This is a genomic window from Paenibacillus sp. J5C2022 (assembly GCF_025567625.1).
Taxonomy (GTDB): Bacteria; Bacillota; Bacilli; order Paenibacillales; family Paenibacillaceae; genus Pristimantibacillus.
The window spans coordinates 57,672-115,342 of sequence record NZ_JAOQJC010000015.1 but is presented as its reverse complement, the minus strand read 5'-3'; the positions used below and the strand labels follow the sequence as shown (position 1 = coordinate 115,342).

Genomic DNA, 57,671 nt, shown 5'->3' with positions numbered 1-57,671 from the left:
TCACGAACACCAATATCGCGTCTATGCCCGCATGTGCAAGCGCATTCAAATGTGCGTCAGGATAGCGATCCAAGCCCCAACCCGAATGAGCCATACGCGGCGAGAACAGCGGCTTACGAATAACGTCCCTGAAAGTCATCACCGGCGCTTCCCGTATATTCATTTCATCCTCGATATAGTAACTGCCCTGCGCCGTCCCTCGTTCATCAAATCCACATACCACAATCCGAGTTCCCTCTGCAACAAGCCGGTAGCTGCGAGATATCTCCAATCCTTCGCCCAGCGGGGGTAATTGCTCTCTCGTCGCCAGAACAATAACCTGTGATCCCGTGGCAGCAGCTTCCGCAACATGAAGGGAGCGACTGAGTCGTACAGACACGTTCATACTTGTAAAGAAATAATCCTGCAAATCCTTGGCCGCAGTCACCAAGAGCGGCTCGGCGCCTGCAGCGATAACGATGCGCCAGTCATCGGAAATTTCCAGTTCACCAGCACCGGCCCGCACACTGGAATCGCGTCGGTTCGGCTTATGCACAACCTCCAGCCGTTTACGGAAATCGTAATTACGCTCCATGCCCCTACTCCTTCATTTAAGAGATTAATGCATTTCTTACCAGCGACAAGGCTCCGATCATGCCTTGCTTATGTCCGAACGAACTCTGCTCCAGTTTCATGTCCACAGCTGCATAACGATTCGCTCTGAGCAGGATGGTTCGTTTTGTCTCTTCGAAAATAATAGGCAAATGCTCAAATACAGGACCGCCCAAGTAAATGACTGATGGGTTGAATAAATTAATTACGTTGCTCAAAGCGATCCCAATCGCATTGCCCGATGCAATGCAAACATCAAGTGCAATTTTATCATGTACTTGATACGCTTCAACGATGGATTCAAATGTACCGCCTTGCTCCTTATAATCACTCTCGATGCGCGGATACGTAACCATATTTTCCAGACAACCGTAATTGCCGCACATACAACGCCCTGCATTTTCATCTACAGTCACATGCCCGAGCAACCCGCCTACATTATTCGCTCCCCTAAGCAATTGTCCGTTAATCATGATTCCAGCCACAATACCGTAAGCAATGTGAACGACAGTGAAATCTTCGACGTCCTTCGCTTTGCCTTCCGCCTTCTCAGCCAGAGCCATTGTTCGTCCGCTTTCGTCCAGATATACCCGGCAACCGAATCTATCATTCAACCTGGACACGATGTCCAGTTCTCCCCAAGTGTTGAGGTTGGGAATATTCACTACTCGCTGCCTCTCCTTATCTACAATCCCCGTGACAGCGATACCTATACCGTCAAGCTCCTCCGGATTCCATTGCGAGTCTATGAGAAATTGTTCAATCTTCTCCAGCAGACTTTCCAAAATATCTGATTGTTCATTAAACTCATCCACGAGATATTCCCGCTCATGAGTGATTCTCATCAGGTTATCCGCAAGCGCAAAGCGTATTCGGTATCCCCCGATATCAAGGCCAAGAAACTTGAACTTCTCAGGATTCAAATACAGCAGGACTTCCTTCCTTCCCCGCCCGCTGCTAACACGATCACCTTCGACAACATAGTTACGTTCAATGAGCATTTTCGTTATATTCGTAATAGTCGCTTGCGAATGCCCTGTCATTCCCGCCAAAGCTTTGCGGGAAACACCGTCACATTTCTGTACAACCCTCACTATTTCGATTTCCATCGGATTGAGTTTCATCCTAAATTCCTCTCCTATGTAATCGTGAAATGACCTCCCCCTTCTATCATTTGTTCTTCTTACAGGGTAAGGCTTAGGTACTATTATTTAATTCATGTAGTAAATTATATATCTTAAATTTCAGATAGTAAATATATTACATAAAATATATTAGTGGAATTGTCTGCTCTCCAAGGTGCCCGGAATAGAAAAAACCGACTCCCATGGGAATCGGTTTCTATAACGTACTACGCTTCTGGTTGCGTATACATGAATTATAACACATTTCACTTCGTTTTCTTAATGTTTAGTTGTTACCCTCACCTAACGACTGGAGGAATTCATCATGCATCTGCGGATATTAAACAACGGGAATATCCCCACCCCGTCCATCATACATATGGTATGAATCGCATTTATGTGTTCGGAGGGATGAGAGATGAATGGGGATGAAATACGCGAGCTGGAACGCGCAATAGCGGAAATAACGGAAATCGCGCAAGGGTTCGGCCTTGACTTCTATGAGATGAGATATGAGATCTGTCCCGCAGACATCATTTACACATTCGGCGCTTACGGCATGCCGACCCGGTTCAGCCACTGGAGCTTCGGGAAGAGCTTCCATAAGATGAAGACGCAATACGACTTCGGCCTCAGTAAAATTTATGAGCTCGTCATTAACTCCAATCCTTGCTACGCCTTCCTGCTGGAAGGCAATTCGCTTATTCAGAACAAGCTGATCGTCGCGCACGTGCTGGCTCACTGCGACTTCTTCAAGAACAACGCCCGCTTCGGCGTATCCAACCGCAATATGGTAGAGAGCATGTCGGCTACGGCAGACCGTATCCATCAATACGAGCTTGAGCACGGTACGCTGAAGGTCGAGCGGTTCATCGACGCCATCCTGTCCATTCAAGAGCATGTCGATCCCACCATCGTGAAGCCCTACCAGCTTGATAAGAAACGGTATATCGAAATGATGAGGAAAGATCATGAGCGTGCAAGCAAAATTGATACTTCAGCCAAATACGACGACTTGTGGGAGCTGGACGAGGAAGCGGCAGCTGAGCGGGAAGAGCGCAAGGAAGCGGAGGCTGCGGAAGCGAAGCGGTTCCCGCCGCGACCAGAGAAGGATATCGTCTGGTTCATCGAGGAATACTCCCCCATCCTGGAAGACTGGCAGCGGGATATTATGTCCATGCTTCGCGACGAAATGCTGTACTTCTGGCCGCAGATCGAGACGAAGATTATGAACGAAGGCTGGGCTTCCTATTGGCACCAGCGCATCATTAGAGAGATGGACCTCACAAGCGATGAGACGATCGAATTCGCCAAGCTGAACTCGTCTGTCGTCGTTCCGTCGCGCAATACGCTCAATCCTTATTATCTGGGCTTGAAGATTTTCGAGGACATCGAGAAGCGATGGGACAATCCGACAGAGGAGGAGCGAATGCGCTTCAACCGAAAGTCCGGCAAGGGAAAGGAGAAAATTTTTGAAGTGCGAGAAGTGGACTCCGATATTTCCTTCTTGCGGAACTATCTGACCAAGCAGTTGGTGGAGGACCTGGATCTCTACATATTCGAGAAGAAGGGACCGGAATGGAAAATCACCGATAAAGCCTGGGAGCATGTACGCGACCAGCTTGTCTACAGCAGAGTAAACGGCGGATTCCCGACGCTGCTCGTGAAGGAAGGCAACTTCAACCGCGCCGGCGAGCTTTACCTAACTCATCAATATGAAGGAACCGAGCTGGATTTGAAATACGTGGAACGCACGTTGCCCAATGTCGTCCAGCTGTGGGGCAAGTCGGTGCATCTGGAGACGATGGTGGAGGACAAACGAATCGTATTCAGCTGCGACGGCAACAAGACGAGCAGAAAGTTCGTATGATCACCGTGCGTTAGAACTTACCACCTTGTCGACAAGCGCATATCCGTATAATCCCCTCCTGAAACGATCATCATAAGCCGGAAACCACTACAACTTCAGGAGGGTTAATCACGCATGAAGAAAACAGCACTGATTTTATTTCTATTCGCTTGCCTGGCCATCGTAACGACTCTGCCTGCCGCTCATGCCAACACCAACACCAACCGCACCGACGTGAACATGAATCGCACAGACGACTTGCTGACAGGCAAAGACAATTACCGCACGAACACCAACAATGTCTATAACAACAACAACCTGCCAAAAAACAACATGTATCCGTACGCCAACAATTATAACAACTACAAGTACAATACGAACAATTATGACGGGTACGACAACAATCGGGTGTATACGAATAATACGCGTTACAATCCTTACAATGGCACTTATAAAGGCTACACAACAACGACAACCCGTACCGGCTTTAGCTGGGGCTGGCTTGGTCTGCTAGGCTTGATCGGTCTGGCCGGCATGCGCAGCAGAGATCGCGAGCGCACGTAACAAGGAACGCTCTTCATCTTAAGAGAGAGCAACGGGGCTGCTTGCAATCAGCAGCAATCGTTGCTCTCTTGTCTTTATTTTACCCGCCTGTCCGTTCTGCTCATTCGCCCGTCTATTTGCTGAATAAGCCAGCTGATGTCGTTCATCAAGGCGCTGTCGCCTGCAGCCATCCCGACATGCTTGTCTGTCGCTTCTTTAATTCGCATACGCAGCTCGGAATCGGCAGTCACATAATAATTATATTCCGCATACTGCCACTTCAGAGCGGAATATACTTTCTGCTCAAGCAATTTATTATTGACAGGGTTGTCCGAGTGAATACCGACGACAACGTCGTTGCTGTACATCAGTACATCCGCGTGATGAACACCTGACACATGCTCTGCGATCGTAGCCAGCTGGCTGCTGTTAACGCGTCCTATAGGCTGAGATAACGGCCTCCAGCCATGCTTGCTGGAACGCGAACGCTTGTCTGTCGGCTTGGCCGGCAGTTGGCCATAAGGCTCTATCGTATCTCCATCGGCGTCGCCGTCGAAGCCATAATCATTGCCCGCTGCACTTGAGCAGCCTGTCACGCTTCCCAGCAATGCTGTTGCCAACGCGGCATAACACAACCATCGTACTATTCCAGTCCTCATCCATATGCACCTCCGTATATGCTTTAACATTTACAGAGACGGTTATTTTATACATGGAAGGGAAGGAATAAGCGCGTCGAAGCCAACGGATTACGCTCTGCAGCATAACCCGCCGGCTCCCTTCAAGCGTCAATGCAGCTTATCGATTAAGCAGACTGCCTACATAACGAAGCAGTTCGTTGGAGCAGACCGGACAATAGCCATGCTCGTCAATGAGCCGTTTTGTTACTTCATTAATGCGCTTCAACTGACTTTCATCCGGCGTCTTCGTAGATGTCGTGATTTTGACGATATCCTTCAAGTCGGTGAACAGCTTCTTCTCCACCGCTTCCCGAAGACGTTCATGGCTTGTAAAGTCGAATTTCTTGCCTTTCCTGGAATAAGACGAGATCCGGATAAGAATTTCTTCGCGGAACGCTTTTTTGGCATTTTCCGATACGCCGATCTGCTCCTCGATGGAACGCATTAGCCGCTCATCAGGGTCCATCTCCTCGCCTGTCAGCGGATCTTTAATTTTCGACCAGTTGCAATAAGCTTCGATATTGTCCAAGTAGTTCTCGAACAGGGTGCGCGCCGACTCCTCGAAGGAATAGACGAACGCCTTCTGTATTTCCTTCTTGGCCAGTGTATCGAATTCCTTGCGCGCCACAGATATATAATTGAGGTAACGCTCCCGCTCTTCTTTCGTAATGGAGGGATGCTGGTCGAGTCCTTCCTTCAGCGCACGCAGCACGTCAAGCGCATTGATGCACTGCATATCGTGCTTGATCAGAGCGCTGGATATCCGGTTGATGACATAACGGGGATCGATGCCGGACATTCCCTCTTCAATGTACTCGTTCTGCATTTCCTTCAGATCGGCTTCCTTGAAGCCTTCCACTTCCTGCCCGTCGTACATGCGCATTTTTTTGACGAGATCCATTCCCTGCTTCTTCGTCTCCTTCAATCTGGTCAGAATCGAGAAGATGGCGGCGGCACGAAGTGCATGCGGCGCAATATGGATATGGCGCATATCGCTCTGCGAGATCAGCTTGGAATAGATTTTCTCCTCTTCCGATACTTTCAGATTGTACGGGATAGGCATGACGATCATCCGCGACTGCAACGCTTCATTCTTCTTATTGCTGATGAACGACTTGTATTCCGACTCGTTCGTATGGGCGATGATGAGCTCATCGGCGCTAATGAGCGCGAACCTCCCCGCCTTGAAGTTGCCCTCCTGCGTAAGCGACAGCAAGTTCCACAAAAACTTCTCATCGCACTTGAGCATCTCCTGGAATTCCATCAAACCGCGGTTCGCCTTGTTCAGCTCGCCGTCGAACCGGTACGCTCTGGGATCGGATTCCGAGCCGAATTCGGTAATCGTAGAGAAGTCGATACTTCCCGTCAGATCCGCAATATCCTGACTCTTGGGGTCCGAAGGGCTGAAGGTGCCGATGCCGATGCGGTTATCTTCCGAGATGAATACCCGTTCCACGAGCACTTCCTGAATATTGCCGTCATATTGCGTCTGCAGCCTCATCTGACAAGATGGACACAGATTCCCTTCTATGCGGACACCCAGCGCTTGCTCAATCTCGGGTCTGAGCTCCTGCGGAATCAAGTGGAGCGGTTCCTCATGCATGGGACAATCCTTTATGGCATACACTGCGCCTCTCTGCGTTCTCGAGAATTTCTCCAGCCCTTTCTTCAGCATCGTTACAATTGTGGACTTGCCGCCGCTGACCGGTCCCATCAGCAAGAGTATACGCTTACGCACATCAAGACGACGAGCAGCCGAATGGAAGTACTCCTCCACCAGCTTCTCCACTGCTCGGTCCAGCCCGAATATTTCCTGCTCAAAAAACTTATACTTCCGCTGTCCCCCCGTCTCTTCCACACCGTAAGATTCAATCATCTCGTATACGCGTGCATGTGCCGTCATGGCTGGGGAAGGTTCCTTGCTTAGCTGCTCGATGTATTCCCTGAAGGTTCCCGTCCACGCCAGTCTCTCGCTCTCTTCCTGATATTCCGATATCCGCTTAAAAATGTCCATGCTGTGCCTCCTCCCAACGCTATGCGCATTTACGCTATTCACTCTCCGCTCGGGAGATTCCCGCTTCCCTATTGCACGACCTCATCAATTCTGAAGTATTACAAGTCTATGCGTATACGAGCCTGAAGTTGCCCAATATTTTATGCTGCGTTCCCACAAGAATCGACATATCTGCCCTTCCCTTTGCTATAATGATGAATTAGGTCCACCGACTGCTTGCGGTAGGAGAGGGGATAGGAATATGGCCGTGAAACGGGAAGAAGAACTGTACGAGCCCATCAAGCAGCACTTCGAAGAACAGGGATACGATGTGAAGAGCGAGGTGCTGAACTGCGATCTCGTCGCTGTACATCAGGATACGGGAGCAATGGTCATCGTCGAGATGAAAAAAACGTTCAACCTCGCGCTGCTTCTGCAGGGAGTTGAACGTCTTCGCTTGAATGGCGATGTCTTCCTGGCTGTAGAGCGCAACAGGAAGAAGAGCGGCGCGCATAATCAGCGCTTCGGGGATCTGGCGGAGCTGTGCCGCATGCTGGGGATAGGGCTCATGACCGTCACGTTCTATAAAACCAAGGCGCCCGTCCTGGACGTGCTGTGTGAGCCTGGCGATCCCCCTGTGCGCGGCAACCGTGTGAAGAAGCGCTCGCGTCTGCTGATGGAATTCAAGGAGCGCAGCGGCGATTACAATACCGGCGGCAGTACCGGCCGCATGCTGATGACCGCCTACCGGGAGAAAGCGCTGCGCTGTGCGTATACAATCGACAGGTTGGGGCCCTGCTCGCCAAGCCGGATAGCGAAAGAGACCGGCTACCGGAGATGCGGCGACATGCTGCGCCATAATTACTACGGCTGGTTCCATCGTATCGAGCGGGGCAAATATGGCTTGCTTCCGTCCGGTGCGGACGCTTTGAAGCAGTATAGCCATGTTATCGAGGAATGGGCTTCGTCCTTCAACGCCGAGCCGTGAATTCCCCAATCGCTTCAATCAGCCTCTGCATCCCGGATGCAATGAGCTTTGGGGAGTGCAAGGCAAAGTTAAGCCTTGCCGTATTGCGCTTCCCGCTGTGTACGTAACACGATGCTCCGGGATGGAAGGTGACGCCCTTCGCACGGGAAGCTCGTAGCAGAGCATCCGCATCAAGCCCCTCCGGCAGCCCCAGCCACAAGTATATGCCTCCCTCTGGCAAAGTCCAGTTCAGATCCGACATATTCCCGTGACGCAGCTCCCGGACCATCGCCGTCAGCCTCTGCCTTCTGCCTCGGGCTGCTTGCCTCAAGCCGTGCTGAATGTTCAATTGCTCCAGATAACGGTATGCTATTGTCTGGGAGATCGCGTCTCCGCTCTCCTGCCTCGCGTCACGCAGCACGGCAAGCGCCTGCTCATTCGCCGTTGCGATCCAGGCGGAACGCATGACGGGAGCGAGCGTATCCGTCAAGCTGCCGATCTGAACGACTGTCGCGCTTCCTCCTGACTGCACCGAAGCAAGCGCAAGCAGAGAAGGATACCGCCGCCGATGATCGCTCTGGAATCCTGTATGGCCATAGAGATCGTGCTCTACAATCGTTACACCGTAAGCCATGCACAACTGCAACATCTTTCTTCTCCGCTCCAGGCTCCAGCATCCCCCCGTAGGATTGCGGAAGTCAGGCACAGCCAGCATCAGCTTGGGCCGATGACGCACGATTAGCCGCTCCGCCTGCTCTGCGACAATGCCCTCCCCGTCACTATCCGCAGCGGCGATAAGAAGCCCCCTTCGGTTGCATAATGAGATGATGCAGTCATCTGCAGGCTGCTCCAGCAATACATAATCACCTGGAGCTGCAAGCGTGCGCAGTGCCAATCCCACCGCCTCTCCCGTTCCTTCCATTAATAGAAGCTGTTCCGGTTCCACCTGTGCGCCTTCTGCATGCAAGAAGTCGCCTATAAGCCTGCGGTATGGCAACAGCCCTTCCCATTCCGAATTGTTCCGTCCTATCGCCGGATCTGACCACACTTGATGCGCAGTCTCCTTTAGCCTTGCAATGTCCGTTCGTTTCATCGGCAGATCGTGTCCTCCGAATGACAGCACGGCATTCTTTTCGTCCATTGCTTCATACCTCCTCCCTATACTACAAGTATCCGTGCCGTTAACAATGTGTTCACAACTTTTCACGTTTTCTTTTCGGACAACGTTGGGTATAATAGACATAGCTAACTTGGAGGTGTCGAAGCAATGGGATTGACGTTTTGGATTGTGATGACCGTGTTTGCATTATTCATCGCTGCCATATTAACCAGCTCTTACAATGAGGACAAAACTTCCGGACTGTAAGCGGTTCATAGGATGAAAGCAAAGAAAGAAGCTCCCCGCACCATAAAGGTAAGGGAAGCTTCTTTTTTGTTTACCACATTAGAACTTTTTTTCTCATTTGCCGAATCGTTAATCGTCGCATAAGGAGGGCAGAGCCCTCTGCTTACGTTAGCGCTTCAGATAGCCCATCTCTTCCATGCATGCTCCGCATACATAGCGCTCCTTGAACTCCTTCACTTCATCCATCGAACCACAGAATACGCATTTGGGACGGTATCTTTCAAGGATGATATGATCACCTTGAACGAATATTTCAACGGGATCGCCCTCGTTCATCAAATAACGTTTTCGCAATGATTTTGGAAGCACAATTCGTCCAAGCTGGTCTACCTTTCTTACAACGCCTGCTGGTTTCATCACTTTCACCTCTTTATGCCTGAATTTGTAAGTATTATTTTGAGAAACCTGTGCGATATTAACTCTTCGACAGCATCTTCTCAATTCCTTCTTCTCATCACTAATTTGTAATTTTCATATTATTACTTCAAATTAACAAAACCGGTTTGACGAAGCGCTTCAAATAATACAATTGCAGCTGAATTTGACAAATTAAGGGATCTCACCTTGTCCGTCATCGGCATCCGAATGCATGTGTCCGGATTCTCGTCTATGAGCGATTGTGGCAGCCCTTTCGTCTCTTTACCGAACACAAAGAAATCGCCGTCTTGATACTGGAAATCCGAATATAACTTGCTGGCCCGCGTACTGGCGTAGAAGAAACGTCCCCCCGCGTACTGTTCCTGCACTTCCTGGAAGGAATCGTGGTAATGCACCTGTACCGCATGCCAATAATCCAGTCCCGCCCGCTTGAGCGTCCGGTCGTCGGTATTGAAGCCGAGCGGCCTTACCAGATGCAGATGCGTCGCCGTCGCGGCGCACGTCCTTGCGATATTGCCCGTATTGGCCGGTATCTCCGGTTCTACGAGCACGATATGGAATGTCATAGTGAAATCCTCCCATCCTTCAATTACCTGTATATTCACGATTTTACACTGGCTTTACGTACCGTTAATCTTCCGCATAATTATTGCCCCCATAATGGGATACATACTAGGAGACAAAGGAGATAAATTGATGCGAAAAAAAATATTGGTTGTGGACGACGAGCCCTCCATCTCCATGTTGATTGATTTCAATTTAAAGCTCGCTGGTTACGATGTAAGATGCGTTGACGACGGTGAAGCCGTATTCGATATGCTCCGTTCATTCCGCCCGGACTTGATAGTATTGGATCTGATGCTGCCGAAGATGGACGGCATTCAAGTATGCCGGGAATTGCGCAAGCAGAACAATGCCGTCCCCATCATTATGCTGACCGCTCTGCAGGACGTAACAGACAAAATCGCCGGCCTCGACAATGGCGCCGACGATTATATGACCAAGCCATTCAGTCCGCAAGAACTCATCTCCCGTATCGGGGCGATATTCCGCCGATTGCAGACGCTACCGGGATCCGCTGATGAGACCACGTATACAATCGGCCAATTGACCGTACTTGTGGAGCAGCGTGAGGTGCGGATCGGGGGAAAGCCGATCGAGCTTACGCCGAAGGAGTTCGAGCTGCTGCACTTCCTGTGCCGTCATAAGGGGAAAGTGCTAAGCCGCCAGCAGCTGCTGCATGGCGTCTGGGATTATCACTTCCTCGGCGATACGCGGATAGTCGATGTCCATATTAGCCATCTGCGCGACAAGATTGAGAAGAACGCGCGCACCCCTGAATACATTATGACCGTTCGCAACGTAGGGTACAAGATGCATATCCCGAGCTACAACGAATCTTTGGCATAAGAGCGGCGAATACAGTGCCTATGCAAGAAGACCGCCCTTCCTTCGTTATCGACGAGGCAAGGGCGGTTTTTTCGTGGCAGAATGATGAGATTAACCGTTACGCTTCTGGAAGTCCGCCATAAATTGAGCGAGCGCCTTGCAGCTCTCCAGCGGTACGGCGTTGTAGGTTGATGCGCGAAGGCCTCCGACATCGCGATGACCCTTCAGGCCGACAAAGCCCTCTTGCTCCGATTGTTTCACGAACAGCTTCTCCAACTCCTCGCTACCCAACCGGAACGTAATGTTCATGACGGAGCGGCTATCCGGATTGGCGCAGCCCTTGTAGAAGCCTTCGCTATTGTCGATTGCGTTGTAGATCAGTGCCGTCTTCTCTTTATTGAATTGCTCGAGCTCCGCTACTCCGCCCTTGGACTTGATCCATTCCAATACAAGCTTCACCATATATACTGCGAAGGATGGAGGCGTATTGTAGAGTGAGCTGCTCTTGGCATGAGTCGCATAACGGAACATTGCCGGAATATGCGCAGGCGCTTCTTGAATGAGCTCGTCCCGCACGATAACGACTGTTACGCCGGACGGGCCCAGATTTTTCTGCGCCCCGGCATAGATCATGCCGAACTGGCTCACATCAAGCGGCCGACTCAGGATGTCGCTGGACATGTCCGCAATTAGCGGCACGCCTACGCTGTCCGGGTACTGCTGGAACTGAGTGCCTCCAATCGTCTCATTGGACGTCAGATGAAGATACGACGCATTCTCGGGGATAACGATTTCGGACTGGCTTGGCACGCGCATATATTGATCGGATTCGGTAGACGCGGCAATCACCGTCTCACCGATGATCTTCGCTTCTTTAATCGCTTTGTTCGCCCACGCACCCGTCTGCACGTATGCTCCAGGACGTCCTGGACGGAGCAGGTTCATCGGAAGCATCGCGAATTGTGTGCTGGCCCCGCCTTGCAGCAGCAGCACATGATAGCCGTCCGGAATTTGCAGCAGTTCCTTAAGCAGTTGCTGGGCGCTGGCGTTCACTTCCTCATACAGCTTGCTTCTGTGCGACATCTCCATAATGGACATGCCTGCGCCTTGGTAATCGACGAATTGCTCCTGGGCTTGCTGCAGCACCTCTAACGGGATTGCCGCCGGTCCTGCGTTGAAATTGTATGCTCTGGTCATCGCTCTCTCCACCCCTTCATCTTTATACATAATAACGCTATGATAGCAATTTTGCTCGGCTTCATCAAGTGTGTGTCAGACAAAAGTCGAACGAAATTATGGGGTTTTCAATAATTATTCGGATTTCATAGTTTTCGAAAGCTCTTTTTTCTAGTTTTTAGTAAAGAATAAAATATTGTACATCCATATCCATACAAAAAACGCTGCCCTGCAAGTCAATCTGACTTGCGGGCAGCGGTACGGGGTTTGCTATGGACGAAACAACTTCCCAACGGTCCCAACCGTGTGCTCGACAATGGCTTGTCCGCCTTCCGGGCCGACGGGATTGCTGGCCGGTACAGAACCATAACCTCCTCCGGCCAACGAGCGCTGGCTGGGGAGATATGTCCCTCCTCCCGCGAGCTGGATCAGAAATGTCTGCACGGCTACGCCTTCGTTGCGCACCTTGATCTGAATGCCGTAATCCAGATAATATTCGTAAGGAACCGTCGTAAAAGCGATATCTCCGATTCGCAGAACATGAATTTCGGCCGGAATCGTCGGGGTCTCCCTCTGCAACTCAAAGCGGCGAACGACACCAAGATGCCAATTCATGCGGCGGTATACATCCGTCACCGCTACGTACCAACGCGGATTGCTGCGAAGCGACGGATCGGCCTCCAGCTTCCGCATTTCTTCCTCGTACTCCAGTCTGAATCTTTCGACATCATGTCGTGCCGTACGAACATCGTCCTCGGTCAGCCGATTAGCCGGCACCTCCAATGTCTCGACATGATGCCTGAGAACCGGAGATGAGACGGCAGTCTGTGCAATGACGGGCAATATTTCCTGTACAGCATTCGCAATCCGCTGCGCGATCTCCTCGCGGGGAGACTGGCCCTTCAGCTCTTGCATACGCGCAGTGGCGGCATTGTCATACAACAGGAAGGGAGACAGATCGCCGGCCGCGCTGCATTGAGGGAGAATGAATAGTTCCCCGCCAAATCGCTGGCGCAGCTCTTGACGGGCTTCAGACCACCAATCCGCGCTAATGACGAACAGGGTCTCGCTCTCCTGAGAAGGGCATGGCACGTTCACGACCAAGCCCGTCAGCTTACCATGACAATCATAGGTCGCTGCAAGATTAATACTATGATCCTCGTACCCTTCAATATGGCGGAACGTATGGCTGACTTCGGGATGCAGCCCGTACATCGTAGACCGGCCTTGCTCGTCAATCCAGCGGCGGTTGCGGCCAACAACCGCATAATCCATCCCGTAAGCCAGACTTCCCGGAGTTCGGGCATTCCAGGCCTTGCGAATGACCTCGGCGATCCGTTCAGCCGCAAATGAGATATAAGCATTAACATTCATCGCTTCGAGCTCAACACCGACGTCGATGCCAATTCCCCGATTCGGGTAATCGGCGGACGGAGCGTAGATCTCAGGTCCAGTGTGGGTATGGGTAGCGCTTATAATAACGTTCATCGGATCAAGATCCGGCAGTTGGCCGTCCAGACGGGCACGCACTTCTTCTCGAAGCACTTCCGGAACAGACAGCAAATCGCAGCTAACAAGCACAGCTTGTCCTTCCTCCGACTCTAGCGCCCATCCGGTTACGCTCAGAGGGTCCATTATTCCTTCGGACACGCGCGCATAGAACATGCCTCTTAGAATGACGGGATGTTCCGGGGTAATATCCCCTTCCGCCCATCCGATTCTCAACGACGAACTTGGATTTGCCATACGAGTTGCCTCCTTCACTTCTTTAACCTATTGAGCCGTGAAAGCTCGCTGCTTAGTACACGCTTGCCATCAGACCTCCATCCACGAACATATGGCTGCCCGTAATAAAAGAAGCTTCATCGGAAGCCAGGAAAGCTAGCAGTTGCGCCACTTCCTCCGGACTTGCGATGCGCCGCATCGGATATTGACCGTACACTCGTTCCCGGGCTGCCTCAGGATTCGGCTGAAAATCAAAAAATTGCTCCACCATCGGTGTGCCGACATCGCCCGGACAAACGCAATTGACCCTGATTCCGGACGATCCATAGGCTACCGCCATCGATTTGGTCAGGGCAATGACTGCGCCTTTGGTCGCCCCGTAAATGCCAAGATCCGCATCTCCGGTCACGCCAAGGACAGAGCTGGTTGAGAGAATTACGCCCTTCTTCTGTTCCAGCATGAACGGTAAAACGTGCTTGCAGCCAAAAAAGACGCCTTTTAAGTTAACCGCTATCATTCTGTCAAATTGTTCCTCCGTACAATCATGCAGCTCCCCCATAATCTGCACAGCCGCATTGTTTATCAATATGTCCAAGGAGGAGAAACGGGATTGCGCCCGTTTGACCGCATTTTTGACGTCTTCTTCTCGGCTGACATCGGCACATATCGCCACACTGCAGCCGCCCGCCGCATTAATGCTCGCGGACACCGTCTCCGCTTTCTCTCCGTCCACATCCACTACAGCCACTTTCGCCCCTTGATCGGCAAGCAGCCTGGCTGTCGCCTCACCGATGCCTGATCCCGCGCCGGTAACAAGAGCGCTTTTCCCTTTCAGCCTGTCTCTCATCCTCCCCATCCTCCCATCCCTTCTGTCTAACCAATCAATGGCAGAGTTCCGTTTATGTATTTTATTACAAACTCTAATACTGCATTAGTATAGTACGAGATTGTAAGTTTGTCTACAATCTTAACGTCAACCAATTATTTTGTATATGCATTCTGCCAGCCAGTTTCGGAGCTTTCGAAAATGGACTCGAAAAAGGCCAACCAGAACATGCTGGCTGACCTAATCAAACGAAAAAGAGCCCGACCGGGCTCTTTTTTACGATTACAATATAATTGCTGTATGCCGTATGCGATTAGCAGCCGAAGTAGAGGCTGAACTCATGCGGATGAACGCGCATGTTGACCGCTTTAGCTTCAGAACGCTTAAGCGCTACGTAGTTATTGATGAAGTCTTCCGAGAATACGCCGCTTTCCGTCAAGAAGCCGGTATCTGCTTCCAGAGCGTCCAGCGCTTCGTCCAGGGAGCCTGGTACGCTGCGGATTTCTCTCTTCTCTTCTTCAGGAAGATCATAGATGTTCTTGTCGAACGGTCCATAACCAAGAGCCACCGGATCAAGATTGCGCTTGATGCCGTCCAGACCGGCAAGCAGCATCGCAGCAAATGCCAGATAAGGATTCGCAGTGGAGTCCGGCGTACGGAACTCGATGCGGCAACCTTTCGGTGTTACTGCAGCGATCGGAATACGAACTGCAGCGGAACGGTTGCCCTTCGAGAATACGAGGTTGACCGGCGCTTCATAGCCAGGAACCAGACGCTTGAAGGAGTTCGTGCTTGGGTTCGTGAATGCGATCAGAGCAGGAGCGTGATACAGAACGCCAGCGATGTAGCTCATAGCCGTTTTGCTCAGGTTCGCATATTGCGTATTATCGTAGAACAATGGCGTGTCGCCATCGAAGATGGACGTGTGAACGTGCATGCCACTGCCATTGTCGCCATACAGCGGCTTAGGCATAAATGTTGCGACTTTGCCCCATTGGCGAGCTACGTTGTGCACGATATATTTATACTTCAGAAGGTTGTCGGCTGTTTTGGTCAACGTGTCGAAGCGGAAGTTGATTTCCGCTTGGCCTGCTGTCGCCACTTCATGGTGATGACGCTCAACGCGAAGGCCGGATTCTTGCATAAGGCGAACCATCTCGCTGCGGATATCTTGCTGGGAATCTGCTGGCGCTACCGGAACATAACCGCCTTTAGTCGGAATTTTGAAGCCGAGGTTCCCGCCTTCTTCCTTGCGCGCTGTATTCCAAGCGCCTTCCTCGGAATCTACTTTGTAGAACGAAGTATTCATGGAGCTCTCGTAACGAACATCGTCGAAGATGAAAAATTCGGATTCTGGTGCGAAGAAAGCTGTTGTGCCGATACCGCAGGATTGCAGGTACTCTTCCGCCTTGTGGGCAATGCTGCGAGGATCGCGATCGTAACGTTCGCCGTCTGGAGTGTTGATGTTGCACATGATGTTCAAAGTAGGATGAGCTGTGAAAGGATCGATATATGCTGTCTCAGGGTCCGGCATCATGACCATATCGGATTCTTCAATGCCGCGGAAGCCCGGGATAGACGAACCGTCGAACGCAACGCCGTTCACGAATGTATCTGCATCCACCTCTGTAGCAGGCAGCGTAATATGATGCGCTCCACCCGCGAGGCTCACAAAACGAAAATCGACAAACTGAATGTTGTTTTCTGTAATTTGCTCCAAAACTTTTTGAACTGACATCTTAACTTCCTCCATTTCCGAACATTAACGTGGATTTTGACTTAGAACGTTCAAGTATTTCGTTATCTATGTCGTTTATTATAAGACTGTGCAATCCAAGCGTCAATAGCTATGTCAGGTATTTTTGATTCACATGTCAGGTAAACTCACGTGGGTGCGCTTACATTTCAGAAAACCTCCTAATTATTTTAAATATTCCCATGTTTCCGGCTCGCAAATTGTCCCTAATTCGACTGTAATCCCCCGTCATACTGCAGTTACAACTGCTTCCGCACCATTTCACCTTAATGCTCCCCAGTTCGGACTAGTACATTATTGCCTGAACAAAAAAGATGGCCCGCCCCGTTCAGGCGAACCATCTTCTACTAATATAATCGGACTACTTCTTCCATTCTACAAAAGCGCTGGCAGGCTCTTTCTCCGTATTAAACTCTTTGCCTACCAGAGTCGCAAGCTGCTCAAGGTCCTTCAGCAAGTTGGCGAACTGATCCGGGAACAGAGACTGCACGCCGTCTCCCGTCATGGAGTTGTCGGGATCGGTATGCATCTCCACAATCAAGCCGTTGGCGCCGGCCGCTACGGAAGCCTTGGACATCGGCTCTACCAGCTCCCGGCGTCCCGTGCCGTGACTAGGATCGGAGATGACCGGCAGATGGCTAAGCGACTGAAGAACGGGGATTGCGGACAGGTCGAGCGTATTGCGAGTATATGTCTCGAACGTTCGGATACCGCGCTCGCATAACATAACGTTGGGATTGCCTCCGGCCAGGATGTACTCCGCTGCGTTAAGGAATTCATCATACGTGGCGCTGAAGCCTCTCTTGAGCAGCACCGGCGTCTGAATCGTGCCCAGTTTGCGCAGCAGGTCGAAGTTCTGCATGTTGCGTGTACCCACCTGCAAGATGTCCGCATACTCGGCACACACATCGACGTATTCGGGCGTCATGACTTCGGTTATCGTAAGCAGCCCATGCTTCTTGCCCGCCTCGGCCATCATCGCCAAGCCTTCTACGCCGACGCCTTGGAAGCTGTAAGGTCCCGTTCTCGGCTTGAAAGCTCCGCCGCGCAGCACTTGACCGCCCGCCGCTTTCACCAGTCGGGCTATTTCATCGATTTGCTCCGGTGTTTCAACTGCGCACGGTCCGCCCATAATAACGAGATTACTTCCGCCGATCTTGACTCCCTTAATATCGATGACCGTGTCGTCGGGATGGAAGTCACGGCTGGCCAGCTTGTAGGATTTGGACACCTTGATCACATTTTCGACGCCCTTCATGCCGCGCAGTTGGTCGCCCAGAGCAGGATCTGCCTGGCCGATGATGCCAATAACGGTACGGTCTGTTCCTTTGGACACATGCGCCTGCACGCCTCCGTTTCTTTCGATATAAGCGACAATTTCCTCTATGCGTTCATTGTCAATATTGGACTTTGTAATTACGATCATGGCGATCTCTCCCTTTACACACATTTTACTTTAGCGCTTTTATGCTTTTTTACTTTTAAGCTTTTTGGCTTTTAAGCTTTTTGGCTTTTAAGCTTTTAAGCTTTTAATCGCTAAAGTAAATATACACGATTACACCGTCTTCGTCAACCGCGGTTTTGTTATTACTACGTCTGGAAAATGTATGCCACATACACTGGAGCATCAAAAAGACGCATCACGACTCTTCTTATGTATGCCTCATACACTGGAGTATCAAAAAGACGCAATCCGACTCCGCTTGTGTAGGCCTCATACACTGGAGCTTCAAAAGAACACATTCCGACTCTGCTTGTGTATGCCTCATACACTGGAGCATCAAAAAGACGCAATCCAACTCTGCTTGTGTAGGCCTCATACACTGGAGCTTCAAAAGAACACATTCCGACCCTGCTTATGTATGCCTCATACACTAGAGCATCAAAATGACGCATCCCGACTCCGCTTGTGTAGGCCTCATACACTGGAGCTTCAAAAGAACACATTCCGACTCTGCTTATGTATGCCTCATACACTAGAGCTTCAAAAGAACACATTCCGACCCTTCTTATGTATGCCTCATACACTGGAGCTTCAAAATGACGCATCCCGACTCCGCTTGTGTAGGCCTCATACACTGGAGCTTCAAAAATGGCGCGCAAAGAGCGGCGAAAGGAAGCGTCTCCCGCTCCCTTCGCCGCTCCGTTCACCGCTCATCGCTAACCGTCAGTTCGCCTTCGCGCGAACTTTCGGCAGCAGCTTCTCCATATTGACTGTACGCTTGATCTCCCATGTGGCAGGATCGTTGTGATCGTACTGCTCGATATATTGAATAACTTCCTTCGTCAGAGCCGTCGGCGTAGACGCTCCCGAAGTAATCGCTACTCGCTCGACACCCGCCAGCCACTCTTGCTTGATCTCGGACACGTCCGCAATACGGTATGCCTTCACGCCGGCAATCTGCTCCGACACCTGCGCAAGTCGATTGGAGTTGTTGCTGCGCGGATCGCCGACGACGAGACATAGCTGAGCCGTACCCGCCTGCTCCGCAACCGCCTCTTGCCGCACCTGCGTCGCCAAGCATATCTCGTTATGCACCTCGGCGTGCGGATACTTCTCCTTCAGCTTCTCCATAATATGACGGATATCCCATTGCGACATCGTCGTCTGGTTCGTAATAATAATGGGGCCGTCCGGTACCTGCAGGCCGACGATCTCTTCTTCCTTCTCGATCAAATGGACGGATTCGGGAGCTACCCCGATTGCGCCCTCCGGCTCCGGGTGGCCTTTCTTCCCGATATAAATGATGTGATAGCCGTCCGCCGTCTTCTCGCGAATGAGATCATGCGTCTTCGTCACGTCCGGACAAGTAGCGTCTACGACAGCAAGTCCCTTTTCCTTGGCGCGTCTGCGCACTTCCGGCGATACGCCGTGCGCGGTGAAGATTACGGTCCCTTCTTGAATGCCTTCCAGTATTTCCAGCCGGTTCGCGCCGTCCAGCGTAATGACGCCTTCCTTCTCGAACGCTTCCGTTACATGCGCATTATGAACAATCATGCCAAGAATATAGATGGGCCTTGGCAGCTCCAGATCTTTGGCCGTCTGCAATGCAAGCACCATCGCATCGACAACGCCATAACAGTAGCCCCTCGGCGATATTTTCACGATTTCCATCCGTTGCACCTGCTTTCTGTCGAACCTCTCTCCAAGAGCATGCAAAAATCAGCTCTCGATGGAGTTCGTTCCTTCTATTATAGACGAATCGCTCCGCTCCGAAAAGTCGATAGGCAGCCAGATGGTGAAGGTAGAGCCCTCGCCCTCTCTGGTGACGACTTCAACCGATCCGCCATGCTCGTCGAGAATCCACTTGGCAATGGACAAGCCCAATCCTGTGCCGGACGTAACTCCGCGGGATTCATCCGCCCGATAGAACCGGTCGAATATGTGGGGAATTTCGTCGCTGTTCATGCCGATCCCCGTATCCTTGATCATCCAGCCGATATGCTGATCCTTCTTGACGGCGCTTAACTCCACATAGCCGCTTGGCGTATATTTGAATCCGTTCTCGATGAATATGAACAGCAGCTGCTGCAAATACTCGTGATTGCCATATACTTGGACGCCTTCCAGCTGCGACAGATTGCCGACCTTCCACTCCGCATGGCGCGGCAACAAGCCTGCACGCCTTACGACTTCTTCCGTCAGCGGCAGCAGAAGCACTTGCTCCTTCTCCATCACATACCCCGCATCCGCCCTTGCCAGCGCCAGCAAGTCCCCTACGAGCGTGCTCATTCGCTTCGCCTCTGCGGATATATCGCTCATCGCTTCATTCGAAATGGTCAAATACTCGTTCGAAAGCGCCAGTCCGTGTGTCTCGGCCCCTTCTCCGTTCCTTATGCCCGCCTGGCCCCACATCTTCTCCAGCAGATCGATATTGCCGCGAATCGTCGTAAGCGGTGTGCGCAGCTCATGAGAAGCGTCGGAGACGAATCGGCGCTGCGCCGTATAAGCTTCATCCAGCTCATTGTAGGCTTTCTCCAGACGTCCCAGCATGGAATTGAGCGTATTGACCAGCGTGCCGATCTCGTCGCGAGGTCCCTCGGAAGGGATGCGCACGCTTAGATCCGTCCCCTTCTCAATCTGCTGCGTCGCATGAATGACGCGTCCGATGGGTCGCAACGCCTGTCTTGCAATGAGCATGCCTACCGTAAAAGCGATGATAATGACTAGCAGCGATGAGAACACTAGCGTATTGCGCAAGCCTTTCAGTATTTTCTCTTCGTTATAGGGTATCGCCCCTACCTGCAGCAGACCTACGAGCCGGTTGTCAATCTTGACCGGGGTCTGATACGTAATCATCTTGTATTTCGATCCTTCGAACATAACGGGTATTTCAGTAAAGACAGGGTTCGTGTTTACGTTAGGACGCTTGGGATATGGAATCACATTGTTCTGCATATTGCTGGACACCTTCACAATACCCGTCTCGTAGCTGACAAGCTGAACGTACATATCCTTGTTTTCGATCCGGGTTCGCAGGTCCAGCTCAATGTTCCTCATATCGAAAATATTATAGCTCGCCGTAATGCCCAGCTTCTCGCTTTGCGCCTTGATCTGCTCCTTCAAATCGAAATACGTATTCCAATGGATAAAGCCGTACACGGCAATCCCAAAGGCGAGAAGCGTCGCGGCCAACAGTCCGGAATACCATAATGTTAGTCTTAGTCGGATGGACATGCCCGATCACCCCGCCTCCCCGCGAAGCACATAACCGGTGCCGCGCACCGTAGAGATAAGGCGGCTTAATCCGCCCTCCTCCAGCTTCTGCCTCAACATGGCGATATATACCTCCAGCACATTGGATTCGCCGCTGAAGTCGTAGCCCCATATTTTCTCCATAATGGCATCGCGCGTCAGCACCCTGCGCGGATTCTGCATGAACAGCAGCAGCAGATCGTATTCCTTGGAGGTCAGCTCGATTCTGCGTCCCCCCCGCATCGCTTCTCTCGCATCCATATCCAGCGTCAAGTCCTCGAATTGCAGCTTGCTGTGGCTGCTCTCAAGCTTGTCCGACTTGCGGCGGAGCAGCGCTCGCGCCCTGGCCAGCAGCTCTTCCAGCGCGAACGGCTTGACGACATAATCGTCCGCCCCCGTATCCAGCCCCTTCACGCGGTCCGCTACCTCATCCTTGGCCGTCAGCATCAGGATCGGCACCGTGCTTCCGGCCTCGCGAATGCGACGGCACACCTCCCAGCCGTCCACCTGCGGCATCATCACATCCAGTATAATCAAGTCCGGCTCTACGCCCAGCAGCAGCTTCAGTCCTTCCGCGCCGTTCGAAGCGGTCGACACCTCATACCCTTCGAACGCCAGACTGCGCCGCAGCATGGACGTAATGCGCTCGTCATCGTCGACGACAACGATATGCGATCTCATCGCTGATTCCCTCCTTCGACTTCATTCACCCATTTATTGTACCGGATATAGGCAAGCCGTTCAAAAAGAAAAACGCAGAGTCACCCCCTGCGCTTCTCTCTCCTCTCCCGCCAGGCGGAAGATTACTGTCCGAATTCTTTCTTGTCGCCAACCTCCAGTTGAATATCCAACTTCTCGCCTTGGCGCAAAATGTTCAACGTGATTGTCTCGCCCACATCTTTCGTCTGAATGGCATCGATGAGATCATCCCGCTTGGAGAAGCTTTCGCCGTTAATGCCGACAATAACGTCGTATTGCTTCAGTCCTGCATGATAAGCCGGCGTCTTGAAGTATACGCCTACTACGAGAGAGCCCTCCGCTTTGTCCAGCTCAAGCTGCTTGGCGATCTCCTCGGTAACTTGCGCAAGATCGGCTCCGATGAACGGCACCGCAGGCTCCTTGTTGCTCTTCAAATCCTCCAGTACCGCTTGCACAGTGCTTGTCGGTATCGCGAAGCCAATTCCTTGCGCCTGGGCGCTTACCGCCGTATTAATGCCGATAACCTCTCCGTTCATGTTCAGCAGCGGTCCGCCGGAGTTGCCCGGATTGATGGATGCGTCCGTCTGCAGCAGATGCTTGTAGTGACGGTCGCCCTGCTGATCCGGAATATCGATCGGCCGCTCCTTCGCACTCAGCACGCCGACGGTAATCGTATGATCGAAGCCGTGCGGATTGCCGATCGCAACGACCCAATCGCCGATATTGCTATGATCGGAGTCGCCAAGCGGCAAGGTCGGGAATTGCTTGTCACCTTTTATCTTGAGAACGGCAAGATCAAGCTCATAGCTGGAGCCCAGCGGTTCAGCAATGAACGGCTCGTCGTAGCCTTGCACCGTCACTTTGATCTGGTCAGCTGTGCCGACCACATGCTGGTTGGTCAGGATGTAGCCTTGCTCATCGAAGAAGAATCCCGTACCGATGCCGGTCTGCACCATCTGTCCGTTATTGCTCTCAGGCTGCTGCTGCTCCTGCTGCGAGCCGCCGTCTCCGAAGAACTGACGGAAGAATGGATCGTCGAACAGGCTTCCGCTGTTGCTTCTATTCTGCATCTTCGTATACGTCTCAACCTTCACCACTGCCGGGCTAGCCGACTCGAACAGCTCCGAGATATTGTCCGGACGGTCCTGCATGCCGGCTACCGCTGTCGTCGTGCCTCCATTGGACGACGGAGGAGCTTCCGTGCCCGATCCGGAACCCGAGCCTTGCGTCTCCAAGGTTGAAGCATCCGGACTGAACCAGTTCTGCACATCCGCCGTATACATCAGGCCACCGACGACCAGCACGCCGGCCAGGAAGGACAGGAACATGGATTTGAACGAAGATCTGGGCTTCTCCTTCTTCGCTTGCCAGCCGCTCTTGCCTGAAGCGCCGCCGGGCTGGAACGGTCTGAGCTGACGCTGCTGCTCTCCCTGGTGCATGTATGGCGATGTCTCGTGCTGCTGCGCATGCGGCTGTTCGGCAGACTGTGCGGACTGTTCATACGTCGCCTGCTGCGGTTGCTCCTGCTGCTGCCGATGCGCATACGGCGGCCTCGCTTGAGCATGCGGATAAGGCTGAGGTGAAGACTGCTCTCCCGACATCGGACCGTAGGAGTAATAATAAGACGGCTTGCTGTCTGCGTCTTGGCCCGTTGATGCGTTGCCATTCTCCTCCCGCTCCCGTTCGGATTGATTCTCGTTGTTTGGCTTGAAGAAGTCGTCATATGGTTTGTTGTTGTTGTTTTGATCGTTCATATTTGATTTCCCCCAATCATGAAAGATAGAATAATCTCTTTAAGTAATCGTGTGTGATTTGCTATAGTTCTATCTTGCACAATCTACCTTAAAACAAACTTAAAATGAACTGAAAACTACATAACTTTTAGGCATTCGGCCATGAAAAAGAGCCGCGCGGCTTGCTTGCGGCTCTGACCTGCTCTTGTCTGTGGGGCACGTTATCGGGATATGACAGGCTCGATCGCTTGCAGCACTTCACGTCCGCGCTCGATCCAATGCGGCTCCACGTCAGCGTCGGGATCGGTCGGAGACTGGAATTGGTCGAACATGGCGCCGACGACTCTTGCGGAGGCTTCCGGATCGTTGCCTTCATTGTAGACGTGCTTCAAAATGTATGGTGAGCCGATAACGACTCTGGCGTTGTTCTCCGACAGCTCGCTGTCCGCACTGCCGTCCGTTACCTGGAACGGGATGCGCAGCCACACTTTATTCTCCTCATCCAACGCCCGGTCAAAACTACCGTTGTCGTAGTCCCAATTGCCGCCAAGCGAAAACCGCTCTTTCTCCAGCTTCACCTGCAGCTCTGTCAGCTTGTGCTCTTGCCCCTCCAATACCGAGGATAATGGTATCACAGCTAGCTCTCCTCCATTCGCAATGAACGCGTTGCTCTTGGCAGATAGTGTGTCCATCGCGACTCCAACTTATGACCGGTTGGCCCACCCTTTCCGGTGCGCCAGCACGGCAAGCTGGGTACGATCCTCCAGCTCGCACTTCATCAGCAGATTGCTGACATGCGTTTTGACCGTCTTGATGCTGATATGCAATTGCTCCGCAATTTCCTTGTTGGACAAGCCATCGGCAATAAGCAGTAGCACTTCCTTCTCCCGCTCTGTCAGATCTTCGTCGCCGGTCTGCGCATTGCGCTGCCGCAGCCCTCTTGTCAACGCCTGCGAGACGTCAGCCGTCATGACCGGCATCCCTTTCACGGCGCCTTGTATCGCATAGATGAGTTCGTCGGCGGATACCGTCTTCAGCACATAACTCACCGCTCCCGCTTCAATCGCCGCATACACCTTCTCATCCTCCAGAAAGCTGGTGAGCATAACGACTTTAATGTCAGGATACAGCTCCGCCACTTCCTTTGTTGACGTAATGCCGTCCTTCACAGGCATCAACAGATCCATCAAGATGACGTGCGGATGCTCCTCCTTGTCCCTGCCGCCGAGCCAAGCCAGCAGTTCTTCCCCATTGGCGGCTTCGGCTATAATCTCAATCTTCGGCTCCAGCATCAAATAAGTGCGCAGGCCGATGCGTACCATATCGTGGTCGTCTACAATCATCACTCTCGTCAAGTCTGCCATACTCATGATATTTGCTCTCCCCGGTATATTTTCGGTATGTTGACCTTTACTCTCGTCCCGCTCCCCAGCTTACTCACAATTTCAGCGGTTCCCCCAAGCTTCTGCGCACGCTCTTGCATCGTGGACAAGCCATATGACCCGCGTCCGACCGCATCCGCCTTGAAGCCCGCTCCATCGTCTACCAGCGTCATGACAACCTGCCGTTCCGTCTCCGCCAGCGTAAGTGTGCAGCCCTCTGCCTTGGCATGCTTCACGACATTGGCCATCGCTTCCTGCGTGATGAGGAACAGCTGATGCTCTTTCGCTTCGCTCAGCGGCTCCACCAGCCGCCAATCCAGTCTGCCCTGCAGCCCGTTCTGCTGGCAGTAGTCCGGGAACCACTTGTCCAGCGCTTCCTTGAGCGACTTTCCTTCCAGCTCCATCGGACGCAGCTGCGCGATAAAGTTGCGCATCTGCTTCTGGGCCGTATTCGACATGTCGATAAGCTGCTTCATTACCGAAGCAGCCCGCTCTTCATCAAGCTCCTGCAGCTTGGGAAGCGAAGATGCGCACATATGAATCGCGAACAATTGCTGACTCACCGTATCGTGAAGATCGCGCGCCAACCGTTTCCGTTCTTCGAGAACGGCAGCTTCATTGGACGCCGCCTCCTGCATAATCTTCTCTTCTCCCAGCCGCTGCAGCAGCTTCATCTTCGCCTCCATGCCCTTCGCCAGCTCATTGAATTCCTGGTATACCGGAACGAAGGAATTATGGCCTTTCTCCGTGATGCGTACCTGATAGTTGCCGTTCACCGCCTGCTTCAAGGACAAGTGCAGCGTATCCACCCGCTGATCGAAGCGCTGTGCCGCCCAATAGCCGAACGCTCCGCTGACGACCACGATGACGACCGCCGACCACAGCTTCAGCTCCAGCAATGAGGACTGCGGGTCCATCATCTTCCACAGCACGAAGGTCAGCAAGAGCGACACGAAGGAGGCAAGCACGAAGATGCCGATCAGCTCCCACTTGCCGCTTCGCAGAAATCGAACCATCATAAGCCCGTCACCCTACCTTCGTGACGCGCGAATCGCCCAGGAAAGTGCTGACGACGAGCTTGATTTTCTTCGGTGCCTCTTCGTAGCGCGGCGACTTGATATTGGTGCTCGTAAATATGCCGCCTTCCCTTCTGCCTAACACCTTCACATCGCCAAGGAACGCATTGGACACTACCTGAATGCCGACCTCATAATCGTTCGGCAAGTATACCTTCACATCGCCGATAAAGGAAGAAATCGTCACCTTCGTCTCGCCGTAAGGAATTTGCGCTCTGGTCAAGTCAAGCACCGTATCCCCGATAAAGTGAGAGATGTTCAGCGGCTTAAGCTCCCAATGGTCATGTCCCATATGAATATCTCCGATGAAGCCCGACCGATTCTGTACCTTGCTATCGTCTCCGCCCCACCATTCCACATAATCGTCATCATCGTCATAGTCGTATTCGTCATCGTAATCTTGTGACTTGCGTTTCCTTCTCTTCCTGCGACGATCCTTCTCATAATGGCCCTCGAACTCATGATAATTCTGCCGGGGCTTCTCCCCGCCGCTATGGTTGGCACCAGCCTTATTCTCCTCACCCAAGTCGCCCGTTACACCGGTGGGGTCTGGATGGAGCGGCGGAGCAGGAGGTACATTGTCACGCCCCTCATAAGGATTGCGATAGGACTTCCATTCGTGCTCCGGCGGCGACTGGCGCTTGCTTCCGGGACGCAATATAATTCTCATGCCGACGATAATGATCGCGACCGGAATGAGGTATGGAATCAGATCGCCAATCGACCATGGCCAATCCAGATTGTTGCCAAGGAAGACGACGCCGATGAATATCATGACGCCTCCCCACCAGCCGCCCGAATCGCCCGACGAGCGCCCCGACAGCAATTGCTGCAGGCCTAATGCGATCAGAATACAGGGCCAGTAGGTAGCGAACAGCGATCCGATACTGATATCGATCATACCGAGCTCCCGCAGCAAGAACACGATGCCGACGGTAATAATGATCAATCCCGTGAACAACCGGCTCGAAAAATTCCCCTTCATTTCAAACAGCTCCTTGTGCAACTGCAATTAGTTTAAACTCAGTATAGCTAATCCCGCATAGGTAATAAAGGGACGGCCGATTGAAATCTGACTCGGTCTGCAGACGGATGCTGCTGGAAAAAAAAGAGAAACCATAAGGGATGGCCCTCGATGGTTTCTCTTTTTGATTATCTCTTCATTATGGACAATTCAGACAGCTGTGTTATTGTTGATTTTGTTGATTTTGATTTTTTTGCATTGCATTCGCTTGGTTAGCCGCGTTTGCCGCGTTTGCCGCGTTTGCTTGATTGTTAGCGGCGTTTTGATTGAACTCTTCCGCGAATTCAGCGTTATACTGGTTATTTTGCTGCGCTGCCGCTTTGTTGTTTTTGTTTTTTGCCATTGCTATCACCTCCCCGTTCAGCTTTAGTATGGCAATTGAACCTTTATTTATTCAGTAAATTTGCCCGCTTAACCGTTAAGATTCCAGATAAGCTTGGGGGATCGTCTTGCTAGCTTGTACAGCCCGATTGATCTCGTTCAGCCAAGCTTGCGTCAGCTTGCCCGACCCTCGTCTCAGCACCTGAACCTCCACTTTCCGCTTGCCCCACTGTTCGTAAACTTCCTTTATCGTTTCAAAATAGAGATCAATTCGTTTTCCTTTAATGGCCGAACCTGTATCTGCCACAACGCCGTAACCGTAACCCGGAATGTACAGAAGCGTTCCGATCGGCAGCACCTTGGGATCTGCAGCAATCGTCGATACGCCGTCGCGCCGCACTTTCACTCCTGAATACGTAATGCCGTAGCCGGGATGGCCGGGCCGCTTGCCCGTAGATTCGTATCCGGCCGTATAGCCGGTGGCGATCACTTCCACCATCTCCACCCCAGTATCGGCATGCTTCAACTCAGCAGGCGCCGCTGCCGCTTCCAGCTTCGTGAAGGGGCTCATCGCAACACATAGAGCTGCGAGCACCATGACCAGCAATTTTCTCCAATATGCAAAAAAGCTTGTAGCCATCTGGGTAACTTCCTCCTTCTAAAGAAGAAGATTACCCATAGCTGCAAGCTTTATCCCTGACAGTTTATTCCTTATTCCCGATTTCCTTAGTCAGCATTGCAATCAACTCAGCCAGCGGCTTGGAGCCGATGTCTCCTTCGCCGCGCTTGCGGACCGATACGGAGCCGGAATTCATCTCGTTCTCTCCCACGACAAGCATATACGGTGCTTTCTCCAGCTGCGCTTCGCGAATCTTATAGCCCAGCTTCTCATTGCGCAGATCGCCCTCGACGCGAATACCGGCTTCCTGCAGCGTCTCGGCTACCTCGCGGGCATAAGCCTCATAAGCGGTCGATACCGGTATAACCTTCGCTTGTACCGGCGACAGCCATAATGGCAGCGCCCCTGCGAAGTTCTCCAGCAAGTAAGCCGTCATCCGCTCCATCGTGCTGATAATGCCGCGGTGAATGACGACCGGACGATGCTTCTTCCCGTCTTCGCCGACATACTCCAGCTCGAAGCGTTCCGGCAGCAGGAAGTCCAGCTGAGCCGTAGACAGCGTCTCTTCCTTGCCCAGTGCCGTCTTGATCTGCACATCCAGCTTCGGTCCGTAGAAGGCCGCTTCCCCTTCCGCCTCGAAGAACGGCAGCTCCAGCTCCTCCACAACCTCGCGCAGCATGCGCTGCGACATCTCCCACATCTCGTCGTTCTGGAAGTACTTCTCCGTATCCTGCGGGTCTCGGTAGGACAAGCGGAAGCGATATTCCTTAATGCCGAAGTCTTCGTAGACTTTGCGGATCAGATTCACGACACGCGCGAATTCTTCCTTGATTTGGTCCGGGCGGCAGAATATATGCGCATCGTTCAGCGTCATCGCGCGAACGCGGTGAAGACCGGTCAGAGCGCCTGACATCTCATAACGGTGCATCGTGCCAAGCTCCGCGATGCGAATAGGGAGATCGCGATAGCTGCGCATGCCGCTCTTGTATACCATCATATGGTGCGGACAGTTCATGGGACGCAATACAAGCTCTTCGTTATCCATGACCATCTTCGGGAACATGTCCTCGCTATAGTGCTCCCAGTGGCCGGATATTTTGTACAGATCGACATTGGCCAGCACCGGCGTATAGACATGCTCGTAACCGAGCCGCTCCTCCAGGTCGACAATATAACGCTCCATCGTTCTGCGCACCTTCGCACCGTTCGGCAGCCAGAGCGGCAGCCCTTGGCCAACCTCGCGCGAGAAGGCGAACATGTTCAGCTCGCGCCCCAGCTTGCGGTGATCGCGCTTCTTCGCTTCCTCCAGGAAGTGCAGATGCTCATCCAGCTGGGCTTTCTTCGGGAACGCCGTGCCGTATATGCGCTGCAGCATCTTGTTCTTGGAATCGCCGCGCCAATAAGCGCCGGCTATGCTGAGAAGCTTGAACGCTTTGATCCGTCCCGTCGACGGCAGATGCGGTCCGCGGCACAGATCGAAGAACTCGCCCTGATCGTAAATGGTAATGACAGAGTCCTCCGGCAAATCGTTGATCAGCTCCAGCTTCAGATGATCTCCCATCTCCTCATAGATGGCAAGCGCTTCTTCCCGGCTTACTTCACGCCGGCGAATGTCCAGATTCTGTCCGGCGATCCGGTTCATCTCCTTCTCGATCTTGGCCAGATCATCAGGCGTAAGCGATTGTTCCATATCGATATCGTAATAGAAGCCGTCTTCGATAACGGGACCGATGCCCAGCTTCACATTGTTCTCTCCGAAAATGCGCTTGATCGCCTGCGCCATCATATGAGCCGTGCTGTGACGGTACACTTCCAACCCGTCCGCAGAATCCAGCGTGACGATCTCAATCGCAGCACCTTCCTGAATTGGCGTATACACATCCACAGTCTTTCCGTTCAATTTGCCTGCGATGGCATTTTTGCGCAGCCCCGGGCTAATGGAGCCTGCCACTTCTTCAATCGTAGTCCCGGCGGCATACTCTCGCACCGCGCCGTCGGGAAAAGTCACTTTCACACTCATTGCCAATGCCTCCCATAATTGAATTAAAGCCATACGATCAGCTTGCGAAACACAAAAAAAGCACGCATCCCGTAAAAGGGACGAGTGCTTGCGCTCGTGGTTCCACCCTACTTCAACCTTGGAACGCCGATTGCCGGCTTCCATAGTTCTCGTATGCTCTGATAACGGAGAGTTCCGGTACAGCTTACTGCCGCCTGCTTGCCAGTACGGTAAAGGCGGGTTCAACTATACAGCTACATAAGGGGTATATCCGCCGGCATCTTGGAAGGAACTTGCAGCCACGATTCCTCTCTCTGAACCATTCGCTTATGGCAGATACTTGTCTTTGTCATTGCTGTTGCATCCGTATATGGTCAACATTATAGCCCGCCAGCCACCGTACGTCAAGGCTGAATCAACTCGTCCAGACTTCTGGAGCAGGCCGAGCAGCCGACGCATACCGTTACCCGTCCATCGAATATGGTCTCGATGGTACGGATGACTCCCATCTCAGGCAGCCGAGTGTGAATATTAATATGCTTCGGCGATGCCGAAATAAGCGAGCTGATGACCATATCCTCAATATTCATTTCCGTCTCCAGCATTTCCGCGACGATCCGGTCTCCTTGCGGCTTGGGATCGATCAGCTTGAAGCTTTCATTGTACATGACGAAATCATGGCCGCCTTTATGGAGCAAATGCACCAGCGGAATTTTGGTCTCCTGAAGCTGCACGAAATACTTCAGCAACGAAATAAATTCCTGGTATTGCTTGTCAAGCACATATTCATCCATGGCGTATTCCACAATTTCCGCAAGCTCCGACCGGTAAGAAGCCATGCGAAAGGTTAGAAAGCCCTTCAGGTTCAATCCCGTGTCCATCTGCAAATACTGATGCAGCTCATCCGCTATCTTGCTCTTTCTTCTGGCGCGATCCGCGTCGTGGAATCGCTTGCCCAGTCCATCCCATTCGCTGCCGAACAGCAGATCGTGGCAATACTTCTCAATGACTGAAGATTCAATCGTGGGGTTGCTGCTGTATTTTTTGCGAATAATGCTGGATAGAAGCAGCGGCTCCAATTCACTAATGACGAACTCGGCAATAATGCCGGCTGCCGCTTCAAATATGGCTGGCCCGTGCTCCTGCAGTCTGAACTGTGGCAGAATGCCGCTGCAACCGATGGATTCACGACTTTTCATGTGAATATCTACCAGAGGAGCCCCTTTCCCGTCAGCCATATGTAATTCATGTATCAATCCTGTCAGCAATTGCTGTTTCAACTTGTCAACGCCGTCATGAAGACTTGCCTGCAACGTTACTGAGAACAAGTCCACGCGCTCACCCCTTTCCTTCCGTTACAGTATATGGCCTCGAGGGGCCGTATATACGAAGGAAAGATTGGTACATGTTCATCGCGGAACAAGAAAAATCCCCCTGCCAGCATGAATGGCACAGGGGGACGCGCACTTATTAATTTTGCATGACGAAATCCTTCTCCGCTCTGTCGGATTCGTTGTACATCCGCAAAATATTGTATTTGGTATCGCGCTGGGCCGGAATTTTGCCAGCTTCGCGAATCAGCTTCAGGATCAGATCGATATTCACCTTGTGGGTCGTGCCTGCCGCAGATACGACATTCTCCTCGATCATCGTGCTGCCGAAGTCGTTGCAGCCGTACTGGAGAGACAGCTTGCCCATCTCGGGTCCCATTGTCACCCAAGAAGACTGGAAGTTGTCAATGTTGTCCAGCATAATGCGGCTGACCGCTACAATGCGCAGGTATTCTTCAGGTGAAGCCTTCTCCAGCTTCAAGTTCGTATTGTCCGGCTGGAACGGCCAAGAGATGAAGGCCAGGAACCCCTTCGAATCGTAACCGCTCGAGATGCATTCATCCTGGGCGTCGCGCACCCGCAGCAGATGCAATGCCCTCTCCTCTATGCTCTCGCCAAGTCCGTATACCATCGTTGCCGTCGTATTCATCCCATGGCGGTGGGCCGACTTCATGACATCCATCCACTCCATCCATGAGCCCTTCAGTCTGCTGATTTTCCGCCTGGTACGATCGTCCAGAATCTCCGCTCCGCCGCCGGGAAGCGAATCCAGCCCGGCCGCCTTCAGCTCGGCGACCACTTGATCCAGGGAAAGTCCGTTCGACACTTCCTTCATCTTCATAATTTCCGCCGGAGAGAAGGAATGCATCGTAATGTTCGGGAAGCGGACTTTAATTTTGCGCAGTAAATCCGTGTAGTAAGTAAACGGCAGATCGGGATTCGTGCCGCCTTGCATCAAGATTTCCGTACCGCCTACGTCCACCGTCTCCTGAATTTTCTGCAGAATGGTATCGTCGTCCAGCACATATCCTTCTCCGGACTTCGGAGAGCGGTAGAATGCGCAGAAGCGGCAGTACACGTCGCATATATTCGTATAGTTGACGTTGCGTCCAACTACGAATGTTGTAACAGGGTCCGGGTGCCGCCGCAGCATCAGCTGATTGGCAGTATGCCCCATCTTCTCTATCGCATCAGAAGCCAGCAGCTCCATGCATTCGTCCAGGTTGATTCGCTCGCCTCTGAGAGCTTTGTCCAATATCGGGTCTATCGTGCTCATCCGCCAGACCTCCTTAAATTTGCTTATCTCATCAATCGTAACATAGAAGCTTCTTCGCAGTCATCCACCAGATCAAGGGTCAATATGTCAAAAAAGCGAATAATGCGCGTCATACAAAGAAAGGCATGCCTGCCCTGAGCGAAAACAGGATTCAGACACGCCCTCCCTATCTTGAAGCGCTAGCTTCTACTGGCCCAATTCCATCTTTGCCGCTTCCAGCGCCTGCTCCAAATCCCCGATCAGGTCGTCGACATGTTCAATGCCGACGGAGAAGCGGAGAAGCCTGTCGTCGACACCTACTGCTCTGCGTATCTCTTCCGGTATATCGGCATGCGTCTGTACAGCCGGATAAGTCATCAACGACTCTACGCCGCCCAGACTCTCGGCGAATGCGATTAGCCGGATATGGCGCAGCACCGGCTCTACGTAACGGGCATCCTTCAAGCGGAAGGAGAAAATGCCGGTATTGCCCGATGCTTGCCGCTTCTGAATCTCATGGCCGGGATGATGCGGCAGCGCCGGATAATAGACATCCTCGACAGCAGGATGCTCCAGCAAATATTCCGCAATTCTCGTCGCATTGTATTCATGACGTTCCATGCGGAGCGCAAGCGTCTTCATGCCGCGCATAAGCAGCCAGGAATCCTGCGGTCCCAGCACCGCGCCGATGGAATTATGCAGGATGGCCATCTCCGAGGACAGCTCCTCGCCCTTGGTGACGATGAGTCCCGCAAGCACATCGTTATGACCGCCCAGATACTTGGTTGCGCTGTGCACGACGATATCCGCCCCCAGCTCGATTGGCCGCTGCAAGTAAGGCGTCAGCAGCGTATTGTCCACGATCGTCAGAAGTCCCTTGCTCTTGGCCCAGCCGCATACCCGCTCCAGATCCGTTATCATCATAAGGGGATTGGTGGGCGTCTCGATCAATAACGCTCGCGTATTGTCCTGCAACGCAGCCGTCATGCCGTCGATATCGTTCGTATCCACATAAGCAGCGCTAACGCCGAATCGGCTCATAATTCTTTCCAGCAGCCGGTAAGTGCCGCCGTACAGGTCTAGAGATACGATGAGGTGATCGCCTTGACTGAAGTAAGCGAATACTGTCTGCAGCGCCGCCATGCCGGAACTGCACGCGAAGGCGGCATCCCCCTTCTCTAGCTGAGCCGCTGCTTCCTCCAGCACCGCACGTGTCGGGCTCTTCGTGCGGGAATAATCGAAGCCTGTGCTCTGTCCCAGCTTGGGATGCCGGAATGCGGTCGCTTGATAGACGGGACAGCTTACCGCACCCGTCTCGGGGTCCGCTTGCGAACCGATTTGCGCCAACTGACTTTCCATTTTCATAGCCTGATCGCCACTCCTATTCTTCATCTATATACCGCCGCCCAGCTCATATGGGGTTTGCTGGTATACATAATAATTGAGCCAATTGGAATACAACAGGTTGGCATGCGCTCTCCACGTCGATAGCGGCATCGCCGACGGATTATCGCCCGGGAAGTAATTGCGCGGCAGCGCGCATGTCATCCCTTTGGCAATATCCCGGTCATATTCGTATTTCAGAGAGGTCGGATCGTATTCGGAATGACCGGTCACGAATATTTGGCGACCGTCCTTCGAGGCTACGATGTAGACGCCCGCCTCCGGAGACTCCGACAATATCTCCAGCCCGTCAATTCCCGCAATATCCTCGCTGCGCACTTCCGTATGACGCGACTGCGGAACGAAGAACAGCTCGTCGAACCCTCTAAGCAGCGGTACGTTGCGCTTCTCGATCGTATGGGTGAAGACGCCGAACATCTTCTCCTCCAGCTCGTACTTCGGCACGCCGAAGTGATGGTACAAGCCCGCTTGCGATGCCCAGCATATGTGGAAGGTGGACGTCACATGACGCTTGCTCCAGTCCATAATCGTCTTCAGCTCTTCCCAATACGTCACTTCCTCGAACGGCAGATGCTCCACGGGAGCACCCGTAATGATCATCCCGTCGAAGTATTGATGCGCAATCTCGTCGAAGGTTTTGTAGAACGACTCCAGATGCTCCGTGGACGTGTTCTTGGATGTATGCGTGGCGGGATGCAGCAGCACCACCTCCACCTGAAGCGGCGTATTGCCGATCAGCCGCAGCAATTGCGTCTCCGTCGTTTCCTTCGTAGGCATCAAATTCAATATCGCTATGCGCAATGGACGGATATCCTGATGATAGGCTACGCTTTCGTCCATGACAAATATATTCTCGTTCGTTAGTATTTCCTTTGCCGGCAAATGGTCTGGCACTTTAATCGGCATCGCCCATCACTCCTCTTGGTCGTTAAGTTGATTTCCAATCCACCGCCAACCAATTCGAAAAAGGCCCTTTCTGCTGAGAGAAGGGGCCACACGTAAACAATGGACCTCTCTCATCTCTCAGAAACTGTTCGTTTCCGCAAGAATTAGCACCGTGCTTCATGCCGGTTGCCGGGCTTCATAGGGCTAGTCCCTCCGCCTGCTCTTGATAAGAAAGTTACCTATTCTTTTGTCGCGGTTCTAAATAGAGGTTGTTCAAAAAGCCCACTTTTGATCACGAAGTAGTCTCATCCAATCTTCTCGGTGCTGAAAACCGGGATTTTTGAACATGTACTAATTAGCTTATACTTTAATGCATTCTGCAATCGCCGTCAAGCGTCGGCTTGCATAAGTTGTATGAAGGGGAATCGGCCCCATTTTCTCCTTGAATGATAAGCGGTCACAGGAGTATACTAGACAAGGATTGACATGAAGGAAATAAATGAGGACAAAAGGGGTGTATGGCGATAATGGAAGGGGACGAACGAACAGTCCGGGACATCAACTGCCAGGCAGTCTGCCGGCATAGACTCTGCTGCAGCCCATTCGCTATAGAAACCCTGCACTTCGATTAAGCAGTATGCCGGAGTGAACAGGGCGATGAAGCGCAATCTGGCATGCGGCTTGCCCGCCGGCAGTCTCCTGCAAGAAGCGAGAGGAGATACTGCGAATGAAAATCAGACATGTAAGCAATGGCGTATTCAGCACGGTTGAACATATTGAACAGACCCTTGTCGCACCGGCAGAGGGCTTCTATTGGATTGATGCCGACGTGGAGGATCTCGTAGAGCTTCAACCGCTGTTCGGCATGCACGATCTGGCCGTGGAAGATTGCTTGAATGAAGAAGAGCAGCGTCCGAAGATCGAAATATACGAGCATCATTATTTCATCGTCATTAACAGCATTCGGTTCGACGACGAGGAGATATTCCTGCGGGCTCTGAACATCTTCCTGGGCAAGCATTATATTATTACCGTCACGAAACAAAAAATCAACGAGCTTCGCACATTAAAGCCGATTCTGTGGGAGCAGGAGGTCAGCCGGCCCGATCAGTTCCTGTATCATCTGGTCGATCTGGTCGTAGACAATTACTTCCTGGTCGGCGATCGCATCGATACGCGCATCGAGACGCTGGAAGAAGACATTCTTATGCATACGAAGAAATCCCACCTGAACGAAATCATCGGCTTGCGAGGCGAGATTCTTTGGGTGAAGAAGGTGCTTGGTCCGCAGCGCGAGGTCATCGCTACCTTGAACAAAAAAGAGCTGAAGCTCATCGACGACCAGCTGCAGAAATACTTCAGCGACGTCTACGAGAACGCACTGAAAATCGCGGAATCGTTCGATACGTACCGCGACCTGATGGGCAACCTTCGCGAGGCGTACCAGTCCTCCCTGTCCAGCCGGGCCAATGAAATCATGCGTGTCTTTACAGCCATTACGACGATATTCATGCCGCTGACCTTCATTACCGGCATATACGGCATGAACTTTGACAGCATTCCCGGGCTGCATTTCCGCTATGGCGCATATGTTTTACTTGGTATCATGCTGCTGCTCGGTTTGTGCATGGCAATTATTTTTCGCAAGAAGGAGTGGCTGTAGCGCCATTCCTTTTTTTGATGGAAATCGAATTATTCGCTATAATGAGAAAGCCAGTGTGCTTTCGGCTGTTGAAAGGGGGAATGACTGGCTATGAATATGAGCCAACTTGAAACACTGCTCACCATTTCCAAAACGATGAGCTTCCGCAAGGCTGGCGAGCTGCTTAACTTGACTCAGCCCGCGGTATCCGCTCAGATCAAGAGCTTGGAAGACGAATTCAAGACGGTGCTGATCGACCGCAATCAGCCCGTTACGTTAACGGACCACGGTAAAGTATTCCTGGAGCATGCAGAGCAGATACTCTCTATCGTGGAAGAGCTGAAGATGAAGCTGTCCGATTTAAATCAGACGCCGCAAGGGCATATTATATTGGGAACGACTGCATCCATAGCCGTACAAATATTGCCGCGAGTGCTGTCCTACTTCCAAAACCAGTATCCGCTTATAAAAACAACGATTTATACGATGCCATCCACGCAAGTGATGAACAGTGTCGAGAGCGGCACGCTGGATGTAGGCATTACTTACTTGTCAGAGAAAATTCCCAATATCGATTCATCCATCCTTTATTATGACACGTTCGAGCTTGTCGTCTCGCCCGACCACCCCTTAAGCCATTTGAATCATACCACCATCGACAAATTAAAAGACGTGCCGATGATCATGCTTGCACCCGACACGCTAGGCCGCCGCTTCGTGGACGGCATCTTCAACAAATACAATGTACAACCGAATATCGTGATGGAGTTGTCCAGCAGCGAAGAAATTAAGCGTATGGTGGAGATTGATCTTGGCGCCGCTATCGTATCCAAGCTTTCGATTCCCAATGAATTGAAGCTGGGCACGCTCAAGATGATTAAGGTGAATGAACTGGAGACGCCCCATCCCGTCGGTGTCGTGTACAAGTCGGGCCGTTATTTGAATACGGCCATGCAGCAATTTCTGAGCGATTTGAAAGGAATGCCTGAGCATCACTTCATAAGCAGCGAGTAGATGAGGAGGAATGGTAAGATGAAATTCGATTTACATACCCATCATATCAGATGCGGCCATGCGGACGGCAACATTGAAGATTATATTGTGGCAGGGATGGATGCGGGGCTAAAGGTCATCGGCATATCCGATCATAGTCCGTTCTTCTACCACGATGAGGATCAGCCTTTCCCCGGAATCGCGATGGCCACGAGCGACCTTCGCAATTATGTGGAAGAAGTACTGCGACTCAAGCGGAAATACGAAGGCCGCATCGAAGTGCTGCTGGGCATGGAGTCGGACTTCTTCCCGGATCATGCCGAAGTGTATCGGGAAGTTTACCGGGACATCCCCTTCGATTACTTGATCGGTTCGGTGCATCAAGTCGGGGGCGTCAGCATATTCAATCGCAACCGATGGAAGAAGCTAGACGAAGCGGACCATGTTGCGGAGAAGGAAACGTATTATGATCTGATCAAGCAATCCGCGCGCAGCGGCATGTTCGATATACTGGGACATATCGATGCGATGAAAGGCTATTATCCCGCCTTCTCCGATATACCCGCTGCGGAGAGCATTGACGACTGCTTGCGGACAATCGGCGAGTGCGGCGTCTCGATCGAGATCAACACGTCTGGCAGCACAAAGGATGTAGGCGGCTGGTATCCGTCTGACGACATTCTGGAGCGGGCGCTCCACTTCGGCGTTAACGTCACCTTCGGGTCAGATGCGCACGTTCCCGGACGCGTCGGCGACGAATGGGAGCTCGTGGCGAAGCGGCTGAAGGAAATCGGCTTTAGGCAATGGCTGTTCTACCGCCAGCGGAAGCCCGTCGTTGTGCCGCTTTAATACAGCACACCCCTTTAGCAGGAGCACCTCCCTTTCCGCCTGACCGGTGGCCAGGGAGGTTTTTTTGGAATCTTGATTGCCTTGCATAAACGCTGAGGTATCTTAACCTTAGGAGGGGCGCTATTAGTGGGGCTATGCGATCATTTTGAGCGATAGCGCACATTCTCCACTCATTTTTGATGGCTATGTTAGCAATATGAGCGATAGAAGGTTACTTTCAAATGAGACGTGGCACTTTAGCTGGGCTATGTGATCATTTTGAGCGATAGCACTCTCTTTTTGCTAATTTTCAGGTGCCATGTGACCATTTTGAGCGATGGTAGGTTACTTTCAGTTGCCCAGACAAAAAAAAGCGGACCCGCTCTCTGCAGGTCCTCAATATATTATATGAAAAGGGGGTCTTGCCACTATAATACCCCCTGGATGTGAAATGGACGTAACAGAAACATTTCATTTGTGTAACAAATGCTGGAGTGTGATCGGACATGTGGCTGTGGATGGCCATTCGCGACGAACAGTCTTGTCGTGGCCGCCGGAGCCATTATCGTCTACAAGGAGAAGCTGACAGCCATGCAATGGCTGGCGTTCTGCTGCATGATTGCCGGACTTGTCGTCATTCGGCTTTGATTGCACTTACTTTTTGTTCGTAAATATGTTACAATGTTTATTAAGAAACGGGGTGATAGCATTGGATTACTCTACAATGTGCCCAAGGTACGAAGCCGCGGCCGATCTGCTAGGGAAGAAATGGACAGGAAGAATTATACGTGTCTTGCTCGGGGGGCCGAAACGGTTCAAGGATATGAAGGAGCAAATTCCGGAGATGAGCGACAAGATGCTTACAGACCGCATGAAGGAGCTGGAGACATTAGGCATTGTCAATCGCCAGGTGTATCCAGAGATGCCGGTGCGGATCGAATACGAGCTGACGGATAAAGGAAGAGACCTCAAGCCTGTCATTGAATCCATCCAAAAATGGGGAGAACAATGGATGTAACGGCTACCGGAACCTATAAATGCCTAAGTCATGAAGGACAGAAGCCTCTAACCCTCTTTATCGAGGAGCTAGAGGCTTTCTTGTTGACTATCTCATCGCATTAATGCATCATCCAGCCGCCGTCCACGTTAATCGTCTGCCCGGTCAGGAAGTCGCTATCAGCGGATGCGAGAAATACAAAGCTCCCCTCCAGATCGGAGCAGTTCATTCGCCGCGCGAATGTCTGACGATCTGCCAGAAAATCCTCAATGCCGATCAGCGCCTCAGCCCCCACCTTCTCCTCCTCTGTCTCCGTCCAGACGGCTCCCGGCGTAATGCAATTCACAGTGATGCCATGTTCTCCAACTTCCCGCGCCAGCGCACGGGTGAAGCCGACGACTGCGCCCTTGGAAGCGACATAATGAAGGAAATCCGCTTGTCCGGTAAAAAAGGTGATGGAAGAAACGTTGATGATCTTGCCGTATTGATTGGCTTTCATGGACGGAAATACCGCTTTCGCGCACAAAAACTGCGATTTGACATTGACCTTCATAATATGGTCCCACTCATCGGACGAAATTTCATACCACTTCTTCCGAGGATCGATCGCCGCATTGTTAACCAAAATATCGATCTTGCCGTAGCGGCGAACCGTCTCGTCGACCATCTCCTGCACTTCATCTTCAAGGGACACATCCGCTTGATGGAAGAACGCCTCGCCTCCCATCCTCCTGATCTCCTCTACAAGGTTATGCCCATGATCGGCGTGAGCGATGTCGTTAACGACAACGCTCGCTCCTTCCTGGGCGAAGCGCTTCGCAATCGTCGCACCAATGGAGCGCGCAGCTCCGGTAATAATGACCGTTCTACCTTCTAACCTCATGCTTGCTGCCTCCTCGTTCATGAGCAAGATCCGCCATCCAATGCGGGACGTGCCGATCGCGTATATTGCAATAATGCCCCCTTATGCTCAAGCTTGGGGGGAGCCCACTTGCCAAGGCGCCGTTCGATAATGGCTGCAATTTCATCAGGGGCCTGCTCCTTGCCGTCCGTACCCACGATGTCGATTGAACGGTTCGGGATATCGATCACGATCATATCATTGTTCTGCACCACGGCGATAGGGCCGCCGTCAAGCGCTTCCGGCCCCAAATATCCGACGCAAGGTCCCCTCGTAGCCCCGGAGAATCTGCCGTCCGTCACCAATGAAGTCGTGCGTGACAGCTCCGGATCGGATGCGATCAGCTCCGACATGAAGAACATCTCCGGCATGCCGACCGCCTTCGGCCCTTGATAGCGAATAATAATGATATCGCCGGGCACAATCTCCTTCGCCAGAAGCGCATCCACCGCCGCACGCTCCGAATCGAACACTTTGGCCGGGCCTCTATGTACTTGCATCTCTTGGACAACCGCCGACTTCTTGATCGTACACCCCTTCGGAGCCAGGTTCCCCTTCAATACGGCAAGCGAACCTTCCTTCTTCAACGGCTTCTTGAACGGATAGATGACGTTGCGCCGATTCAGCTTGTAATTCGCCAGGAACATCTCTGCGAATCCAGGCATTTCATTGTTGCGGAATGCTTCCAGATTATCACGAATTGTGTGTCCGGTCACGGTTAATTGGTCCAAGTGAAGTTCATTCTTCAGTTCAAGCATGACTGATGGAACACCTCCCGCATACCAGAACAGCTCGGTTGGATATTGGCCCGCCGTCTTCGTATCGACGAGCACCGGTATGCTGCGATGGATGCGGTCGAACGTGTCTGCTTCAAGCTCAATCCCGATCTCCCTGGCTACCGCAATAAGATGCATAACCGCATTCAACGATCCGCCGACGGCGGAATGAATCATGATTGCATTCTCGAATGCCTCGCGCGTCAATATGCGAGATGGCGTGATTCCTCCCTCGACAAGACGCATCACCTGCTGCCCGGCTGCACGTGCCGCTCGCTTGATCTCGGCATTCGTCGCCGGAATAAGCGCCGACCAAGGCAGCGCCAACCCAAGCGCTTCCGCCATCACCTGCATCGTAGCCGCCGTCCCCATATATTGGCACGCCCCGCAGGTGGGACAGCAAGAACGCTGGAATGCCAGAAATTGCTCCTTCGTCATTTTATTCTGATCGACTTCCACGCTCATATGCCACAGCTCTTCATTGGAACGCATGCAGGGTCCCGCGCCCATAGCGCCACCCGGCACATGAATGGCGGGGATATTAAGCCGTGCGATCGCCATAAGATGCGCAGGCACAGCCTTGTCTCCCGCCGATGACAATACCATCGCATCGAATGGCGTAGCCATTGCGTGAATCTCGACCATCGACGCAATCATATCCCGGGACAGCAAGGAATAGTGCATGCCGTTGTGTGCTTGCGCAACCCCATCGCAAATATCGGTCGTCGTATACAGCGCGGGCTTCCCCCCCATTTGAAATACGCCTTTCTCAATCTCGCCTACCAGTTCGCCGAGATGATAGGAACTGGGATGACTGGCCCCATGCGTGCTCTCGACAAGCACTTGCACTTTGTCCAGATCTTCGACCGACCAGTCCATCGACATCCGCAGCGCATCGCCTTCAAAGCTGATTTTCCGTACCTTCTGGCTTTCCAATTCCCTTCTGCTATCCATCTACTTCCCCGCCTTTCCCTTGCTGCCGCTCTCCGCGCTTGACCAATGGAAGGTCTGTTCGAACGGATACATCGGCCTCTCAATTCTGTTGTATGGCAGCGATAACAAATTGGCCGTGCTGCTGCCGGGCGTATCCAGAATATAGATGCGGTCGGACAGCTTCTCATACTCCGCCCGGAATTGATTCGCCGACTTCACCATGACCATATCGTAGACCAACGGCTCCAGCCCCATAGAACGATACATGGCAGGATCTCCCGTAAAGGTGGGCTTCTCGGACAACAGCACCGTTATCGTGCCAACCTGGAAGACGACGCATCTTCCCATATCGCCGACCGTATTCTCGGCATAGCCCTGCCCGAAGCGAAACTTCCCGTCCCCGATTCGTCTTACGGTACCTTCCACGAATAGCGGTTCGCCTCCGCTTGTATGCACCGAGTAACCCAGGCTGAGCTTTATCGCGGTTCCGACTCCCGATGCAATTGCCTTGTCAACTGCTGGAGCATCGACCATCGTCATCAGGCAAGTAAGCGTATGCTCCATTCCCATGTCAAGCAACCGCTTCAGCACTGCATTGCTGTCTCCTGTGGAGCCGGCTCCGGGACTGTCCGCCGAATCGGATACAACAACCGGAGCCCCGCTCGGACAGGATAATGCAAGCGCCACAGCCTCCTCCACAGAATATAGCTGTACATCGAACTGCTCCCTTAACTGCCATGCCAGATCGGCCAGCCGCTCCGCTTCCTTCTGTGCACTGCACTCGTCGGCTCCGACGACGACGGATGCGAAGCCCATCTCCTGGATATCCAGCCAAGGCTGAACCGGGAACAGCGATGTCGCAATCGCATCTCCCGACTGCTCCCCCTTGACCGCCTCCCTCCATAATTCGGCGAACGGTCCATGCATCGTCTGACCGTTCTCTGCGGGCACAATCATCGGCACCTTCACCATTGCCACGGCAGGAGCGACTCCCCGACGCATGATCGAGAACAGCAGCTTTGCCGCTCGCGATCCGGTCTGGACAAAATCAATATGGGGAAACGTTCGGAATCCAATAAGTCCATTGACTTGCTGAATCATCCTCCGAGTCACGTTGGCATGAAGATCCAGTGAAATCACGAGCGGCACATCCTTGCCTATGACGCTTCGTATTACACCAAGCAATTCTCCTTCTACATCGTCGCAGCCCTCCGCCACCATCGCCCCATGAAAAGCAAAGAAGACCCCGTCGTAATCTCCTGCCTTACGCAGATGGTCTTCCAAAAGCAGCTTCAGCTCTTGAAGCGCTTCCCGCTTGAATACGCCGGATGAGACCGCATGACCGAACAAAGTAGGAATGCATGTGACACCTTCTTCTCTCGCTGCTTGATAGAAGCCGTTAATCTCATTGGCAACGTTCATCTTCTCCAATTCCTCGCCTTGCACGAACAATTGACTTCGGAAATCATCCATTGTGCTCGGAGACGGACTGAATGTATTGCTTTCCTGCGAAATTCCTCCGACCAACACCCGCAATGTCCTCCACCGCCTTATCGATTTCATTTTACGGTTTAACTATACACCCGAATTGTATGATTGTCTACAATCTTACATATTACATTTGGGATGTCGTCTATAATACTGTTTACTTCCTTCTTTCATTTCAGTACTATAAAAGATACGAACAATGAAGCTATGAAAGAGAGCAGGTAAGTGATATGAGTGATTTCCGATTCGAAGAACAAAAAACAACATCGCTTCGCCATAAAATTACAGATGAAATCCGCAAAGCCATCTTCCAGGGCAAGCTGAAGCCTGGCGACCGCCTACGCGAAGCGGAAATGGCGAAGCAGATGGGGGTAAGCAGAGGCCCGATTCGCGAAGCCCTCCGCATGCTGGAGCAGGAAGGCGTGCTCTACTCACAGCCGTACAAGGACACGATGGTAGCAGAGATTTCCCGTGAGGAAGTAACGGAAGTGCTGCTTCCAATGCGGTTGACGCTGGAGACGTTCGCGATACGCAAGGCGCTGCCCGCTCTTGATGAGCACCATAAGGCGAACCTAGTCCAATTGGTCGACGATATGAGGAAAGCGGCCGCAGACAACGATCTGTACAGGCTTGCGGATAGCGATCTGGCCTTTCACGAATACTTGCTGACGATGTCGGAGACGCCGAACATACTAGGCATATGGAGTTCCATCTACAATCGAATCCGATTGCATTTTATCGTGGAGGGACAGACCTACGACGATTTCACCCCAGTTCTGCAAGGACATGAGCTGCTGCTGAACACGATTCTCGATGGTAACATGGACAAAATAAAAAAACAGCTTGAGCAGCATATATTGGTCGAGACCACTGTCGGATGACTCCGGCAAGGCTAAATATCGTGGATGCGAAAAAAAGGTTATCCTGACGAAGCACTTGTTAGTGCTTCGCCGGATAACCTTTTCTTCTAGCAGGACGGGATCATACATCCTTCGCATTCCGTTTGCTTTAGATTAAGCCCGCCTTCTCCAGTAGCCGTTGTACAATGACCGCGATTTCGGCATTGGTCAAGGAAGCGTCAGGAGATAGTTCATACTGGCTTCTGCCTCTGATTATGCCGAGCTTCACATTCAAGGCAATGCTATCCATTGCCCAGTCGGAGGCCAGCTCAACATCGCTGAACTGCTGCAGCAGTTCTGCTGCTTCCGTGTCAGTAAGCTCGCCCTGCAAGCCTGCGATCTGCATCGCATGAGCCATCAGTACCATAGCCTGCTCCCGCGTCATCTTCTCTTCGGGACGGAAGGAGCCGTCTTCATAACCTTTCAGCAGCCCGTATTGATAGGCGGTCGCCACTGCTGCATAATAGGCATCTTGCGCAGATACGTCTCCGAATGGAGCGTCGTCGCTTACGGAAGGGAGTCCAAGCGCCTTGACGATAATCGCGGCAACCTCTTCACGCGTAACGTCCTGATCCGGCATGTAGCTTCCATCGTCAGAACCTTTAACGACCATACGCGAGCCCATCTCGTTGACGGCGTCTCTTGACCAATGATCGGATACATCGCGGTATTGCGTAGGATTGCTAATTACCGCATATGTACCGTTCAGCATGCTGTTTATTTTGACGAAGAACTGTCCATTCATCTCCACAACTTGCGTAGGAACATGATGGTAAGTCCCGTCCGGATTAATGATTATCGCTGTTGCTATACGATCCGCGTCGGATTCCGCTATCGCAATGAATCGTTCCACATAAGTTGCATACAGCTCTACAGGAACCATGCGATCATCATACTGAGCGCTCACGCCAAATCGCATCGGCGGAACTGCCAGCTCATAACCGCCTTCTTCCGCAGCTTGCTCGATCAGGCTAACGCTCTCATCGGACACCATCTCCATCTCGATGGAAATGGTCAGCTTGTCTAGTTGGAATTGCGCTCCCGCTTGACGCGCCAAAGCAGTCAAGTTCAGCTGATCGGCTGGAAGCCGGTAAGTCCCTTCATCGGTCGTCACCTCAAGCAATGCCTGCTTCAGAATCAATTGCTTCATCACTTCTCCGTTAAGTACGCTTACCCATGCATCCGCAGAGATGGAGATCGGAATGCGGATGACGACACCTTCGTCGGAGACGGCAAGCCGCTTCAACAGCTCCTCTTCGTTCACTGACAATATTGCCTTGCTGCGACCGTTGCTCTTGTCCGTCTTGATGGTGCCGATAAGATACTTGACCCCATCGATGAATACTTCGACATTATCGTCTGCATCCGGCTGCGAAGGCTCCGGATTGGACGGCGTCTCTCGCGAAGGCGTAACCCCATTCGACGGGGCGGAAGGCGCGCTTTCTCCTGCGGCGTTCACGGCTATTACGACGAACGTATATATCGTTCCATTCGTCAAGCCCTGAATCTTGATCGGACTATCAGCGCCGAACGCTTCGATATTGCCCGGAGAGGATATCACCTTGTAGCCCGTTATCTCGCTGCCTCCGTTATCCTCGGGTGCAGTAAATAGAACAATCGCTTGTCCGTCTTCCGAAATGGCTCGAACCTCCCGCGGAGCTGAAGGAACCGTCAGCGGAGTGGCGGATGCTTCATTGGAAGCGGCGCTGACTCCTCCTTCATTCCCAGCCTCCACTTTGAAATAATAAGTGGTCCCGTTCTGAAGCGAGTTCATGGTGTAGGTGCTGTCGGTGACGGTAACATCGGGTATTGCACTGTAAGCGCCGGGTGAAAGCGCTTTATAGACGTTATAGTACGTAGCGCCTGTTACCGTATCCCAATTCAACAATACAGTTGTATTGCCTGCTTGAGCGGACAGATTCTGAGGATTGGCCGGCGCATCTGGCAAGTTGACAGCTTGCGTCACCTGGAAGGCGACAGGCGTCATATTGTCTGCGCTAACCATTACCGTCCCTGTATAAGTACCGGCGGACAGTCCATTGTTCGCTTGAACGGTAAAGGCCGTAGAAGGCTCGCCATCGTTCAGCGTCTGGAGCTGCGGTTGCGTGACGATAAAGTCCGTACTATCCACCGATACAGACAAGTTGTTCAGATCCTGATTGCCGGTCCGCGTAATCGTAACGGTCTTCGACTCTTGCGTACCATCCCCGTAATGCAACATCAATGGCGCAGCCGACCAATTCGCAATTGGAGCGATCGTATAGGTCGGGATCGGCAGAATCGTTACGCTCACATCGAACGTCTGTTGCATAAAGTCGTCGTCAGTTACTTTGAACGTCTCTGTATAAGTCCCGGGAGTGAGAGACAGATTCGGACGGATGCTGAAGTCTGTTATAGTTAAGCCTTGTCCCAACGCATCCGGATCGATCGTTCCGATCGTGAAGTCGCTGTCGGCTCCCGCGTTCGATGCCACTGTCAGACCCGTAATTGCACTAGGGCCTATCTTTGTCAGCGTGATCGCTGCTTCGATGTTATCTACGGCATCCTCCGTATAGCCTTCCGTCAGCGTCGGGAATGTCAGCGAGCTGGTCGATAGCTGCACATCCGTCATGTAGTCGCGCTGAATCGTCACAGTCACATCGAACGTTTTAAGAATGCCGTCGTCAGCAGATACGGTGAACGTCTCCGTATAAGTCCCGGGAGTGAGAGACAGATTCGGACGGATACTGAACAATGTAACAGTCAAGCCTTGTCCCAGCGCATTCGGATCGACCGCTCCGAGCGTGAAGTTGCTGTCGGCGCCCAAGTCGGGTTTTACTGTCAGACCACTAATGGCGCTATGCCCGCTTTTCTCCAGTTTAATTTCCTGAGCAATTCCGTCTACAGCTGCGCTGTCATAGCCTTCTATCAACATCCCAAGCGGCAGTAAGCTAGGAGACACTGTCAGGTTGGTCGTGGGATCGCGCAATATCGTTACCTTCACATCAAACGTCTCATGAATGCCATTGTCTGCCGTAATGGTGATTGTCTCCGTATACGTACCAGCTGGCAGACTTAAAGCCGGCTTAATGATAAATTGAATTGAAAGTACCCCTGGCTGAAAGACATTATGAGGCACCGGCTGTACTGCAAAACTAGAATTGGCTCCGCCACTTGCCGTTACACTAAAATTCGTAATATCCCCCGATCCATCTTTCGCCACAAAGATGTTCATACCAATACCCACGGTGTCCATAAAGCTGTAGCCTTCCGTCAGACTCTGGAATGTCAGAGTCCCTGTTTCCGATACAGTTATCCCTGTTGCCGGTGCCAACGGATCCGCCGAAGCACTCCCCATCCCTCCAACGTTGACGATTCCAATGAGATAACAGAGAACAATAAACGAAGTGAATCCCTTTCTAAAAATGAAATTTCGGCGATTAGCCTTCATCCATATACACTCCTCCTAGCAGAATAATTAACACTAATTACCATCTATTAATTACCAACTTCCCCCCTTCGACAATTATAGTCAATTCCTCCTATGCTGGCTATAAGAAAATAATCATTTATAGTAAAGTAATATTATTGTAAAAACAAAAAGAACCCTATAATCATGATTATATGATTACAGGGTCCTAGTATATCGAGCTTCTATTGACGTGTCGCTTCGAACACAAATGCTTGCCCGGAATGGCCAGGCTGCTCCCCGAGCTTAAAATCTGCAGATACAATCACATCTCTGAAGCCGATGTCCGCCAGCACGAGCTTGAATTCCTCCACACCGTACCAACGAAGTGCAAATCGCTGCAATTCCGTCTGAACTAATGCTCCGTCGCGCCACTTCTCATACTTCAAATGGGATACGGTATATTGATGGAGGAAATCCGCCTCGACCAGCTTCTCCTCCAACGTAATAATCTCTCCGCCAGGCATATGGAATGTTGAGGTTCCTGCAAATTTACCGCATTGGAAGTCGGTGTCGGGCAGGAACAAATCCAGAATGAGCCGCCCTCCCGGCAGCAAATGCTCGTAAAGACGCCGCAAGGCAAGCAGAGACTGCTCGCGCTGTTCGATCAGCAGGAAGGAGCCGCTTGGAATAATGATCGCTTCATAGCGATGCGGCAAAGCAAGCTCCTGCAAGCCGGACTCGTACAAGTCCGCTGTCAGCCCCCTGTCCTCGCAACGCTTGCGACAGCTTGCCAGCATATCGGGAGAATAGTCCACTCCGTCTACTGCAAGACCGGCCTCCAGCAACGGAATCATCACCCGCCCCGAACCGGCCATAGCTTCCAATATGCGACCGTTGCAGCCCTTGAGCCGCTCTACATAATAATCGATATCCCCATTAATGGACTGACCGATCGCCTTCGTATGATCATATACTTCCGTGCATAACGGCCCGTAATTGCTGAATGACATCATGTATCTCCTCCTCATCTGCTACTAGATGGAAGTATACATCATATCAGCCGAACCTTGTGAGGAATAATTGCTTATAATCGTTCTGTCTGCTATTCTCTCTAGCTTCGCAAAAAGCTTAAGCACGCGACCGGCTTCCGCCCGACAACCAATTCCCCTTCTCTCACATACCCTTCCTCGCGCCCTTCAAGCTCCTTAATGACCCGCTTCCGCCAAACCTGCAGTTCGTCCGCCCGCTCCGCGTCATTGGCAAGGTTATGCTTCTCCTGCGGATCGGACGCAAGATCGAACAACTGCTCTTCTCCCGTCTGCGAGTACCAAATATATTTCATCCGACCGTCTGTCGCATAATGATTGGACAGATCGCCGTAAGCATGCTCGCCATGAATATACGCGCGCCAATCTGCGGCCTGTCCCGCCCCGACAGAAGCAACGCTGCGCCCCTCCACTGACTCCGGGATTGGAGCTCCGGCCGCTTCCAGCAGCGTTGGCATAATATCCCTCAGCTCGACGACCTCGCTCGCCGTATATCCCGGCTTCAGTCCCAATGCGCCTGTCGGATCATAGAGAATGAACGGGACCTTCGCACTGCCTTCATAAGCCAGCGCCTTGCGGAAGTAGTGATGATCGCCCATCATCTCGCCGTGATCGGAAGTGAACAGTACGATCGTATTGCGCTGAAGCCCGTATTCCTGAAGCGCATCCAGCAGGCGGCCGATCTGATCGTCCAGATGGGTGATCAACGCGTAATAAGCGGCGCGCGCGCGATTCATGCGGCGCGCGGGAATGTTGCCGCGAAGCGCAGTAGGATCGCTGCCGGAACGTTCCACCGCCCCCCGATCGACCCAGTCGCCTACAGGCAGCTCCGGCATCGGCAAGTCCTTGTACATATCGAAATAAGCCTGCGGCGGATCGAATGGCGGATGCGGACGTACGAACGAGCTCCATAAGAAGAACGGCTTGCCGGGATCGCGCCTGCGCAGAAAGTCGATCGATTGGGTTACGGTCCAATTCGTCGGATGGAGCGCTTCCGGAAGATGCCACGGTCTCGCTACCGTGGATGCGTTGCAGTCCAGTCCCAGATCGGTCATATCCAGCTCCGCTCCCGCCTTCTCGCGCAGCCAGTTCAAGTAATCGTCGACTTGATTGAAGTGCTCCGACGCAGATGTCCCCGTCTTGTCACGGTTGTAATGCGTATAGCCGTCATGCAGCACAATGTTATGGAAGCCGCACAGGTTGCGAGCGGGATACACATGCATTTTGCCTACGCACTGGGTATGATAGCCCGCCTTCGCCAGCTCGCCCGCCACCGTATGCTCATAGCGCCACTCCACCTTGTCCAGATAGCCGACGCGCCCATGGGAGCGCTGGCTCATGCCGGTCATAATGGCGGCTCTTGCGGGAATGCAGGAAGGGGTGGCGCTATAAGCGTTGCTGTACAATACCCCTTGGCGTGCCAGCCTGTCCAGATTCGGCGTCTCCACGACGGAATGGCCAAGCGCGCTTAAGCAATCGAATCGCATCTGATCAACGGTAATTAACAGCAAATTGGGTTTCAACCTGGAATCTCCTCCGATGTTTGAGACTTAATCAATCGTCACTAATATAGCAAGTTTGCATGGTTTGTCAATTGCTGCCGTATGCCGGTATCACGCAATAAGCTTCGTTTTCTTCGCATTTTCCGCCGATTTCTTGATCAAGCCGCTTAATGGACGCTTCAGCAAGAGCGCCAGCAAGAAATTCAGTCCCACGAACGAAAGCAGACAGAGGATATCTCGCAGCGCCGTGGACCATAATATGCCTCCTACGCTTTCTCGAAGCAAGCTGATCGCATAAGTAAACGGCATGAACGGATTTAATGCCTGAAAGAACGGCAAGGTCATACTGACAGGGAACGTGCCTCCCGAGCTTGAGAACTGGAAGACCATGAATATAATCGCAATCCCTTTGCCTACGTTACCGAATACGGATAACAAGGTGTACGTTATCGTGACGAACACCAGACTGACCAGCATTGCGAACAAAATATAAGCCAGCTTGTCCGCAACGTACGTTTTTAGAATAAACAGATTGCCAAGTGTAATGCTCAGCCCTTGCAGCATTCCAATTGTCACGAATGTTCCCCAGCGGCCGAAATATAACTGGTACGGCTTATACTGGCCTTCGACATTGTCAGGCTCCGCTTTCAGCAAGGAGATCAGCAGGGTCGCCCCTACCCATACGGACAATATGACATAGAATGGAGCCATCGCCGATCCGTAATTCGGAATCGCATATCGCCTGTTTTCCTTAATGAGCACGGGACTCGCCAGAAATTCGCTCTCCTTCTGAATGTCGCCGCGCAGCAGCTTGGCCAGCTCTGCAAAGTGATTGTTCGCTTCCACCTCTCGCAGCTTGTCGGCTGCCATCATTACCGCTTCCTCCAGCTGCGGCAGATCGTTCCTGACCAATCCGGAGACGGTATGAATGCCCTCTTCCAGCTCGGGGAGCTTATGCTTCACAAAATCAGCCAAGGCAGTCAGCCCTTGCTCCGCACGCGGCAAGTCTTGTTGAATGAAGCGATCCGCTTCGGCAAGCTTCTTCGTAATAACAGGCAACGATTCCTGGATGACCGGAACCACTTTATTGACGGTTTGAATGAACGACTGCGTTCTCTCCTGCAACGTCTCGGTCAATTCATTCAGCTTCGCTTTCGCGGCTGGCAGCTCACTTTCCAGCCTTGTCAACTGCTCCAGACCATACTCGAGCCCCAGCTCCGCCTCCTGCAATATCGCTTCCAGCTCCGGCAGCTTGTCTGTGAACTTGTTCAATTCACCTGTTGCAGCCGAGGCCAAAGTAGTGAGCCTCTCGATCGCCATTTGAAGCTTTGGCACGATATCGCTGTCGTATACGGCAATGATTCCAGACAACGTATCGCTCGTTTTCGATGCCAGATCGTGAAGTCGTTCCACTTTTTCTCTCACGGGATCAAGTCCGTTTTCCAGCGCTTTTTCTATTTCGTCCAATAGACCGATTTGCGTCTGTATGCGCTCTTGCGTCGATTGAAGCTGCTCGATGCGATCTTGGAGCGGCTGACCGGGAATATGCTCGTTCATCCGCGACAACAAGGCGATCGTATGATCCATGATCCGGGTAACGACAGCCAGGCCCGACTTTACTTTATGTACTTCTTCAGCCGTCGGCATCTGCTCCGGATCAGCCGACAGCAATCGTGCACTAATGGCGGAGACCGTATCTGCTGCTTGCTGCACCAGAATCAAATTATTTTTGACGGACGGAGCTACAATATCGAGTGCGGCTCGATTAGCGGTGAGAAATTCCTCCAATTGGGTTCCGAAGGCGCTTCCCTTCGCGGCAAGCTCGCCAAGACGTTCCAATCCTTGCTGCGCTTCCGTTACAACCGTTAACGCTTTTTTCGACTTGTCGATCGCGTCTCCCATTACACCGTAAACTTGATCGAAGTTGTCGTTCAGCTTCTGTACGCGCGCAGCGGCGCGCTCAAGCTCCGGCAACTTCTCCTGCATGGCCAATATATGCTGGATCGTCTCGCTCCACTTTGGCCATTGCTTGTTAAGCTCCGTAATTTGAGCGGCAGTCTGATTGATCTCGGGAATTTTTTTCTCCACCTCGACGATCAGTTGAGCCTTCTCATGAATAACGGGCAGCTTCGTCTCCAGCTCCAGCACCTTCTGTCCTGCGGCATGGATTTGCGGCAGATGCGCCTCCAGCTCGAAGATGCCGCCCTCTACTTTACGCAGAGTGGGGAGCTGCTCCTCGATCATGACGCCGGCCTCCGCCAGCTTCGTCATCAAGGTCTCGCTTACGGCTTCCGTGAAGCTTTCGTTGATTTGCTTGGCAATGGTCGACACGCCGGAGGAGGTGATCTTGGGCGCTATTGCATTCACTTTCTCATTCACGGTATAAATCACTTCGGGACGATCCAGCTTCCCCTTCACAATGCCCGTAATTCGTGCAGAGAAATCCTCGGGAATCAGAATGCTCGCATAATAGGTGCCGCGATCCACTCCCCTCTCCGCTTCTTCCGCGCTGACGAACGTCCAGCCCAGTTTCTTGTTCTCCGCCAGACTCTCCATTAATTCGGCGCCAATATTAATTTCTATCCCTTCAATCGTCGTACCGGCATCCTCGCTCGTTACGGCCACGCTAATGCCCTGCGTATTGGCATAAGGGTCCCACACGGATTTAATATTCACCCAAGCATAAAGACAAGGCAGCATAATAATAGCCGCAACTAGAAATATCCCCGTCGGAACTTTAAATAAATGAAGCCAATCCGATTTATAGATTCGCCATATCCCTCTCATCCTGTCATCACCTGTATCTGTAAATTGTGCATGCCTCTCCTTTAAGATAACCTACTTTCATCATCTCATCAGGCAATGGCAATCGTTATTTCTCATCAAAACGGAAAAAACAGCGGCAATACCAGCACCATTACAACGCCAAGAAGTACTTGGGCCGGCAATCCGATTCGCACATAATCCATAAACGTATAGCGCCCCGCAGACATGACCAGCGCATTGGGCGGTGTGGAGAACGGAACGGCGAAGCAGATGCTTGCAGCCAGCGTAACGGCAAACAGATAAGGCACCGGGTTAACGCCAAGCTGAAGGGCTGCGCCAAGCGCGATAGGAGCGAATAATACAGCCGATGCGGTATTGCTTATGAACAAGGTGACGAATGATGTGGCGAAATATACGCCTGCAAGCAGAGCAAGCGGGCCGAAGCTTCCCAGACTGAGCACCAACTTCTCCGATATAAGCGCTGCCGCTCCCGTCTTCTCTACCGCGATCGACATCGGAATCATTCCGCCGATGAGCACAATGCTCTCCCAGTTGACCGTCTTGTACGCCTCCTCCATATTGCGGAGACAGCCGGTTGCCACCATGAGCACCGCTGCGATCATGACGGAGACGACGGCTGGGAAAATATCCGCAATCATCAGGACGACCATCGCGATCATAACCGCAGCCGCAATCGGCGCCTTGTGGCTTAGCGGAACAGAAGCCTCCGCTTCCTCCGGCTGCCCGACGACGACCACGTCGGCATGCTCCTGGGACAGCTTCGCGATGCTCTTCCAGGCGCCCTGCACCAGCAAGGCGTCGCCGGAGCGCATTCTCTCTTCCTTCAGCTGGTGAAGCAGATACCCACCTCTTCGCTGAATGCCGAGAATATTCAAGTTGTACTGCTCACGGAAGCCGGAATGCTTGACCAGCTGATTAATATGCTTGGAATTGGGCGGTATGAGTACTTCCGCTATGCCGACCTCCGTCGAGGCGTACCCATCCGTAGACGCTTGCTCCCTCTCTGCCGCATGCTGCGCCAGCAGCTCCAGCTCGCATTCACGGGCGAACGCCTCCACCTGCGGGAAGAAGCCCTTCACATACAATATATCGTTCTCCTCAACGATCGTATCCGGACCTGCCACTTCTCCGTTCAACGTCTTGAAGAAGGGATTCTTGTGGGAGGACTTCCGTCTCACCTCGCTAATATGTATCCCGTATTGGCCCGTCAAGGACAGCTCCTTCAGCGGCTTGCCGATAATGAGAGAACCCCTCTTCGCTTGCACGCGGTACAGATTGTCCGACAAGCTGTACTGCTGCGCCAGCTCCTGAAGCGAACGCCTCTTCTTGCCCCCCTCCTTGTCGCCGCTTGACTTCGGCAGCAGGAACTTGCTGAGCACGATGATCAGCACTGTACCTATCGCAAGGGCTACTGCGCCTACTGGCGTGAAGGAGAAGAACGTCAGTTCCGTGACGCCTGCCTTCATCAGCGTCTCCCGAATGACCATGTTCGGCGGCGTGCCGATCAGAGTGAGCGTTCCTCCCAGACTGCTGGCGAACGCTAGCGGCATTAGCAGCCTGCCGGGGCTGACGCCCGCGCTCATCGCCAAGCTGACGACGATGGGAAGCATGACTGCGACAGTGCCGGTATTGCTGACGAAAGCGCCGATAAATGAGCTGGCCAGCATCACCGTTACAAGAAGCTTCGTCTCATTCTGCCCCGCCAGCTTGAGCAGCCTGCCGCTCACCTGCCTGGCAAGTCCCGTATGGAATATGCCTCCTCCGACGATGAACAAGCCGATCATCATAATGACGACGGAGTTCGCGAAGCCGGACAGTGCTTCGGCGGGATTCAATATATCCAGCACGACCAGTAATATCAGCGCCATTATGGCCACCATATCCGAGCGTATCTTGCCGCTCGCGAACAATGCAGCCGCGCCTGCCAGTATAGATAATGTAATAATCATTTCCGTATTCATAACTAGATACCCCTTATTGTCAATGATGGCCAATTGTTCGCAACATTCCTATAATAGCACAAGTAGGAACAGCCGTCTGTGACGTTGTGCATACTGTTCCTTACTGTCCTGCAAAGGGCTGCATTGACAACAGATGTACGATCTATTATCATTAAATTTAATTTATGATAATAATTATCAATATCATTCGAATCAAAAAAGCAAAGCTGCTCCCCAAGCGGAAACCCGCTTGAAGAACAGCCCGATAAGTGCTACATGCCCAGCCACTTCTTGAACAGTTGCTTCGTCGTATCCTTGTTGATCGCCGCAATCGACGTCGTAAGCGGAATGCCCTTCGGACAGGAGCGCACGCAGTTCTGCGAGTTGCCGCAGCCCTCGATGCCGCCATCTGTCATTAGCGCTTCCAGACGCTCGTCCTGGTTCATCTCGCCTGTCGGATGTGCGTTGAACAGCCGAACCTGTGAGATAGCAGCGGGACCGATAAAGCTGTTACGGTCGTTCACGTTCGGACAGGATTCCAGACAAACGCCGCACGTCATGCACTTGGAAAGCTCATACGCCCATTGGCGCTTCGATTCCGCCATGCGCGGACCGGGACCGAGATCGTACGTACCGTCGATCGGAATCCACGCTTTCACCTTCTTCAAGGCGGTGAACATACGCTCGCGGTTAATGACCAGGTCGCGTACGACCGGGAAGGTGCGCATCGGCTCCAGACGGATCGGTTGCTCCAGCTTGTCAACAAGAGCGCTGCACGCCTGACGCGGCTTGCCGTTGATCACCATAGAGCAGGCGCCGCATACTTCTTCCAGACAGTTGGAATCCCAACATACAGGCGCCGTGCCCTTGCCGTCAGACCTGACAGGATTACGCTGAATTTCCATCAGTCCGCTGATGACATTCATGTTGGGACGGTATGGAATTTCGAATTCTTCCGTATAGGGCGTGGAATCCGGCGTATCCTGGCGTGTGATGACGAACTTAATCGTTTTCTTAGCAGCAGTCGTTTCGGCCATGATTATTCTCCTTTCTTCTTCTTTTTATCCGTTGTATAGTCGCGCTTACGCGGAGCAATCAGGCTGACATCGACGTCCTCATAGGAGATCTTAGGTCCATCCGGCGTCCAATCCGCAATCGTCGACTTCATGAATTGATCGTCGTTGCGGTCCGGGAATTCCGGCTTATAATGCGCGCCGCGGCTCTCATTCCGCATAAGGGCGCCAAGCGTCATCGCTTCGGACAGCTCGATCATATTCCACAGCTGACGAGTGAAGGCTACGCCCGCGTTGTTCCATTTCGCCGTGTCGTTGATGTTGATATTCTGATAGCGCTGCTTCAGCTCTTTAATCTTGTCGATGGTCGCTTGCAGCTTGTCATTGAAGCGGACAACGGTCATATTGTTCGTCATCCATTCGCCTAGCTCCTTATGCAGCACGTAGGCGTTCTCTGTGCCGTTCATGCCGAGAATGCGGTTGTACTTGTCGTCATGGCGCTTCTTGTCACGGTCGAATACTTGGGCGTTTACGTCCTCCGAGGATTTGTCCAGCCCTTTAATATATTCGACGGCTTTCGGTCCTGCGACCATTCCGCCGTAGATGGCGGACAGCAGCGAGTTCGCGCCTAGACGGTTAGCACCGTGGTATTGGTACTCGCATTCGCCTGCGGCGAACAGACCAGGGATATTGGTCATCTGATTGTAGTCGACCCACATGCCGCCCATGGAATAGTGAACGGCCGGGAAGATCTTCATCGGAATCTTGCGCGGATCGTCGCCCATGAATTTCTCGTAGATCTCGATAATACCGCCAAGCTTGACGTCCAGTTCCTTCGGATCCTTATGCGACAGGTCGAGGTACACCATATTCTCGCCGTTAATGCCCAGCTTCTGATCGACGCAGACAGCGAAAATTTCACGAGTCGCAATGTCCCGCGGCACAAGGTTGCCGTATGCCGGATATTTCTCTTCCAGGAAGTACCATGGCTTGCCGTCCTTGTATGTCCATACGCGTCCGCCTTCGCCGCGTGCGGATTCCGACATCAGGCGCAGCTTATCGTCGCCCGGAATCGCCGTGGGATGGATCTGGATAAATTCGCCGTTCGCATACTTCACGCCTTGCTGATAGACCGCGCTTGCCGCCGTACCTGTATTGATGACGGAGTTCGTCGTCTTGCCGAAGATGATACCGGGTCCGCCGGATGCCAGAATGACTGCATCAGCTCTTACCGTGTGGACTTCCATTGTGCGCAGATCCTGTGCGGATACGCCGCGGCATACGCCGTCGTCGTCCAGCACTGCGCCAAGGAATTCCCAATGCTCGAACTTGTTGACCAGACCCGCTGCTTCCCAGCGGCGCACTTGCTCATCCAGCGCATACAGCAACTGCTGGCCGGTAGTCGCGCCTGCGAATGCAGTACGGTGGTGCTTCGTGCCCCCGAACCGGCGGAAGTCCAGCAAGCCTTCCGGCGTACGGTTGAACATAACGCCCATACGGTCCATCAGGTGAATAATGCCTGGCGCCGCATCGCACATCGCCTTAACCGGCGGTTGATTGGCGAGGAAGTCGCCGCCGTATACTGTGTCGTCGAAGTGCTCCCATGGGGAATCGCCTTCGCCTTTTGTATTAACAGCGCCGTTGATGCCGCCTTGCGCGCACACGGAGTGGGAACGCTTAACGGGCACGAGTGACATGAGATCGACATG

At 52.4% G+C, this 57,671-nt stretch carries 48 protein-coding genes and 1 riboswitch (2 of these 49 cut by a window edge); of the genes, 10 read left to right on the top strand and 38 right to left on the bottom strand.

Features of this window, described 5'->3' with window-relative positions; translation table 11 throughout:
* Nucleotides 1-574: the beginning of a hypothetical protein gene (locus M6D81_RS14350; protein ID WP_262677586.1), read on the bottom strand. It extends 1,577 nt beyond the left edge of the window; 574 of the gene's 2,151 nt are visible here — the first part of the coding sequence; it begins with the start codon at nt 572-574; its stop codon lies beyond the left edge, outside the window.
* A gap of 16 nt (nt 575-590) precedes the next feature.
* Nucleotides 591-1,715, bottom strand: a complete 1,125-nt coding sequence (locus M6D81_RS14345) for an ROK family transcriptional regulator (protein ID WP_262677585.1) — start codon at nt 1,713-1,715, stop codon at nt 591-593.
* Between the two features lie 418 nt (nt 1,716-2,133).
* On the opposite strand from M6D81_RS14345, the gene M6D81_RS14340 reads away from it, so the two are divergent.
* Together M6D81_RS14340 and M6D81_RS14335 are read left to right on the top strand one after the other, a co-directional pair.
* Entirely contained in the window at nt 2,134-3,585 is a 1,452-nt protein-coding gene (locus tag M6D81_RS14340; RefSeq protein ID WP_262677584.1) for a SpoVR family protein, read from the top strand.
* Between the two features lie 114 nt (nt 3,586-3,699).
* The gene (locus M6D81_RS14335; protein ID WP_262677583.1) at nt 3,700-4,128 is read left to right on the top strand and encodes a WGxxGxxG family protein; all 429 of its coding nucleotides are present in this window, start codon (nt 3,700-3,702) and stop codon (nt 4,126-4,128) included.
* Nucleotides 4,129-4,202: 74 nt separating this feature from the next.
* Here M6D81_RS14335 and M6D81_RS14330 read toward each other — a convergent pair whose 3' ends face one another.
* Both M6D81_RS14330 and M6D81_RS14325 read right to left on the bottom strand, forming a co-directional pair.
* The gene (locus M6D81_RS14330; protein ID WP_262677582.1) at nt 4,203-4,766 is read right to left on the bottom strand and encodes a YhcN/YlaJ family sporulation lipoprotein; all 564 of its coding nucleotides are present in this window, start codon (nt 4,764-4,766) and stop codon (nt 4,203-4,205) included.
* 139 nt (nt 4,767-4,905) lie between these two features.
* Entirely contained in the window at nt 4,906-6,801 is a 1,896-nt protein-coding gene (locus M6D81_RS14325; RefSeq protein WP_262677581.1) for a PrkA family serine protein kinase, read from the bottom strand.
* Nucleotides 6,802-7,042: 241 nt separating this feature from the next.
* On the opposite strand from M6D81_RS14325, the gene M6D81_RS14320 reads away from it, so the two are divergent.
* A complete protein-coding gene (locus tag M6D81_RS14320) occupies nt 7,043-7,768 on the top strand; it encodes a DUF2161 domain-containing phosphodiesterase (RefSeq protein WP_262677580.1) in 726 nt (241 codons plus the stop codon).
* Here M6D81_RS14320 and M6D81_RS14315 read toward each other — a convergent pair.
* The 3 genes from M6D81_RS14315 to trmL all read right to left on the bottom strand — a co-directional run bounded on the left by M6D81_RS14315 (nt 7,752) and on the right by trmL (nt 10,096).
* On the bottom strand, nt 7,752-8,888 hold the full coding sequence (locus tag M6D81_RS14315) for an aminotransferase-like domain-containing protein (protein ID WP_262677579.1): 1,137 nt from the start codon (nt 8,886-8,888) through the stop codon (nt 7,752-7,754). The genes M6D81_RS14320 and M6D81_RS14315 overlap by 17 nt on opposite strands.
* Nucleotides 8,889-9,260: 372 nt before the next feature.
* A complete protein-coding gene (locus M6D81_RS14310; RefSeq protein ID WP_262677578.1) occupies nt 9,261-9,509 on the bottom strand; it encodes an AbrB/MazE/SpoVT family DNA-binding domain-containing protein in 249 nt (82 codons plus the stop codon).
* Between the two features lie 122 nt (nt 9,510-9,631).
* The gene (gene trmL / locus M6D81_RS14305; RefSeq protein ID WP_262677577.1) at nt 9,632-10,096 is read right to left on the bottom strand and encodes a tRNA (uridine(34)/cytosine(34)/5-carboxymethylaminomethyluridine(34)-2'-O)-methyltransferase TrmL; all 465 of its coding nucleotides are present in this window, start codon (nt 10,094-10,096) and stop codon (nt 9,632-9,634) included.
* 130 nt (nt 10,097-10,226) lie between these two features.
* Between trmL and M6D81_RS14300 the strand changes: the two genes are divergently transcribed.
* Nucleotides 10,227-10,940: a response regulator transcription factor gene (locus M6D81_RS14300; RefSeq protein ID WP_262677576.1), complete on the top strand. Its 714-nt coding sequence runs from the start codon at nt 10,227-10,229 to the stop codon at nt 10,938-10,940.
* Between the two features lie 90 nt (nt 10,941-11,030).
* Here the strand turns inward: M6D81_RS14300 and serC are convergent, their stop codons facing one another.
* The 21 genes from serC to metA all read right to left on the bottom strand — a co-directional run bounded on the left by serC (nt 11,031) and on the right by metA (nt 34,847).
* Nucleotides 11,031-12,116: a 3-phosphoserine/phosphohydroxythreonine transaminase gene (gene serC, locus M6D81_RS14295; protein ID WP_262677575.1), complete on the bottom strand. Its 1,086-nt coding sequence runs from the start codon at nt 12,114-12,116 to the stop codon at nt 11,031-11,033.
* A 249-nt stretch (nt 12,117-12,365) separates the two neighbouring features.
* On the bottom strand, nt 12,366-13,841 hold the full coding sequence (locus M6D81_RS14290; protein ID WP_262677574.1) for a hypothetical protein: 1,476 nt from the start codon (nt 13,839-13,841) through the stop codon (nt 12,366-12,368).
* A gap of 52 nt (nt 13,842-13,893) precedes the next feature.
* Entirely contained in the window at nt 13,894-14,667 is a 774-nt protein-coding gene (locus tag M6D81_RS14285; protein WP_262677573.1) for an SDR family NAD(P)-dependent oxidoreductase, read from the bottom strand.
* Nucleotides 14,668-14,959: 292 nt separating this feature from the next.
* On the bottom strand, nt 14,960-16,384 hold the full coding sequence (gene glnA, locus M6D81_RS14280; protein ID WP_262677572.1) for a type I glutamate--ammonia ligase: 1,425 nt from the start codon (nt 16,382-16,384) through the stop codon (nt 14,960-14,962).
* Between the two features lie 379 nt (nt 16,385-16,763).
* Nucleotides 16,764-17,828, bottom strand: coding sequence for a 3-deoxy-7-phosphoheptulonate synthase (aroF, locus tag M6D81_RS14275; RefSeq protein ID WP_262677571.1), 1,065 nt, complete (start codon nt 17,826-17,828; stop codon nt 16,764-16,766).
* 164 nt (nt 17,829-17,992) lie between these two features.
* Nucleotides 17,993-18,451: a hypothetical protein gene (locus M6D81_RS14270; protein ID WP_262677570.1), complete on the bottom strand. Its 459-nt coding sequence runs from the start codon at nt 18,449-18,451 to the stop codon at nt 17,993-17,995.
* Between the two features lie 118 nt (nt 18,452-18,569).
* On the bottom strand, nt 18,570-19,517 hold the full coding sequence (locus tag M6D81_RS14265; protein WP_262677569.1) for a 4-hydroxy-3-methylbut-2-enyl diphosphate reductase: 948 nt from the start codon (nt 19,515-19,517) through the stop codon (nt 18,570-18,572).
* Nucleotides 19,518-19,565: 48 nt separating this feature from the next.
* On the bottom strand, nt 19,566-21,080 hold the full coding sequence (locus tag M6D81_RS14260; RefSeq protein ID WP_262677568.1) for a sensor histidine kinase: 1,515 nt from the start codon (nt 21,078-21,080) through the stop codon (nt 19,566-19,568).
* Between the two features lie 6 nt (nt 21,081-21,086).
* Nucleotides 21,087-21,779, bottom strand: a complete 693-nt coding sequence (locus tag M6D81_RS14255) for a response regulator transcription factor (RefSeq protein ID WP_262677567.1) — start codon at nt 21,777-21,779, stop codon at nt 21,087-21,089.
* A 122-nt stretch (nt 21,780-21,901) separates the two neighbouring features.
* Nucleotides 21,902-23,551 (bottom strand): S1C family serine protease, encoded by a 1,650-nt coding sequence (locus M6D81_RS14250; RefSeq protein ID WP_262677566.1) that lies wholly within the window; start codon nt 23,549-23,551, stop codon nt 21,902-21,904.
* A gap of 200 nt (nt 23,552-23,751) precedes the next feature.
* Nucleotides 23,752-24,165 (bottom strand): YugN-like family protein, encoded by a 414-nt coding sequence (locus M6D81_RS14245; protein WP_262677565.1) that lies wholly within the window; start codon nt 24,163-24,165, stop codon nt 23,752-23,754.
* A gap of 69 nt (nt 24,166-24,234) precedes the next feature.
* Nucleotides 24,235-24,894 carry a response regulator gene (locus M6D81_RS14240; RefSeq protein ID WP_317259128.1) on the bottom strand — a complete coding sequence of 220 codons (660 nt, stop codon included), beginning with the start codon at nt 24,892-24,894 and terminating at the stop codon, nt 24,235-24,237.
* A gap of 2 nt (nt 24,895-24,896) precedes the next feature.
* On the bottom strand, nt 24,897-25,931 hold the full coding sequence (locus M6D81_RS14235; RefSeq protein ID WP_262677564.1) for a sensor histidine kinase: 1,035 nt from the start codon (nt 25,929-25,931) through the stop codon (nt 24,897-24,899).
* Nucleotides 25,932-25,938: 7 nt separating this feature from the next.
* Nucleotides 25,939-26,973: a cell wall-active antibiotics response protein LiaF gene (gene liaF, locus M6D81_RS14230; protein ID WP_262677563.1), complete on the bottom strand. Its 1,035-nt coding sequence runs from the start codon at nt 26,971-26,973 to the stop codon at nt 25,939-25,941.
* A gap of 202 nt (nt 26,974-27,175) precedes the next feature.
* Nucleotides 27,176-27,355 (bottom strand): hypothetical protein, encoded by a 180-nt coding sequence (locus tag M6D81_RS14225; protein WP_262677562.1) that lies wholly within the window; start codon nt 27,353-27,355, stop codon nt 27,176-27,178.
* Between the two features lie 75 nt (nt 27,356-27,430).
* Complete coding sequence (locus tag M6D81_RS14220; protein WP_262677561.1) at nt 27,431-27,973, bottom strand: 3D domain-containing protein; 543 nt, start codon at nt 27,971-27,973, stop codon at nt 27,431-27,433.
* Between the two features lie 64 nt (nt 27,974-28,037).
* Nucleotides 28,038-29,972 (bottom strand): threonine--tRNA ligase, encoded by a 1,935-nt coding sequence (gene thrS / locus M6D81_RS14215; RefSeq protein WP_262677560.1) that lies wholly within the window; start codon nt 29,970-29,972, stop codon nt 28,038-28,040.
* Between the two features lie 383 nt (nt 29,973-30,355).
* Nucleotides 30,356-31,285, bottom strand: a complete 930-nt coding sequence (locus M6D81_RS14210) for a putative sporulation protein YtxC (RefSeq protein WP_262677559.1) — start codon at nt 31,283-31,285, stop codon at nt 30,356-30,358.
* 136 nt (nt 31,286-31,421) lie between these two features.
* A complete protein-coding gene (gene mqnC, locus M6D81_RS14205; RefSeq protein ID WP_262677558.1) occupies nt 31,422-32,558 on the bottom strand; it encodes a cyclic dehypoxanthinyl futalosine synthase in 1,137 nt (378 codons plus the stop codon).
* 186 nt (nt 32,559-32,744) lie between these two features.
* Complete coding sequence (locus tag M6D81_RS14200) at nt 32,745-33,902, bottom strand: PLP-dependent transferase (RefSeq protein ID WP_262677557.1); 1,158 nt, start codon at nt 33,900-33,902, stop codon at nt 32,745-32,747.
* Nucleotides 33,903-33,929: 27 nt separating this feature from the next.
* A complete protein-coding gene (gene metA / locus M6D81_RS14195) occupies nt 33,930-34,847 on the bottom strand; it encodes a homoserine O-acetyltransferase MetA (RefSeq protein WP_262677556.1) in 918 nt (305 codons plus the stop codon).
* A gap of 107 nt (nt 34,848-34,954) precedes the next feature.
* A riboswitch (SAM riboswitch) is annotated at nt 34,955-35,059 on the bottom strand.
* Nucleotides 35,060-35,553: 494 nt separating this feature from the next.
* Between metA and corA the strand changes: the two genes are divergently transcribed.
* The 5 genes from corA (at nt 35,554) to M6D81_RS14170 (ending at nt 39,307) form a co-directional block, all read left to right on the top strand.
* On the top strand, nt 35,554-36,489 hold the full coding sequence (corA, locus tag M6D81_RS14190; RefSeq protein ID WP_262677555.1) for a magnesium/cobalt transporter CorA: 936 nt from the start codon (nt 35,554-35,556) through the stop codon (nt 36,487-36,489).
* Between the two features lie 90 nt (nt 36,490-36,579).
* Complete coding sequence (locus tag M6D81_RS14185; protein ID WP_262677554.1) at nt 36,580-37,482, top strand: LysR family transcriptional regulator; 903 nt, start codon at nt 36,580-36,582, stop codon at nt 37,480-37,482.
* Between the two features lie 18 nt (nt 37,483-37,500).
* A complete protein-coding gene (locus M6D81_RS14180) occupies nt 37,501-38,310 on the top strand; it encodes a histidinol-phosphatase (protein WP_262677553.1) in 810 nt (269 codons plus the stop codon).
* Between the two features lie 465 nt (nt 38,311-38,775).
* On the top strand, nt 38,776-38,937 hold the full coding sequence (locus M6D81_RS14175; protein ID WP_262677552.1) for a hypothetical protein: 162 nt from the start codon (nt 38,776-38,778) through the stop codon (nt 38,935-38,937).
* A gap of 61 nt (nt 38,938-38,998) precedes the next feature.
* A complete protein-coding gene (locus M6D81_RS14170; protein WP_317259126.1) occupies nt 38,999-39,307 on the top strand; it encodes a winged helix-turn-helix transcriptional regulator in 309 nt (102 codons plus the stop codon).
* Nucleotides 39,308-39,407: 100 nt separating this feature from the next.
* Here the strand turns inward: M6D81_RS14170 and M6D81_RS14165 are convergent, their stop codons facing one another.
* From M6D81_RS14165 to M6D81_RS14155, 3 genes are read right to left on the bottom strand one after another with little or no spacing between them, the layout of a single operon-like run.
* The gene (locus M6D81_RS14165) at nt 39,408-40,169 is read right to left on the bottom strand and encodes an SDR family NAD(P)-dependent oxidoreductase (protein ID WP_262677550.1); all 762 of its coding nucleotides are present in this window, start codon (nt 40,167-40,169) and stop codon (nt 39,408-39,410) included.
* Nucleotides 40,170-40,186: 17 nt separating this feature from the next.
* The gene (gene ilvD, locus M6D81_RS14160; RefSeq protein WP_262677549.1) at nt 40,187-41,917 is read right to left on the bottom strand and encodes a dihydroxy-acid dehydratase; all 1,731 of its coding nucleotides are present in this window, start codon (nt 41,915-41,917) and stop codon (nt 40,187-40,189) included.
* Nucleotides 41,918-43,426, bottom strand: coding sequence for a M81 family metallopeptidase (locus M6D81_RS14155; protein ID WP_262677548.1), 1,509 nt, complete (start codon nt 43,424-43,426; stop codon nt 41,918-41,920).
* Between the two features lie 188 nt (nt 43,427-43,614).
* On the opposite strand from M6D81_RS14155, the gene M6D81_RS14150 reads away from it, so the two are divergent.
* Nucleotides 43,615-44,265 (top strand): GntR family transcriptional regulator, encoded by a 651-nt coding sequence (locus M6D81_RS14150; RefSeq protein WP_262677547.1) that lies wholly within the window; start codon nt 43,615-43,617, stop codon nt 44,263-44,265.
* Between the two features lie 127 nt (nt 44,266-44,392).
* Here the strand turns inward: M6D81_RS14150 and M6D81_RS14145 are convergent, their stop codons facing one another.
* The 7 genes from M6D81_RS14145 to sdhA form a co-directional block, all read right to left on the bottom strand.
* Nucleotides 44,393-47,713, bottom strand: coding sequence for an S-layer homology domain-containing protein (locus M6D81_RS14145; RefSeq protein ID WP_262677546.1), 3,321 nt, complete (start codon nt 47,711-47,713; stop codon nt 44,393-44,395).
* A 203-nt stretch (nt 47,714-47,916) separates the two neighbouring features.
* On the bottom strand, nt 47,917-48,684 hold the full coding sequence (locus tag M6D81_RS14140) for a class I SAM-dependent methyltransferase (protein WP_262677615.1): 768 nt from the start codon (nt 48,682-48,684) through the stop codon (nt 47,917-47,919).
* A 101-nt stretch (nt 48,685-48,785) separates the two neighbouring features.
* A complete protein-coding gene (locus tag M6D81_RS14135; RefSeq protein WP_262677545.1) occupies nt 48,786-50,243 on the bottom strand; it encodes an arylsulfatase in 1,458 nt (485 codons plus the stop codon).
* A 90-nt stretch (nt 50,244-50,333) separates the two neighbouring features.
* Nucleotides 50,334-53,009: a YhgE/Pip domain-containing protein gene (locus M6D81_RS14130; RefSeq protein WP_262677544.1), complete on the bottom strand. Its 2,676-nt coding sequence runs from the start codon at nt 53,007-53,009 to the stop codon at nt 50,334-50,336.
* A gap of 95 nt (nt 53,010-53,104) precedes the next feature.
* A complete protein-coding gene (locus tag M6D81_RS14125; protein WP_262677543.1) occupies nt 53,105-54,970 on the bottom strand; it encodes an SLC13 family permease in 1,866 nt (621 codons plus the stop codon).
* Between the two features lie 251 nt (nt 54,971-55,221).
* A complete protein-coding gene (gene sdhB / locus M6D81_RS14120) occupies nt 55,222-55,986 on the bottom strand; it encodes a succinate dehydrogenase iron-sulfur subunit (protein WP_262677542.1) in 765 nt (254 codons plus the stop codon).
* A 2-nt stretch (nt 55,987-55,988) separates the two neighbouring features.
* On the bottom strand, nt 55,989-57,671 hold the 3' portion of the coding sequence (sdhA, locus tag M6D81_RS14115) for a succinate dehydrogenase flavoprotein subunit (RefSeq protein WP_262677541.1). 81 nt of this gene lie beyond the right edge of the window; the window shows 1,683 of its 1,764 coding nt (coding positions 82-1,764); its start codon lies off the right edge, out of view; its stop codon occupies nt 55,989-55,991.

What these genes read in the sequence shown, in the direction of transcription:
- M6D81_RS14310 (WP_262677578.1), bottom strand. Translation starts at nt 9,509, where the DNA reads ATGAAACCAGCAGGCGTTGTAAGAAAGGTAGACCAGCTTGGACGAATT.
- M6D81_RS14250 (WP_262677566.1), bottom strand. Translation starts at nt 23,551, where the DNA reads ATGAACGATCAAAACAACAACAACAAACCATATGACGACTTCTTCAAG.
- M6D81_RS14325 (WP_262677581.1), bottom strand. Translation starts at nt 6,801, where the DNA reads ATGGACATTTTTAAGCGGATATCGGAATATCAGGAAGAGAGCGAGAGA.
- M6D81_RS14240 (WP_317259128.1), bottom strand. Translation starts at nt 24,894, where the DNA reads ATGGCAGACTTGACGAGAGTGATGATTGTAGACGACCACGATATGGTA.
- aroF (WP_262677571.1), bottom strand. Translation starts at nt 17,828, where the DNA reads ATGATCGTAATTACAAAGTCCAATATTGACAATGAACGCATAGAGGAA.
- M6D81_RS14290 (WP_262677574.1), bottom strand. Translation starts at nt 13,841, where the DNA reads ATGGCAAATCCAAGTTCGTCGTTGAGAATCGGATGGGCGGAAGGGGAT.
- M6D81_RS14150 (WP_262677547.1), top strand. Translation starts at nt 43,615, where the DNA reads ATGAGTGATTTCCGATTCGAAGAACAAAAAACAACATCGCTTCGCCAT.
- M6D81_RS14330 (WP_262677582.1), bottom strand. Translation starts at nt 4,766, where the DNA reads ATGAGGACTGGAATAGTACGATGGTTGTGTTATGCCGCGTTGGCAACA.
- M6D81_RS14260 (WP_262677568.1), bottom strand. Translation starts at nt 21,080, where the DNA reads ATGTCCATCCGACTAAGACTAACATTATGGTATTCCGGACTGTTGGCC.
- M6D81_RS14235 (WP_262677564.1), bottom strand. Translation starts at nt 25,931, where the DNA reads ATGATGGTTCGATTTCTGCGAAGCGGCAAGTGGGAGCTGATCGGCATC.
- M6D81_RS14315 (WP_262677579.1), bottom strand. Translation starts at nt 8,888, where the DNA reads ATGGACGAAAAGAATGCCGTGCTGTCATTCGGAGGACACGATCTGCCG.
- M6D81_RS14225 (WP_262677562.1), bottom strand. Translation starts at nt 27,355, where the DNA reads ATGGCAAAAAACAAAAACAACAAAGCGGCAGCGCAGCAAAATAACCAG.
- M6D81_RS14185 (WP_262677554.1), top strand. Translation starts at nt 36,580, where the DNA reads ATGAATATGAGCCAACTTGAAACACTGCTCACCATTTCCAAAACGATG.
- M6D81_RS14175 (WP_262677552.1), top strand. Translation starts at nt 38,776, where the DNA reads ATGCTGGAGTGTGATCGGACATGTGGCTGTGGATGGCCATTCGCGACG.
- corA (WP_262677555.1), top strand. Translation starts at nt 35,554, where the DNA reads ATGAAAATCAGACATGTAAGCAATGGCGTATTCAGCACGGTTGAACAT.
- M6D81_RS14145 (WP_262677546.1), bottom strand. Translation starts at nt 47,713, where the DNA reads ATGAAGGCTAATCGCCGAAATTTCATTTTTAGAAAGGGATTCACTTCG.
- sdhB (WP_262677542.1), bottom strand. Translation starts at nt 55,986, where the DNA reads ATGGCCGAAACGACTGCTGCTAAGAAAACGATTAAGTTCGTCATCACA.
- M6D81_RS14320 (WP_262677580.1), top strand. Translation starts at nt 7,043, where the DNA reads ATGGCCGTGAAACGGGAAGAAGAACTGTACGAGCCCATCAAGCAGCAC.
- thrS (WP_262677560.1), bottom strand. Translation starts at nt 29,972, where the DNA reads ATGAGTGTGAAAGTGACTTTTCCCGACGGCGCGGTGCGAGAGTATGCC.
- M6D81_RS14200 (WP_262677557.1), bottom strand. Translation starts at nt 33,902, where the DNA reads ATGAAAATGGAAAGTCAGTTGGCGCAAATCGGTTCGCAAGCGGACCCC.
- M6D81_RS14165 (WP_262677550.1), bottom strand. Translation starts at nt 40,169, where the DNA reads ATGAGGTTAGAAGGTAGAACGGTCATTATTACCGGAGCTGCGCGCTCC.
- M6D81_RS14340 (WP_262677584.1), top strand. Translation starts at nt 2,134, where the DNA reads ATGAATGGGGATGAAATACGCGAGCTGGAACGCGCAATAGCGGAAATA.
- M6D81_RS14335 (WP_262677583.1), top strand. Translation starts at nt 3,700, where the DNA reads ATGAAGAAAACAGCACTGATTTTATTTCTATTCGCTTGCCTGGCCATC.
- M6D81_RS14255 (WP_262677567.1), bottom strand. Translation starts at nt 21,779, where the DNA reads ATGAGATCGCATATCGTTGTCGTCGACGATGACGAGCGCATTACGTCC.
- glnA (WP_262677572.1), bottom strand. Translation starts at nt 16,384, where the DNA reads ATGTCAGTTCAAAAAGTTTTGGAGCAAATTACAGAAAACAACATTCAG.
- M6D81_RS14285 (WP_262677573.1), bottom strand. Translation starts at nt 14,667, where the DNA reads ATGAGAGACAGGCTGAAAGGGAAAAGCGCTCTTGTTACCGGCGCGGGA.
- M6D81_RS14140 (WP_262677615.1), bottom strand. Translation starts at nt 48,684, where the DNA reads ATGTCATTCAGCAATTACGGGCCGTTATGCACGGAAGTATATGATCAT.
- ilvD (WP_262677549.1), bottom strand. Translation starts at nt 41,917, where the DNA reads ATGGATAGCAGAAGGGAATTGGAAAGCCAGAAGGTACGGAAAATCAGC.
- trmL (WP_262677577.1), bottom strand. Translation starts at nt 10,096, where the DNA reads ATGACATTCCATATCGTGCTCGTAGAACCGGAGATACCGGCCAATACG.
- serC (WP_262677575.1), bottom strand. Translation starts at nt 12,116, where the DNA reads ATGACCAGAGCATACAATTTCAACGCAGGACCGGCGGCAATCCCGTTA.
- M6D81_RS14345 (WP_262677585.1), bottom strand. Translation starts at nt 1,715, where the DNA reads ATGAAACTCAATCCGATGGAAATCGAAATAGTGAGGGTTGTACAGAAA.
- M6D81_RS14220 (WP_262677561.1), bottom strand. Translation starts at nt 27,973, where the DNA reads ATGGCTACAAGCTTTTTTGCATATTGGAGAAAATTGCTGGTCATGGTG.
- metA (WP_262677556.1), bottom strand. Translation starts at nt 34,847, where the DNA reads ATGCCGATTAAAGTGCCAGACCATTTGCCGGCAAAGGAAATACTAACG.
- M6D81_RS14265 (WP_262677569.1), bottom strand. Translation starts at nt 19,517, where the DNA reads ATGGAAATCGTGAAAATATCGCCGAGGGGCTACTGTTATGGCGTTGTC.
- M6D81_RS14130 (WP_262677544.1), bottom strand. Translation starts at nt 53,009, where the DNA reads ATGAGAGGGATATGGCGAATCTATAAATCGGATTGGCTTCATTTATTT.
- M6D81_RS14180 (WP_262677553.1), top strand. Translation starts at nt 37,501, where the DNA reads ATGAAATTCGATTTACATACCCATCATATCAGATGCGGCCATGCGGAC.
- mqnC (WP_262677558.1), bottom strand. Translation starts at nt 32,558, where the DNA reads ATGAGCACGATAGACCCGATATTGGACAAAGCTCTCAGAGGCGAGCGA.
- M6D81_RS14300 (WP_262677576.1), top strand. Translation starts at nt 10,227, where the DNA reads ATGCGAAAAAAAATATTGGTTGTGGACGACGAGCCCTCCATCTCCATG.
- M6D81_RS14270 (WP_262677570.1), bottom strand. Translation starts at nt 18,451, where the DNA reads ATGCGTCATTTTGAAGCTCCAGTGTATGAGGCATACATAAGAAGGGTC.
- M6D81_RS14125 (WP_262677543.1), bottom strand. Translation starts at nt 54,970, where the DNA reads ATGAATACGGAAATGATTATTACATTATCTATACTGGCAGGCGCGGCT.
- liaF (WP_262677563.1), bottom strand. Translation starts at nt 26,973, where the DNA reads ATGAAGGGGAATTTTTCGAGCCGGTTGTTCACGGGATTGATCATTATT.